Below are 57,671 nucleotides of genomic sequence, written 5' to 3'. Positions count from 1 at the left end.
TTGGTCTGCGCGATGGCGGTCAGGTTGCCGATGGCCAGCGACAGCACCGCCAGGATCATCAGCATCGGCTGCCAGTCGGCCGCCAGGCCGTGCAGGCCGTCAACCAGCAGGCGCAGCGTGATGGCGAAGGCCGCCAGCTTGGGCGCGCCGCCCAGGATCAGCGTGACCGCGGTCGGCGAACCCTGGTAGACGTCCGGCACCCACATGTGGAACGGCACGGCGCCGAGCTTGAACGCCAGGCCCGAAACCAGGAACACAATGCCGAACACCAGGGCCAGCTTCTCGGCCTTGCCGGCGGCGATGACCTTGGAGACTTCGGCCAGGTCCAGGTGACCGGTGGCGCCGTAGACCATCGACATGCCGTACAGCAGGAAGCCCGAGGCCAGCGCGCCCAGCACGAAGTACTTCATGGCGGCTTCGGTGGCGACGACGTTGTCGCGACGCAGCGCGATCAGCGCGTACAGCGCCAGCGACATCAGTTCCAGGCCCAGGTAGATCGAGATCAGGTTGCCCGACGAGATCATCACCATCTGGCCCAGCAGGGCGAACAGCGTCAGCACGTACAGTTCGCCGCCGCGCATCATGTCGCGCAGCTGGGCGTAGACGCGGCCGTAGACCAGCGTGACCGCCACCGCGATGTACGAGGCAATCTTGAGTAGGTGCGACAGCTCGTCGGTGACGTACAGGCCGTTGAAGGTCGAACCCGTGACGCCGTTCTTCCACTGCAGCGCCGACACCACGGTCAGCACGCCCAGCGCCAGCATGGTCAGCAGGAACGTCGGCTTGCGCTCGGGGTGATTGCTGACCGCGTCGACGAGCAGGATAGCCAGGCCGAAAACCAGCAGGAGGATTTCCGGTGTCGCCAGGGCGAAATCGATTTGGGATTGCATCATTGTCTTGTCTTACAGTTTCGAGACGGCAACGTGTTGCAGCAGGGCCTCGACCGACACGTGCATCACGTCGGTGAAGGGCTTGGGATAGATCCCCATGTACAGCACGGCGATCGCCATCACGCCAAGAATCACGAATTCGCGGCGGTTGATATCGGTCAGCTCGCGCACATGATCATTGGCGATATCGCCCAGGACCACGCGCTTGACCATCCACAGCGAATACGAAGCGCCCAGGATCAGCGCGGTGGCCGCCAGCAGGCCGATCCAGAAGTTGTGCTCGACCGCGCCCATGATCACCATGAACTCGCCGACGAAACCGCTGGTGGCCGGCAGGCCGCTGTTGGCCATCGAGAACAGGATGAAGAACGTGGCGAAGCGCGGCATCACGTTGACCACGCCGCCGTAGTCGGCGATGCGGCGCGAGTGCATGCGGTCGTAGAGCACGCCGATACACATGAACATGGCGCCCGAGACGAAGCCGTGGGAGATCATCTGCACGATGGCGCCTTCGACGCCGGCCGTGTTGAAGATGAAGAAACCCAGGGTGACGAAGCCCATGTGGGCGACCGACGAATAGGCCACCAGCTTCTTCATGTCGTCCTGCACGATCGCCACCAGGCCGATGTAGATCACGGCGATCAGCGACAGCGTGATCATCAGGCCGGCCAGGCTGTGCGAGGCGTCGGGCGCGATCGGCAGCGAGAAGCGCAGGAAACCGTAGGCGCCCAGCTTCAGCATGATCGCGGCCAGCACGATGGAGCCGCCCGTGGGCGCCTCGACGTGGGCGTCCGGCAGCCAGGTGTGCACCGGCCACATCGGCACCTTGACGGCGAAGGCCGCCAGCAGCGCCACGAAGATCAGGATCTGCGGGGTGTAGCCCAGCTTGGTCTGCTGCCAGGTCAGGATGTCGAACGAACCGCCCGAGGCGTTCCACAGGTAGACGAAGGCCACCAGCGTCAGCAGCGAGCCCATCAGGGTGTAGAGGAAGAACTTGAAGGCCGCGTACACCCGGTTCGGTCCGCCCCAGACGCCGATGATGATGTACATCGGGATCAGCGTGGCTTCGAAGAACACGTAGAACAGCATGCCGTCCAGCGCGCAGAACACGCCCACCATCAGACCCGACAGGATCAGGAAGGCGGCCATGTACTGCGACACGCGGCTGGTGATGACTTCCCAGCCGGCCAGCACCACGATGATGGTGATGAACGCGGTCAGGAGCACGAACCACAGCGAAATGCCGTCCACGCCCAGGTGGTAGTTGACGTTGAAGGCTTCGATCCAGGAGGTCTTCTCGACGAACTGCATGGCAGCCGTCTTGGAGTCGAACCCGGTGTACAGCGGGATCGTGACGAGGAAGCCGGCGATCGAGCCGACCAGCGACAGGCCGCGCGTCAGACCGGGACGGTCGTCACGGCCCACCGCCAGCACCAGCAGGCCGAATACGATCGGGACAAAGATCGCAAGCGTGAGCCAGGGGAAAGTGTTGGATGCCATCTCGCTTGCCATCATTGGGGAATCAGCACAAAGAAAGTCACCAGCGCCATGATGCCGATGATCATCGCGAACGCGTAGTGATAGATGAAGCCGGACTGCAGGTGGCGGCTGATCGCCGACACCCAGCCCACCACGCGCGCGCTGCCGTTGATCAGCAGGCCGTCGATGATGCCGCGGTCGCCGGTCTGCCACAGGCCACGGCCCAGGCAGCGCAGGCCGCGGGCGATGATCTGCTCGTTGACCCAGTCGACGTAGTACTTGTTCTCAAGCACCTTGTTCACGCCCGACAGGCTCGACTTGATCGCGGCCGGGACCTTCGGGTTGATCAGGTAGCAGTACCAGGCGATGACCGCGCCGGCCACGACCAGCCAGAACGGCAGGGTCTGGAAGGCGTGCAGGCCGAAGGCGACCCAGCCGTGCCATTCTTCGTGCAGTTCGTGCATGGCCGGATGCTGCGGCAGCACCGTGATCACGCCGTTGAAGAACTTGCCGAACAGCATCGGATCCACCGCCCAGGCGCCGATCAGCACCGACGGGATCGCCAGCAGGATCAGCGGCAGGGTCACGACCCAGGGCGACTCGTGCGGCTTGCCGCCGTGGTGGCCGTGGCCATGGTCGTCGTGACCGTGGTCGTCATGGCCGTGCGCGTCGTGGCCGTGGCCATGGCCGTGGTCGCTGGTGTCGAAGCGTTCCTTGCCATGGAAGACCAGGAAGTACACGCGGAACGAGTACAGCGAGGTCACGAACACGCCGATCAGCGTGGCGTAGTAGGCGAAGCTGGCGCCCCAGACGTGGGCGGCGCCGGCGGCCTCGATGATGTGTTCCTTCGAGTAGAAACCCGAGAAGAACGGCGTGCCGACCAGGGCCAGCGTGCCCAGGAGGAAGGTGATCCAGGTGATGGGCATGTACTTGCGCAGGCCGCCCATGTTGCGGATGTCCTGGTCGTGATGCATGCCGATGATGACCGAGCCCGCGCCCAGGAACAGCAGCGCCTTGAAGAACGCGTGCGTCATCAGGTGGAAGATCGCCACCGAGTAGGCCGAGGCGCCCAGCGCGACGGTCATGTAGCCCAGCTGCGACAGCGTCGAATACGCCACCACGCGCTTGATGTCGTTCTGGATGATGCCCAGGATGCCCAGGAACAGCGCGCCGATGGCGCCGATCACGATGATGAACGACAGCGCGGTGTCCGACAGCTCGAACAGCGGCGAGAAGCGCGCGACCATGAAGATGCCGGCCGTCACCATGGTGGCGGCGTGGATCAGCGCGGAGATCGGCGTCGGGCCTTCCATCGAGTCGGGCAGCCAGGCGTGCAGGGGAACCTGCGCCGACTTGCCCATGGCGCCGATGAACAGGCAGATGCAGGCCACGGTCAGCAGCATCCAGTCCGAACCGGGCAGCGTCAGCTTGGACAGCTTGTCGGCCTGGGCGAACACTTCACCGTAGTGCATGGTGCCGGCATAGGCGAACAGCAGGCCGATGCCGAGGACGAAACCGAAGTCGCCGACGCGGTTGATCAGGAACGCCTTCATGTTGGCGAAGATCGCGGTCGGGCGGGTGTACCAGAAACCGATCAGCAGGTACGAGACCAGGCCCACCGCTTCCCAGCCGAAGAACAGCTGCACCATGTTGTTCGACATCACCAGCATCAGCATGGAGAACGTGAACAGCGAGATGTACGAGAAGAAGCGCTGGTAGCCGGGATCGTCGGCCATGTAGCCGATGGTGTAGATGTGCACCATCAGCGACACCGAGGTCACCACGACCATCATCATGGCCGACAGCGGGTCGATCAGGAAGCCGATTTCCAGCTTGGTCTGGCCGATCAGGCTCCAGGTATAGACGGCGCCATCAAAGCGCAGGCCGTTGAGCACGTCGCCCAGCACCACCACCGAACCGATGGCGGAGATGAGCACGCCCAGGATGGTGATGACGTGCGAGGCGCGGCGGCCGATCGGACGGCCCAGGAACCCGGTGCCGAAAAGGCCCGCGAGGATTGCTCCGGCCAGCGGCGCCAGCGCGATGAGCAGGTAGAGATTGGGTGAGCTAGACATTTTCTTCCAATACCCCGTCAGCCCTTCAGGCGATCGAGTTCGTCAACGTTGATCGTGTTCAGGTTGCGGAACAGCAGCACCAGGATGGCCAGGCCGATCGCCGCTTCAGCGGCGGCCACGGTCAGGATGAAGAACACGAACACCTGGCCGGCGGTGTCGCCGAACCAGCTGGAGAACGCCACGAAGTTCATGTTGACGGCCAGGAGCACCAGCTCGATGGACATCAGCAGGATGATCAGGTTGCGGCGGTTCAGGAAGATGCCGAAGATCCCGATGGCGAACAGGATCGCCCCCAGGATCAGATAATGGGCCAGCGTCAGCGTCATTGTTTTTCTCCTTGGGGCGCGGCGGTGCCGTTCTGGGCCTGGGCGCGCTCGCTCTGGGCGGGCATGCTCACCATGCGGAAGCGGTCCTTGGCGCGCACGCGAACCGCGGCGACCGGGTCGTTGTACTTCACGTCGCGGCGGCGGCGCAGGGTCAGCGCGATGGCGGCGACCATGCCGACCAGCAGCAGCGCGGCGCCGACTTCGATGGCGTAGATGTAGTGCGTGTACATCGCTTCACCGAGCGCGCGAGCATTGTTGTAGTCGCCGGCGACCGGGGCTTGCGGGCCCGAGCCGTACCAGGTCGACCCCAGCACGAAGGCCATTTCCAGCACCATCACCAGGCCGATCACCAGGCCCAGCGGCAGGTAGGTCTTCATGCCCTGGCGCAGGGCATCCATGCGGATGTCCAGCATCATGACGACGAACAGGAACAGCACCATCACGGCGCCCACGTACACCAGCACCAGCAGCAGCGCGAGGAACTCGGCGCCCAGCAGCATCCACAGCATGGCCGCGTTGGCGAACGCCAGGATCAGGTGCAGGACGGCGGTGACCGGGCTGCGCGCGGTGATCACGCGGAACGCCGCGATCACCAGCACGGCGGCCAGTATGTAAAACAGGACAGTGGTAAAAGTCATGGATCAGGACCCTGGGCTCAACGGTAGGGAGCGTCTTCGGCCCGGCGGCGGGCGATTTCGGCTTCGTAGCGGTCGCCCACGGCGAGCAGCATGTCTTTGGTGAAATACAGGTCGCCGCGCTTTTCGCCGTGGTATTCGTGGATGTGCGTTTCCACGATCGAGTCCACGGGGCAGCTTTCCTCACAGAAGCCGCAGAAAATGCACTTGGTCAGGTCGATGTCGTAGCGCGTGGTGCGGCGGGTGCCGTCGTCACGCTGGTCCGACTCGATGGTGATGGCCAGCGCGGGGCACACGGCTTCACACAGTTTGCACGCGATGCAGCGCTCTTCCCCATTGGGGTAGCGCCGCAGCGCGTGCAGGCCGCGGAAACGCGCCGAGGTCGGCGTCTTTTCCTGCGGGTAGCGCAAGGTGACCTTGCGCTTGAAGAAATACTTGCCCGTCAGGCGCATGCCCTTGAGCAGTTCGGCCAGCATCAAGCTGCCGAAGAAATCTTTGATCGCTTCCATATCCTGCCTCTGCCTGGCGGCTTAGCGCCAAATGTTCCAGGGCGTCTGCATCCAGATCGCCACAACGACCAGCCAAACGCCGGTCAGCGGGATGAAGATCTTCCAGCCCAAACGCATGATCTGGTCGTAGCGGTAACGCGGGAACGACGCACGGAACCACACGAACAACGAAACCACGACGAACGTCTTGAGACCGAGCCAGATCCAACCCGGGATCCAGGTCAGCGGCGCGATGTCGATCGGCGAAGCCCAGCCGCCCAGGAACATGATCGACGCCATGCACGACAGCAGGATCATGTTGGCGTATTCGCCCAGGAAGAACAGCGCGAAGGCCATGCCCGAGTATTCGACCATGTGGCCGGCCACGATTTCCGATTCGCCTTCCACCACGTCGAACGGGTGGCGGTTGGTTTCGGCGACGGCCGAGATCACGTAGATCACGAACAGCGGCAAGAGCGGCAGCCAGTTCCAGGACAGGAACGTCAGGCCCTTGTCGGCGAACCAGCCGCGGTTCTGCACATGCACGATCTCGGACATGTTCAGGCTGCCGGACACCAACAGCACCGTCACCAGCACGAAGCCGATGGCCAGTTCATACGACAGCATCTGGGCCGAGGCGCGCAGCGCGCCCAGGAACGCGTACTTCGAGTTCGAGGCCCAGCCGGCGACGATCACGCCGTACACGCCGATCGACGTGATGGCCATGATGTACAGCAGGCCGGCGTTGACGTTGGCCAGGACCACGTCGGGACCGAACGGCACCACCGCCCAGGCGGCCAGCGCCGGCATCAGCGTGACCACGGGGGCCACGATGAACAGCACCTTGTTGGCCTGGCTGGGGACCACGACTTCCTTGGTCAGCAGCTTGAACACGTCGGCGAACGGCTGCAGCAGCCCCTTGAAACCGACGCGGTTCGGACCCATGCGCACGTGCATGGCGCCGATCATCTTGCGCTCCCAGTACGTCAGGTAGGCGACGCACAGGATGATGGGCACGGCGATGACCACGATCTTGATGATCGTCCAGAGAACCATCCAGACCGTCGGACCGAGCAATGCCGTTCCGTGGCTTTCAAGAACATTGAGCCATTCCATCAGGCACGCTCCACGCTGAGTTGACCAAATGCGCCACCCAGGGCTGCGGTATTTTCAAAGGCTGCGGCGATGCGCACGGCGCGATCGGCCACGGCGTCGTCCTGCACGGTTTCGAGCTCGACAGCGCCCTGCCCGCCCGTCACGCGCACCTTGACGCCGGCGGTCAGGCCGAGGCTGGTCAGCGTGTTGCCGTTCATGCGCGCGGCGGGCAGCTTCGAGGCCGGCGCGGCCTGCAGCGGCTCCGAGCGGCGCACCATGGCGTCGGTACGGTAGATCGGCACGTCGGCGACGCGCTCCAGCCCGGTCAGGGGCTGGCCCAGGCCCAACGGGGCCTTGATGTCGTTGGACAGGCGGCCTTCGACGCCGCCGGCCAGCGCGGCATCGCGCACGGACTCGGAGGTTTCGTCATCGAAGCCGGCCAGGTGCAAGACGTTGCCCAGCACGCGCAGGACCTTCCAGGCCGGACGGGTCTGGCCGAACGGCGCGACCGTGCCCTTGAAGCTCTGGGCCAGGCCCTGGGCGTTGACGAACGTGCCCGAGGTTTCGGTGAACGGCGCCACCGGCAGCATGACGTCGGCCCATTCGGCGGCGGCCGAACGGTAAGGCGTCAGGGCCACGGCGAATTGCGCGCCGCGCAGCGCGGCGATGGCTTGCTGGCCATTGTCGGCATCCAGCAGCGGCTCGGCGTGCAGCACCACGTAGGCCTTGAGCGGCTCGGCCAGCATGGCGGCGGCGTTCTTGCCGCCCTTGCCCGGGATGGCGCCGGCCAGGTAACCGCCGACGGTGTTGCCGCCGGAGGTCAGGAAACCGAACTTGCCTCCCGCCAGGTCGGCCACGGCGCGGCCGTTGGCGGCCAGGGTCGAGGCCTGGGCGCTGGCCACGGCCAGGTTGCCCATCAGCACGGCGGTGTTGGCGCCCGACGCCAGGCTGGCGGCGATGATCTTGGCGTTCTCGCCCGGGGTGACCGAGGCGAACTCGGCCGGCACCGCGGCTTGCTTGGCTTGCGCCAGGGCCACGGCCACTTCGGCCAGGGCGCGCGGCAGCTCGGACGGGGCCACGGTGAGGCGGCCGGCGACCGGCATCAGGGGATCGTCGGCGGCGCTATCGACCATCAGGATCTGCGTGCCGCGCTTGGCGGCCTGGCGCAGGCGCTGGGCCATCAGCGGGTGGTCCTTGCGCAGGAACGAGCCGACCACCAGGACGCGGTCCAGGTTGTCGAGTTCGGCGATCGGCATGCCCAGCCACGGCGCGCCGGTCAGCGCGGCGTCGAAGGCCGGGTCGGTCTGGCGCAGGCGGAAATCGATGTTCTCGGAACCCAGCGCGCGGACCAGGCGGCCCAGCAGCGCGTATTCCTCGGTGGTGGCGTATTCGGACGCCAGGGCGCCGATCTGGCCGGCGCCGAAGCTGTCACGCACGCGCGACAGGCCTTGGGCCACGGCGGCCAGGGCGTCGGCCCAGGAGGCTTCCTGCCACTTGCCGTCGGCGCCCTTGATCATCGGGGCGGACAGGCGGTCTTCGCTGTTCAGGCCTTCGCACGAGAAGCGGTCGCGGTCGCTGATCCAGCATTCGTTGATGGCTTCGTCTTCGAACGGCACCACGCGCATGACGCGGTCGCCCTTGACCTGGACCACCAGGTTGGCGCCCAGGCTGTCGTGCGGGCTGACCGAACGGCGACGGGCCAGTTCCCAGGTGCGGGCGCTGTAGCGGAAGGGCTTGGAGGTCAGCGCGCCCACCGGACAGATGTCGATCATGTTGCCCGAGAGCTCGGACTCGATCGAGCGGCCCACGAACGAGGTGATCTCGGAGTGCTCGCCACGGCCCAGCATGCCCAGTTCCATGACGCCGGCGATTTCCTGGCCGAAGCGCACGCAGCGGGTGCAGTGGATGCAGCGGCTCATTTCCTCGGCGGAAACCAGCGGGCCCAGGTCCTTGTGGAACACCACGCGCTTTTCTTCCTGGTAACGCGAGGAAGAGCCGCCGTAGCCCACGGCCAGGTCCTGCAGCTGGCATTCGCCGCCCTGATCGCAGATCGGGCAGTCGAGCGGGTGATTGATGAGCAAGAATTCCATCACCGACTTCTGAGCGGCGCGAGCCTTCTCGGAGCAGGTGTGCACGACCATGCCGTTCGTCACGGGGGTGGCGCAAGCGGGCAGCGCCTTGGGCGCCTTTTCCACTTCGACCAGGCACATGCGGCAGTTGGCCGCGATGGACAGTTTCTTGTGGTAGCAGAAATGCGGCACGTAAAGCCCGACTTTCTGGGCCGCATGCATCACCATGCTGCCCTCGGGCACTTCTACCGTATTGCCGTCGACGGTTAGTTCAACCATTGCTGTTCCTGAGACCTACAGATATTGCGGAACCACACACGACTTGTGCTCGATGTGGTGCGCGAATTCGTCGCGAAAATGCTTGAGGAAGCCACGCACGGGCATGGCGGCGGCGTCACCCAGGGCGCAGATGGTGCGGCCCATGATGTTGCCGGCCACGTTGTCCAGCATGTCCAGATCTTCCGGACGGCCGTGGCCGTTTTCGATGCGATGCACCATGCGGTACAGCCAGCCGGTGCCTTCGCGGCACGGCGTGCACTGGCCGCAGCTTTCCTCGAAATAGAAATACGACAGGCGCAGCAGCGACTTGACCATGCAGCGCGTCTCGTCCATGACGATCACCGCGCCCGAACCCAGCATGGAACCCGCCTTGGCGATGGCGTCGTAGTCCATCGTGGTTTCCATCATGATGTCGGCCGGCAGCACCGGGGCGCTCGAACCGCCGGGGATCACGGCCTTGAGCTTCTTGCCGCCGCGCATGCCGCCCGCCAGTTCCAGCAGGGTCGAGAACGGGGTGCCCAGCGGGATCTCGTAGTTGCCGGGACGCTCGACGTCGCCGGTGATCGAGAACAGCTTGGTGCCGCCGTTGTTGGGCTTGCCGACTTCGAGGTAGGCCTGGCCGCTGTTGCGGATGATCCAGGGCACCGCCGCAAAGGTTTCGGTGTTGTTGATGGTGGTGGGCTTGCCATACAGGCCGAAGCTGGCCGGGAACGGCGGCTTGAAGCGCGGCTGGCCCTTCTTGCCTTCCAGCGATTCCAGCAGCGCGGTTTCCTCGCCACAGATGTAGGCGCCGTAGCCGTGGAACGCGTGCAGCTGGAAGTTGAATTCCGAACCCAGGATCTTGTCGCCCAGGAAGCCGGCGGCGCGCGCCTCTTCCAGGGCCTCTTCGAAGCGCTCGTAGACTTCGAAGATTTCACCGTGGATGTAGTTGTAGCCGACGCTGATGCCCATCGCGTAGGCGGCGATCGCCATGCCTTCGATCACGATGTGCGGATTGAAGCGCAGGATGTCGCGATCCTTGAACGTGCCGGGTTCGCCTTCGTCCGAGTTGCAGACGAGGTACTTCTGGCCCGGGAAGGCGCGCGGCATGAAGCTCCACTTCAGGCCGGTCGGGAAGCCCGCGCCGCCGCGGCCGCGCAGACCCGACGCCTTGACTTCGGCGATGACGTCTTCCGGCTTCATGCCGGTGGTGAGGATCTTGCGCAGGGCTTCGTAGCCGCCGCGCTTGACGTAGTCGGCCAGGCGCCAGTTGGCGCCGTCGACGTCGGCCATGATCTGCGGCTTGATGTGGCGGCCGTGCAGGCACATCGAGTTGGACAGGTCGTTCAGCGGATTGGGCTCCAGGCCCTGCGCGAACTGCTTGTAGATGTCGGGCGCGTTCATGCCGACTCTCCTTGCGCCTTGAGGGCCGCGACCAGCGCGTCCAGCTTCTCTTCGGTCATGCGCACGCACATATGCTTGTTGTTCACGATCAGCACGGGGGAATCGCCGCAGGCGCCCATGCACTCGCCCTCGACCAGGGTGAACTGGCCGTCAGCGGTGGTTTCGCGGTAGTCCACGCCCAGCTTGCGCTTGAGGTAGTCGCCGGCGCGTTCGCCGTCGCGCAAGGCACAGGGCAGGTTGGTGCAGACCGCGATCTTGGTCTTGCCGACGGGCTTGACGTCGAACATGTTGTAGAAGGTGGCGACTTCCTGGACCGCGATGGGCGGGACGCCGATGTAGTTGGCCACATCTTCAATGATGTCGGTAGCCAACCAGCCCTTCTCTTCCTGCGCGATGGCAAGAGAGGCCATGATGGCGGACTGCCGCTGGTCGGCCGGGAACTTGGCGAGTTCTCGGTCGATTTTCTGGTAGGCCTGTTCGGAAAGCAGCATAGTTTGAATCCGGGTTATGCGGGCGTGCTCGTGACGGTTCTGGGCGGATCAGCGATCGATCTCGCCGAAAACGATGTCCTGCGTACCAATGATGGTGACGGCGTCGGCGATCATGTGACCGCGCGACATTTCGTCCAGCGATTGCAGGTGGGCGAAGCCGGGGGCCCGAATCTTCAGGCGGTACGGCTTGTTGGCTCCGTCCGACACCAGGTAGATGCCGAACTCGCCCTTGGGGTGCTCCACCGAGGCGAACGCTTCACCCGGGGGCACGTGGAAACCTTCGGTGAAGAGCTTGAAGTGATGGATCAGCTCTTCCATGTTGGTCTTCATGGCGGTGCGCTTGGGCGGGGCGATCTTGTGGTTCTCGATCATGACCGGGCCCGGGTTGTTGCGCAGCCATTCCACGCACTGGCGGATGATGCGGTTGCTCTCGCGCATTTCGGCGATGCGGACCAGGTAGCGGTCGTAGCAGTCGCCGTTGACGCCGACGGGGATGTCGAAATCGAGCAGGTCGTAGACTTCGTAGGGCTGCATCTTGCGCAGGTCCCAGGCCACGCCCGAGCCACGCAGCATCGGGCCGGTGAAACCCAGCGCCTTGGCGCGGTCGGGATCGACCACGCCGATGCCGACCAGGCGCTGCTTCCAGATGCGGTTGTCGGTGAGCAGGGTTTCGTACTCGTCGACGCAGGCGGGGAAGCGGTTGGTGAAGTCTTCGATGAAGTCCAGCAGCGAGCCCGAACGCGCGTCGTTCATGGCGCGCACTTCCTTCTCGCCGCGATACTTGCTGGTGTCGCCGTACTGCGGCATGGTGTCCGGCAGGTCGCGGTAGACGCCGCCCGGACGATAGTAGGCCGCGTGCATGCGGGCGCCCGAGACCGCTTCATAGCAGTCCATCAGGTCTTCGCGTTCACGGAAGGCGTACAGGAACACGGCCATGGCGCCCACGTCGAGCGCGTGCGAACCCAGCGACATCAGGTGGTTCAGGAGGCGCGTGATCTCGTCGAACATGACGCGGATGTATTGCGCGCGCAGCGGGGCTTCGACGCCCAGCAGCTTCTCGATGGCCATGACGTAGGCGTGCTCGTTGCACATCATGGACACGTAGTCCAGGCGGTCCATGTAGGGCAGCGCCTGGATGTAGGTCTTGTGCTCGGCCAGCTTTTCAGTGGCGCGGTGCAGCAGGCCGATGTGCGGGTCGGCGCGCTGGATGACTTCGCCGTCCAGCTCGAGCACCAGGCGCAGCACGCCGTGGGCGGCCGGGTGCTGCGGGCCGAAGTTGAGCGTGTAGTTCTTGATTTCTGCCATGATTCAACGTCCCAAGCCGTAGGTGTCTTCGCGCACCACGCGCGGCGTGATCTCGCGCGGGTCGATCGTGACGGGCTGGTAAATGACGCGCTTCTGTTCCGGGTCGTAGCGCATTTCGACGGTGCCGGAGAGCGGGAAGTCCTTGCGGAACGGGTGGCCGATAAAGCCGTAGTCGGTCAGGATGCGGCGCAGGTCCGGGTGACCTTCGAAGACGATGCCGTACAGGTCGAACGCCTCGCGCTCGAACCAGCCCACGGCCGGCCAGCATTCCATCAGCGAGGCGACCATCGGGAACTCGTCGTCCGGCGCCCAGGTGCGCACGCGCAGGCGCCAGTTGTTCTCGACCGACAGCAGGTGCGCGACCACGGCGAAACGCGCGCGGTGCACCTTGGCGTTGGTTTCCTCGGGCAGCTGGCGCGTGCCGTTGCCCCAGGTGAGGTAGTCGACGCCACAGAGGTCGATACAGATTTCGAAGCGCAGGCCGGCTTCGGTGCGCAGCTTGTTGCAGACGGAGAACCACTGCTCCGCGGGCACTTCGAGCGTCAGCTCGCCCAGCGCCTCGGTCAGCGCGATGTCCGCGCCGAGGGTGGTCTGCAAATTGTTTTTCAGGGTTTCGAGCCTGGTCATCATCTTGTACGCTTAGGTGAACCGATACGCTGTTTCGCGGGGTCCTGCGGCGGCGTTTGCGGCGGCCGCGGACCGGAGCGCAAACTCAGCGCGCAATCGTGTTGGTCAGACGGATCTTGTTCTGCATCTGCAGCAAGCCGTAGACCAGCGCCTCGGCCGTGGGCGGGCAGCCCGGCACGTAGACGTCTACCGGTACGATGCGATCGCAGCCGCGCACCACGGAATACGAGTAGTGGTAGTAACCGCCACCGTTGGCACAGGAGCCCATCGACACCACCCAACGCGGTTCGGGCATCTGGTCGTAGACCTTGCGCAGCGCCGGCGCCATCTTGTTGCACAGCGTGCCGGCGACGATCATCAGGTCGGACTGACGCGGGCTGGGGCGGAAGATGATGCCGAACTGGTCCAGGTCGTAGCGGGCCGCGCCCGCGTGCATCATCTCGACCGCGCAACAGGCCAGGCCGAAGGTCATGGGCCACATGGAGCCGGTTTTCGCCCAGTTAAGGAACTTATCGGCGCTGGTTGTGATGAACCCTTGCTTGAGAATGCCGTCTATAGCCATATTCGTCTCTGATAGCGTGCGGTGATGAAATAACCCGGCGGGTCATTCCCAGTCCAGCGCGCCCTTTTTCCATTCGTAGATGAAGCCGACGGTCAACACGGCGAGGAAAACCATGACCGTCCAGAAACCGACGAGCCCGACCGTGCCTTGGGCGATGGCCCACGGGAACAGGAACGCGATTTCCAGGTCGAAAAGAATGAACAGAATCGCCACCAGGTAGTAGCGCACGTCAAACTTCATGCGCGCGTCTTCGAACGCTTCGAAGCCGCACTCATAAGGGGATAGCTTCTCGGCGTAGGGACGCCGCGGGCCAAGGAGGGAGCCGGCCGTCAGAAGCGCGAACCCGATAAGGGTGGCCACTACGATAAACAGCAGGACGGGGAAATACTGTTGCAGGTTCATTCAGGCGTCCGTCAAATGCGCAAACGTTAGGATTGTAGCATTCGCGCGGTTACTTCCGGCTGAACTCTGTAGCGTGAACAGCGGGTGAAAGACTGCATTTCTCTGGTGGAACAATCGCAGTCTTTGACGGGGAATGGGCAGCTTACCGCAACCACGCATCAAGCATGCAAGCCAGGCGCAAAAACGCCCACACAGCGGCCATGCCCGCCCCGATTGCCACCGCAAGACCATGCAATAAACCGCGCGGAGAACCCGCCACGGACATCGCCGGACAAGCACGCCTGACATGGCGACCAATTTCCCAGCATCAAGAAAACAGACACATCCCAAATAAAAAAAGCCACCCCTGAGGGTGGCTTATATGAGCGGGCCGAGGCCCGCCCATGCACTGCGTAAATCTAGGCAGGACTTGCGCCCTGCTTTCGATTAGAAGCGGTGACGGATGCCCAGGCCGACGGCGGTCGACTTCAGACCGTCGATGAAGGCGTAGTTCTTGGCGTACGAACCGTAGGCGTACAGGTTGGTACGCTTGGACAGGTCGTAGGTGTAGCCCAGGTTGAACACGTTCATCGTGGCGTCGTCGCCGGTCAGCTTGTCGTTCGACGCGCTGACACGCTGCCACGAACCGAACAGGCTCGAAGCGCCGCCGATCGGGGCCGACAGGCCGACCAGGTACGAGTTGGCCTTGAAGCCATCAGCGAAGGCGTTGGTGCCGAAGCCGACGGTGCCGGCCGAGGTCTTGACGTCTTGGCTACCGAACCAGCCGTCGGTCGTGCGAGCGTAGGCCAGAGCCAGCTTCACGACTTCGAAGTCGTACGAACCGCCGATGGTGTATTGACGCGGGGTGGCGTCAACTTGACCTTGGGTCAGCTTGTTCGAGGCGTTCAGTTGGTCGAACGACAGAGCGACGTTCAGCGGGCCGTTGACGTAACGCAGGCCGGTCGTGATGGCGCGGGTGTTGTCAGCGGTGCGGAAGCCGGTTTGAGCGGTGTTGGTATCGTTGGCGTTGAACGAGTAGCCGACGCCGAACTGGAAGCCGCTGAACGACGGGGTTTGGTACAGGACCATGTTGTCGTAGCGGACGGTGTTCGTGGCGCTCAGGCCCATACCGATGTTAGCCTGGCCGAAACCAGCGCCGAACGGATCGATCGAACCGAAGTACTTCGAGGCGATGTTGGTTTGACGACCGAAGTCCAGTTGACCCCAGCTGTCGCTGGCCAGACCGACGGTGGCTTGACGGCCGAACAGACGACCACCTTGGGCCGACGTGCCGTTACCCGAGTCAAAGCCCGATTCCAGTTGGAAAACAGCGCGCAGGCCGTCACCCAGATCTTCCGAACCACGCAGACCCCAGCGCGAACCGTTCTGGACGCCGTTGATCATGCCGAACTTGCTACCGTTCTGAGCGTCGGTACCACCGCTGATCTTGTTGTAGCCGAGGCCCGTGTCGATGATGCCGTACAGGGTGACAGACGTTTCTGCCTGGGCGACACCGGCGAAACCGGCGAGCAGGGCGGCAGCGAGCAGAGTCTTTTTCATTTAAGAAATCTCCGTTGATTTGAGTGACAAGAGCAGCAATCCAGCAAACCAGCCTGCCGCCCCCCTAACTCCGCGAAGGGAAGTTGACGCTATTGCATCAAAAATCAGGGGGGCTGGCTATGGTCGACACCAGAAAAGTGCAGGTTTGCGACAGCCATGTTGGGATATTGCAACATCAGACCAACTCCCCATAGGGCTAACCCTGCGTTTTGCGAATGACCACGTATCCATGCGACTTTCAGCCCTGGCCCTAATAATTGAAGGGATGGCGCCGGGTTTCTTTCATATGCCTTTCCAGACTGAATAACCTCCTCGACGGGGCTGCTCCCGAGCCTGTCCGGACGCCCTTCCCCACGTTGACCCGGTCAGCATGGATAACGTTGTTATTTAAATAAAGCAGCGATATTATTTCGCAACATAGTCACTCATTTGCTTCCCTGGCCATGGTCACCGTCACTCCTCGCAGCGACCGCAACGAACGCCTGAGCGCGCTGCGCCGGCAGATGATCCTGGACGCCGCCCAGCGGGTATTCGAGCGCGACGGGCTGGAAAAAACCACGCTGCGCGCCATCGCCAAGGAGGCCGGCTGCACCACCGGCGCGATCTACCCCTGGTTCGCGGGCAAGGAGGCGCTGTACGGCGCCTTGCTGGACGAATCGCTGCAGCGCCTGCACACCCACCTGCTGGGCGCGACCTCTGGCGGCGCCCCCGAGTCGGCCGCGCGCCAGGCCATCCTGGCCTTTTTCGGCTACTACGCCGAGCGCCGCACCGATTTCTCGCTGGGGCTGTACCTGTTCCAGGGGCTGGGGCCGCGCGGGCTGGGGCGCGACATGGACGAGCGGCTCAACGGCCGGCTGCGGCAGTGCGTCGACGTGCTCGGCCAGGCCCTGGTCCGCGCCAAGTGCTGGACGGCCGAGACCGCGCGGGTCGAGCAAATGAATGTCTTCACCTATCTGATCGGACTGCTGTTGCTGTTGCACACCCGCCGCCTGAAATCCCTGGGCCAGCAGGCCGACGTCCTGTTGGATCACTACTGCCACGCGCTGGAACAACGATGACCGCCACGACCCTGCCCTGCGCCGACACCGACGCGCCGCTGATCAGCCTGGCCGATTTCCGGCAGTTGCTGGCCGAGCAGCATCCGTTTTCGCTACTGCTGGGAATCGAAGTGGAGCGCATCGGCCGCGGCACCGCGCTGGCCGTGCTGCCCGCCCGCGACAGCCACCAGCGGCTCGGCGGCATCGTCGCCGGCCCGATGCTGATGGGGCTGGCCGACCTGGCCATGTACGCGGCCGTGGTCGGCGCCACCGGCCAGGCCCACGCGGTGACCGCCAGCCTGACCATCAACTTCCTGCGCAAGAGCCCGGCCGGCGCGATCCACGCCGAGGCGCGGCTGCTCAAGGTGGGCCGCCTGTCCGCGGGCGAGGTCACCCTGACCGCCGCGGGTTCGGATGAGCCGCTGGCCCATATCGTCAGCACCTGGTCGGTGCCGAAGCCATGAGCCTGCGCATCAGCATCGTCGGCATGGGCCGCACCGGCACCCAGGCGGCGCGGCGGCTGCTCGCGGCCGAGCCGGACATCGCCCTGACGGTCTACGACATCGACCCGGACCGTTGCGAGGACTTCCGCGGCAGCGCCACCCTGGCAACCTCGGCGCGCGAAGCGCTGGCGGAGTCCGACACCATCGTGCTGGCCCTGCCGCGCGAACGCGAAATCGACCGGACCCTTGAGCGCTTCAGCGACGGCGAGGTCACCGCGCCGGTGGCGGGCAAGCTGATCGTCGACCTGGAGCCGCCGCCGCCCGAGCGGGCGCGCCGGCTGGACCAGGCGATCGCCACCGCCGGCGGACGCTACGCCTGCGCGCCGCTGCGGCCAACGGCCGGCGCCGGGCCGGATGCGCGGCTATTGAATGCCCTGATCGCGCCGCGCTGAGCCGCCCAGGCGTTCGGCCGCGACCACGCACAGCGCCAGCCAGACGAAACTGATGGCGAAGCCCGCCACCACGTCACTGGCGAAATGCACCTGCAGCAGGACGCGGCTCAGGCCGATCGCCATCACCAGCGCCGCCGCCAGGGCCACGCCGGGCAAGCGCCACGAGGCCGGCGCCAGGCGCCAGGCCAGGTAGCAGGCGGCGCCGTAGACCGCCATCGCGGCCGACGCGTGGCCGCTGGGAAAGCTCCAGCCCAGCGCGGTGACGAAACCATGGTCGTGCTCGGGCCGCACGCGCTCGAAGGCGTACTTGAGCAGACGGTTGAGCAGGCCGCCGCCCGCGGTGGCGGCCGCGCAGAAGGCCGCCAGCCCCCATTGGCGCCGGGCCAGCAGCGTGGCGGTCATCAGCACCGCGATCACGGCCAGGAAGTCGCGGTCGCCCAATGTGGTGAACCAGGACAGCAGCCACAACAGGGAATCGCCCATCGACATGCTGAGGGCGCTGGCCAGGGCGCTGTCGAACTCGACCACCCTCCCCGGGCGCGTCACGGCGGCGGCCAGCGCCAGGAACAGCGCGCCAGCCAGGATCATGCTCCCGGCCACGCCGGCCAGGCGCCAGGCCGGCTTGGCGCGCGCGCAGGCGCGCGCCAGGGCCACCGCCAGCGCCGCCGCGCACAGCGGCAACAACAGGAACAGCGGCAGCGCATGGGAAGCAACCCAGGCCGCGCAGGCGTCGGTCATCGCGCGGGCTCCCTTACTGTCCGCATCGCCCTACCCAGCGACCAGGGTCTTGTCGACCGGCGCGAAGGCGTGGGCGGCGGCGGCGTAGTCCCAGCGCTCGACATGACAGACCCGGGTGTCGCCTTCGCCCTCGCGCGTGATCACATTGACCGAATTGGGAATATTGCCGCGCACCCGCCGCGAGCAGGTGGTGCCCGCCTGCACTGCCCAGCCGGCCGCCACGGCCGGATCGGCGCTGGCCGGCAACACGTAGGGCAGATGGATGTGGCCGCCGAGGATCAGGTCGACCCCGGCCTGGGCCCAGGCCGCCAGCGCCCGTTCGCGCCCGATCAGCAGATTGAAGCGGTCGGATTCGACCTTGGCCCGCACCGGATGGTGCGCCACCACTACCCGCAACTGGCCGGGCCGGGCCTGGCGCAACCGCTGCGCCACCCGCGCGATCTGGGCGTCGGAGATCTCGCCATCCTTGCGGCGGCGGGGCCGCGTGGTGTTGACGCCGATGGCCAGCAGGCCGGCGGTTTCATAGACCGGTTCGAGCACCGCGCCGAGCGCGCGCTTGTAGTTGCCGTAGGGGTTGAGCGCGCGCGCGAACACATTGAACAGCGGAATGTCATGGTTGCCAGGGACCGCCAGCACCGGCAGCGACAGGCGCTCGATGAACTTGCGGGCGGCGGCGAACTGGCCGCGGCGGGCGCGCTGGGTGATGTCGCCGCTGATCACCACCAGGTCCGGCGCGAGCGCGCGCGCCAGGTCCAGCGCGGCCTCGACCACCTGCTTGCGCTCGGTGCCGAAGTGGGTGTCCGAGAATTGCAGGATGCGCGTCATGGACGCTCCTCTTGGGCATCGACCGGCACCACCAGCGGCAGGGGCGTGTCGGACACCCTGAATTCCAGCGGGGTGTCCATCCAGGAGATCTCGCCGTCCATGGCGACCTTGACGCGGCGGCGGCCGCGAATCGAGACCATCAGGCGATCAAAGGCGAAGCTGACGACGTGCTCGGCATCGCCGAGGCGGCTGAACAGGCCGCGCAGCAGCAGGCCATACAACGCCAGCGTGCCAACCGGCCTGGTGGCCATGGCCACCAGGCGGTTGCGATCGAGCTCGGTGGGGTCGATGCCGATGTGCTCCAGCTGCAGGCGGTTGTTGCCCACCACCAGGGTCGGGGTACGCAGGTCGCGCGGACGGCCTTCGTAGTCCAGGCGCAGGCTGAGCTGGCGCGGCGCGCGCAGCAGCGTCACCAGTCCGGACCACAGCGCCACCAGGCGGCTGCGGCCGAAGCGTTGCTTGTAGGCCTCCCGGTCTTCCAGCAACTGCGGGTAGAGGCCGAGGCTGGCGTTGACCAGGAACAGGCGGCCATTGAGCAGGCCGACCTGCACCTGCCGCAGCTCGCCGCCCAGCAGGCCGCGCAGCGCGGCCTCGGTGTCCTGCGAGATACCGTAGCGGCGGCCGAAGTAATTGAAGGTGCCTTGCGGCAGGATGCCGAATGGCACGCCCTGCCCCAGCACCTGGCCGGCGACGGCATTGAGCGTGCCGTCGCCGCCGGCCGCGACCACGATGCCGCCGGCCTCGCGCGCCAGGGCCACGGCCTCGCGGGCGGTGGCCACCAGGCGCGACGGATCGTCGACCGGCATCAGCTGGAAGCGGCGGCCGGCCTCGTCGAGCACGCGGCGGATGATGTCCTGCAGCACTTGCGCGTCGCCGCGCCCGGAGCCGGTGTTCAGGACGATGAAGAGAGGTTCGTGTCCCGCGAGGGGACGAGCCCCGGTCGCCGGGCTCTGCTGGATAGGCGTCATGGGCAAAAGATAGCCCATGGCGGCAAATCGCCGCAACCGTGCCGGCGCGCGCCGGGAGGGCGCGCCGGCTCGCGGCTCAGCGGCCGACCGCGTAGGCCTGCATCAGGCGCGGCGTGGCGGCCGCGTGCAGCAGGCCGTCGGCGTCGCGCGAAGCGGCGGTCAGGCGGCCTACCGACCATTGCGGCACTTCCTCGATGTGGTGGTCGCGGGCGCGCAGCGCGGCAATGGTCTCGGCGCCGAAGCCGCTTTCCACCGCCAGGTGTCCCGGCTTGCGGTCGCGCGGGTAGAACGAGGTGGGGAAATGCATGGTGTGCGACATCGGCAGGTCGATGGCTTCCTGCAGGTTCAGGCCATGGTGCGCGTGGCGCAGGAAGAACAGCAGTTGCCATTGCTCCTGCTGGTCGCCGCCCGGCGTGCCGAATGCGAGATAGGGCCGGCCCTCGCGCAGCGCCAGCGACGGCGTCAGCGTGGTGCGTGGACGCTTGCCCGGCGCCAGCGTGCCCGGCAGGCCCTCTTCCAGCCAGAACATCTGGGCGCGGGTGTTCAGGCCGAAACCCAGTTCCGGGATCACCGGCGAGGACTGGAACCAGCCGCCCGACGGCGTGGCCGAGATCATGTTGCCCCAGCGGTCGATGACGTCGACGTGGGTGGTGTCGCCGCGCTTGACCGAGGCGCGCATGTCGGCCAGCGTCGGTTCGTTGGTCGCGCTGCCGGGGGCCGACACCTTGGACAGGCGCTGCAGCGTGTCCATGACCCGCGCCACCTGCGCCTCGAAGCCGGGAATCACGCCGGGCCGCAGGTCCTGCGAGGCCTGCTCGCCGATGAGCGCGCGGCGCGCGTCGTTGTAGTCGTCCGACAGCAATTGGGCCAGCGGCACGTCGACGAAGGCGGGATCGCCGTAGTAGGCCTCGCGGTCGGCGAAGGCCAGCTTCATGGCCTCGGTGACGCGGTGCACGAACTCGGCGCTGGTCGGGCCGACGCCGGCCAGGTCCATGTCCTTGAGCAGCGCCAGGGTCTGCAGGAACACCGGCCCCTGGCTCCAGGCGCCTGCCTTGGCCACGGTGTAGCCGTGGTAGTCATAGGTGGCGGGCTGGTCGTAGCTGGCGGACCAGCCGGCCAGGTCGTCGGCGGTGATCACGCCCCGATGGCGCTGGCCGCTCTCGTCCATGACCTCGGTGCCACGCGCGAACTTGTCGATGGCCTCGGCGACGAAGCCGCGGTAGAAGGCGTCGCGGGCGGCCTCGATCTGGCGCTCGCGGTCGGCGCCGGCCTGTTCCGCTTCCCGCAGCACGCGGGTCCAGGTGGCGGCCAGCGCCGGGTTGCGGAACAGCTTGCGGGCCTCGGGCACGTTGCCGCCGGGCAGGTAGACCTGCGCGGTGGTGGGCCAGTGGGCCTGGAAGAAGTCCTTCAGGCCGGCGATGGTGTTGGAGATGCGCGGCATCAGCGCGTGGCCGTGCTCCGCGTAGTAGATGGCCGGTTCCAGCACGTCGCGCACGCGCATCGTGCCGTGGTCGCGCAGCAACTGCATCCAGGCGTCGAACGCGCCGGGGATCACGGTGGCCAGCAGGCCGTTGCCGGGGATCAGACCGAGGCCTTCGGCGCGGTAGCGCTCGAGCGTGGCGGCGGCGGGCGTGGTGCCCTGGCCGCACAGCACTTCGAGGCGGCCGGTGCGGGCGGAATAGAACACCGCCGGCACTTCGCCGGCCGGGCCGACCAGGTGGGGCTCGACCACCTGCAGCACGAAGGCCGAGGCGACACAGGCGTCGAAGGCGTTGCCGCCGCGCTCCAGCAGCGACATGCCGGCCGAGCTGGCCAGCCAATGGGTGGAGGTCACGACACCAAAGGTGCCGAGGATTTCCGGGCGAGTCGTAAACATCATGATGCGATCCTGTTGCGGACGGCGCGAGGCCGGCGGCCGCGAGAGACAAGTAAAAACGGGACCCGCAACCGGGTCCCGTATCTGGCTCGATGCTACTTCCCGGCCAGGGTGACGCCCTTCAGGCGGATCAGGCCATCGGGATACGGCACGAAGCCTTCCAGCTTCTTCTGCGTGCCGAAGGTCCACGGCAGGTAGAACAGGTAGATGATGGGACGCTGCTCCTGCATCACCGACAGCACCTGGTCGTACAGGGCGCGGCGCTTGGCGGTATCCGGCTCGGCGCGGGCCTCGCCGAGCAACTTGTCGGCCTGCGCGTCGCAGAACTTGCCGTCATTCAGGTTGCCCTTGCAGCTCAGGTACTGGTGGATGTTGCCGCTGGGATCGACCCGGCCCGACCAGCCGCTCTGCCCGACTTCGAAATCGCCGCGGGCCAGCGACGATTGCAGCGAGGCGAATTCGACCGGACGCAGGGTGATGTCGAAACCGGCTTCGGCGCCCATGGCCTGCACCAGTTCGAACACCTGCTGCATGGTGGTGTTGTTGCCGAAAGTGATCTCGAACTTGACGCGGTCGAAGCCCGCTTCCTTGAGCAGGGCCTGGGCCTTCTTGGGATCGCGGCCGGCGTGCTCGAACGACTTGTTGTAGGCGAAGCTGGCCGGCGGGAACGGCTGGTAGGCCGGCTGGTACTGGCCTTCGCCGATGACCTGGTTGAGCACGTCGCGGTCGATGGCCAGGTCGAGCGCCTGGCGCACGCGCTTGTCCTTGGCCAGCGGGTTGTTGGCGCGCGCGCCATTGCCCAGGTTGACCGAGATCGACTGGAAGCCCAGGCCCGTGACGGGGGCCAGGCGCAGGTTGGCGTCGTCCTTGACCGCCTTGGCGTCGCTGGGCGCCACGCGCTCGATGATGTCGAGGTCGCCGGCGCGCAGGTTGTTCAGGCGCACGGTGTTGTCGGGGATCGGCGTGAAGACGACACGGTCGAAGTGATAGTTGGCGGCGTCCCAATACTTGGGAAATTTCTCCAGCACGATGCGGTCGTTCTGCACCCTTTCCTTGAACTGGTACGGGCCCGAGCACACCGGCTTGCCGCCGGGATCCTTGTCGAACGAGGCGGGCGAGATCATCATGCCGGCGCGGTCGGACAGCTGCGACAGCAGCGAGGCGTCGGGCTCGGACAGGTGCAGCACCACGGTGCTGGCGTCCGGCGCGTCGACGCTGGCCACGGTGGCCAGCTCGCTCTTGCGGTTGCTGTCGGGCAGCGTGCGGGCGCGATCCAGATTGGCCTTGACCGCGGCGGCGTCGATCGGCGTGCCGTCATGGAACACGGCGTCGGTGCGCAGCTTGAAGGTCAGCGTCTTGTTGTCGGGGCTGGTGCTCCAGGACTGCGCCAACTGAGGCACGAACTTCAGGTCCGGCGTGATGTCGACCAGCTTGTCGCACAGCGAGGCGAACACGATGCGGCCGACAAAGGTGCGGGCGCGGGTCGGATCGAGCACGTCCGGGTCGTCCTGCAGGCCGACCCGCAGGGTCGACTGGGCTTGGGCCAGCCCGCTGGCCAGCATTCCCGCCATGGCCATGGCGAGGCAGAGTTTACGCATGAATGATCTCCGTCGATTCAGGCGGCCTGCTTCCCCCCGCGCCGGACGGCGCGCCGCCTGGCGGTGAGGGAACAGACCCCGAGCCGTGCTGCATCGCCGGGCCCATCCCCCCGTTGCGCACGTTCTTGTTGGATTCTGCGCCAGGCGCGCGGCGATTGTATAGAGCGGCGGCAGTCAGGCGCTCGAACCACGCGCCAGACGACCGCCTTGCGGACGCGGGAACGCGTTCCCGGCCGTCAATGCCTCAGGGCAGCCGGCACGGCGCCGAGAAATCCACCGCCGCCCGCACCGACTCGCGCAGCCTGGCGACCAGCGGCCGGGCATCGTCGCGGCGGTACTGGAAGGAATACGGCAGCGCCGCCGGTTCGGGATCGCAGTGCAGCACGCGCAGGCTGCCCTCGGCCTGCAGCGCCTGGGCCCAATGGCGCGGCAGCAGCCCGACCCCGGTGCCTTCGATCAGCAGACCGGCGATGGCGCCCCAGTTGTTGCAGCACAGGCGTTCGCCCGCCGCGTCGCGTCCGGCCAGCCAGTCGTCGATGATGCGGGTGGTGCCGGCGCCCGCGGGCAAGGTCACCAGCGGCAGCCGCGCCAGCAATGCCGGCGTCAGGCGGGTGTCGCCCGCGAGCACGGCCGGCGCCGCGACCCAGGCGAACGCGGCTTCTCCGATCGGCGCGGAGGCGATGCCGGGACGCGATGAACGTCCGGCGATGACCGCGAAGTCCAGCTCGCCGTCGGCGACGCGCTGCTCCAGCACCTGGCCGATATCGACGTAGGGTTCCAGCACCAGGTCGGGATAGGCGGCGCGCACCACGCCGATCAGGCGCGGCAGCCAGGTCAGCGCGGTCAGTTCGCCCACGCCGAAACGGCAGCGGCCGCGCAGGCCGGGCGTTTCAGCCAGGGAGGCGCGGATCTGATCGGCCGCGGCCAGCAGTTCGCGCGCCTGCGGCAGCAGCCGCTGGCCGGCGTCGGTCAGCGCCGCTTTGTGGCCGCTGCGGTCGAACAGCCGTTGACCCAGCGCCTCCTCGAGTTCGGCGATGCGCTTGGACAGCGACGACACCGACAGGTGCAGGCGCTCGGCCGCCACGGCGAAACTGGCGCAGGTGGCGGCCCAGTAGAAGGCTTCGAGTTGCTTGAGGGTCATGCCCGGATTGTAGGGGCGCGCGGCGCCCCCGGCGCGGCATGGCCACGCGGACGGCCGTGACGGCGGCGTCCGCGTCGACGGGGTCAGGCGGCCTGCGGCAAGCGCAGTTGCGGCGACAGGCGCAGCGTGTCGATGGCGGCACGGAGCATGCGCTCGACGCGCGGCCAGATATCGCCCTTGAGACGATCGGACCAACAGATGGTGCCGAACCCCCCTTCGATCAGGGAGTGCAGGTAGACATTGGACAGGCGCACGTCGAGCGCGGGCGGCAGGTCCTCGCGGCTGACGGCGGCGCGCAGCAGTTTTTCAGACGTGCGCAGGGCGTGGCGTTCCCACAGGTCGCGGCGGCGCAGGAGGGGCGCGTTCTCGTCGCTGCGCTCGCATTTCAGGTAGAGAATTTCCAGCACGCGCTGCACCGAGCCTTCCTCCGCGTAGATCTGTACGTACTGACGCATCGAGGCGTACAGCGCTTCCAGCGCCGCGCCATCGGTCGAGACCCGCGTCAGCGACACCGCCTCGCCCAGGGCACGGTCGCACATGGCGATGCAGACATCGATCTTGTTCTTGTAATGGCCGTAGACGGCGCCCCGGGACACGCCCGCGAAATCGGCGATATCGCTCATGGTGGTGCTGGCCACGCCCTTGGACAGGAACACGTGTTCGGCGGCGTCCAGGATGCGGTCGCGGGTGCGTTGGGATTCTTCTTTCGTCTTGCGGGCCATACAGGGATCTCCTTGTGGAAAATGGGTTGAAGGGATGGACATGAAAACGGCGGCCCGCCTTGCGGGGGCCGCCGTCTGCGCACTGTGAAGAAGTGTGCAGCCGCCAGCATACTTTCGAACAAAACAATTAATCAAGCATGACGGATTAAATGATAGACTGCGGACCCCACAGGGAAAACCCGCGACTTTCCCTCTCTCGCCCGCAACGGGCGCCCAACAATAATTTTTAGAAAATGACGCACCAAGTTCCCTTCAGAACGCTCGCATTCGCATCCGTATTGGTTCTCGTTTCCGCATGCTCGAAGCAGGAGCCCCCTGCAGCTGCCAACGTCCCCGCCGAAATCGGCGTCATCGTGGCCCGGGCCACGCCCACTTCCGTGGCCAGCGAACTGCCTGGCCGGCTGGAGCCCTACCGCGAGGCCGAGGTCCGCGCCCGCGTGGCCGGCATCGTCACCCGCCGCCTGTATGAAGAAGGCCAGGAAGTGGCGCGCGGTACGCCGCTGTTCCAGATCGACCCGGCGCCGCTGCAGGCCGCCTACGATTCCGAGGCCGCCTCGCTGGCGCGCGCCCAGGCCAACCTGTCCGCCGCCGCCGACAAGCTGCGCCGCTACGCCGACCTGGTGTCCGACCGCGCCATCAGCGAACGCGACCACGCCGAAAGCGTGGCCGAGGAACGCCAGGCCCGCGCCGAGGTGGCGCTGGCCAAGGCCAACCTGCAAAGCGCCAGGCTGCGGCTGGAATACGCCCGGGTCACCTCGCCGATCGACGGCCGCGCGCGCCGCGCGCTGGTCACCGAGGGCGCGCTGGTGGGCGAAGGCCAGGCCACCCCGCTGACGGTAGTGCAGCAGCTCGACCCGATCTACGTCAATTTCGCCCAACCCGCGGCTGAAGTCATGCAGTTGCAGAAGCAGATCCGCGCCGGGGCCGTGGAAGGCGTCGCGCCCGACAAGATGCGGGTGCGCCTGCTGCTGCCAGACGGCTCCGAGTACGGCCAGGACGGCACGCTGTCGTTCGCCGACCTGGCGGTCGATCCCGGCACCGACAACGTGACCATGCGCGCGCTGTTCGACAACCCGGACCGCGCGCTGCTGCCGGGCATGTATGTGCGAGTGCGTCTGGAGCAGGCCGTCAACCGCGACACCTACCTAGTGCCGCGCGACGCCCTGCTGCGCAATGCCGACGGCGCCCACCTGCTGGTGGCTGGCGACGACGGCGAACTGCGCAGTGCGCCAGTGGCCGCGCATCGTCTGCTGGGCCCGAATTGGGTCGTCACAGAGGGCCTGAAAGGCGGTGAGCGCGTGGTGGTGGAAAACGCCGCGCAGCTGGCCCCCGGCCAGAAAATCAAACCGGTCGAGCGGACCGCGCCGAGCGCGCCCGCGGCGACCGCGGGAAATAACGAAAAAAGGTAAACCGCCATGGCGCGTTTCTTTATCGATCGCCCCGTTTTCGCGTGGGTGATCTCGCTGCTGATCGCGCTGATCGGCCTGTTGTCGATCCGCGCACTGCCGGTGGCGCAGTATCCGGACATCGCTCCGCCCGTCGTCAACATCGGCGCCAGCTATCCCGGCGCCTCGGCCAAGGTGGTCGAGGAAGCCGTCACCGCCATCATCGAACGCGAGATGAACGGCGCCCCGGGGCTGATGTACACCTCGTCCAGCAGCGATTCGACCGGCTGGGCCAGCATCAACCTGACCTTCAAGCAAGGCACCAACCCCGACATCGCGGCGGTGGAAGTGCAGAACCGCCTGAAGGCGGTCGAGCCGCGCCTGCCGGAATCCGTGCGGCGCGACGGCGTGCGCGTAGAGAAGGCGGCGGACAACATCCAGCTGGTGGTGTCGTTGAAGTCCGACGGCAGCCTCGATGACATACAGCTGGGCGAACTGGCGGCCTCCAATGTGCTGCAGGCACTGCGGCGGGTCGAGGGCGTAGGCAAGGTGCAGTTGTTCGGCGCGGAAGCGGCGATGCGCATCTGGCCGGACCCGGCCAGGCTCACCGCCCTGTCGCTGACGCCGGGCGACATCGTCTCGGCCCTGCGCAGCCACAACGCGCGCGTCACCATCGGCGAACTGGGCAACCAGGCCGTGCCGAAGGACGCGCCGCTGAACGCCAGCATCGTGGCGGGGGAATCGCTGCACACGCCGGAACAGTTCGCCAACATCCCGTTGCGGGCGCTGCCGGGCGGCGCCACGCTGCGCCTGAAGGACGTGGCGCGGGTGGAGCTGGGCGGCACCGACTACATGTACCTGTCGCGCGTCAACGGCATGACGGGCACCGGCCTGGGCATCAAGCTGGCGCCCGGCTCCAACGCGGTCGAGACCACCCGCCGCATCCGCGAGACCATGCGCGAACTGGCGCAGTACTTCCCGCCGGGCGTGAGCTGGGACATCCCGTACGAAACCTCCACCTTCGTCGAGATCTCGATCCAGAAGGTGCTGATGACGCTGCTGGAGGCGGTGGCGCTGGTGTTCTGCGTGATGTACCTGTTCATGCAGAACCTGCGCGCCACGCTGATCCCGACGCTGGTGGTGCCGGTGGCGCTGCTGGGCACGCTGGGGGTGATGCTGGGGCTGGGCTATTCGATCAACGTGCTGACGATGTTCGGCATGGTGCTGGCCATCGGCATCCTGGTGGACGACGCCATCGTGGTGGTCGAGAACGTCGAGCGCATCATGGCCGAGGAAGGCCTGTCGCCGCATGACGCCACGGTCAAGGCCATGGGCCAGATCAGCGGCGCCATCGTCGGCATCACCGTGGTGCTGGTGTCGGTGTTCGTGCCGATGGCGTTCTTCGACGGCGCCGTGGGCAACATCTACCGCCAGTTCGCCGTGACGCTGGCGGTGTCGATCGCCTTCTCGGCCTTCCTGGCGCTGTCGCTGACGCCGGCGCTGTGCGCCAGCCTGTTGAAACCAATCCCGGCCGGCCACCACGAGAAGCGCGGCTTCTTCGGCTGGTTCAACCGCGCCTTCGCGCGCCTGACCACGCGCTATACGGCGCGCGTGGCCGGCGTGCTGGCGCGGCCGGTGCGCTTCGGGCTGGCCTACGCGCTGGTGATCGGCGTGGCGGCGCTGCTGTTCGCGCGCCTGCCGTCGTCGTTCCTGCCGGACGAGGACCAGGGCAGCTTCATGGCCATGGTGATCCTGCCGCAAGGCTCGCCGCAGGCCGAGACCATGGCCGTGGTCAAGGACGTCGAGCGCTACATGATGGAACACGAGCCGGTGCAGTACGTGTATTCGGTCAACGGCTTCAGCCAGTACGGCAGCGGCCCGAACTCGGCCATGTTCTTCGTCACGCTCAAGGACTGGAAGGCGCGGCGCGATGCCTCGCTGCACGTCGACGCGGTGGTCAAGCGCATCAACGAGGCCTTTGCCGACCGCAAGAACCTGATGGTGTTCGCGCTGAACTCGCCGCCGCTGCCGGACCTGGGCTCGACCTCGGGCTTCGACTTCCGGCTGCAGGACCGCGGCGGCCTGGGCTATGAGGCCTTGACGCAGGCGCGGCGGAAACTGCTGGCGGCGGCGGCAGAGCATCCGGCGCTGACGGACGTGGTGTTCGCCGGCCAGGAAGAGGCGCCGCAGCTGCAGTTGCGCATCGACCGTGACAAGGCGCAGGCCATGGGCGTGCCGATCGACGAGATCAACACCGCGCTGGCGGTGATGTATGGCTCGGACTACATCGGCGACTTCATGCTCAACGGCCAGGTGCGGCGCGTGACGGTGCAGGCCGACGGCAAGCGCCGCGTGGACGTGGATGACATCTCGCGCCTGCACGTGCGCAACCTGCAAGGCCAGATGGTGCCGCTGTCGGCGTTCGCCACGCTGAAGTGGTCGATGGGGCCGCCGCAGCTGAACCGCTACAACGGCTTCCCGTCGTTCACCATCAACGGCTCGGCGGCGCCGGGCCACAGCAGCGGCGAGGCCATGCGCGCCATGGAGGCGCTGGCGGCCGAGCTGCCGCGCGGCATCGGCTTCGACTGGTCGGGCCAGTCATACGAAGAGCGGCTGTCCGGCAACCAGGCGCCGGTGCTGTTCGCGCTGTCGGTGCTGATCGTGTTCCTGGCGCTGGCGGCCCTGTATGAGAGCTGGTCGATTCCGCTGGCGGTGATCCTGGTGGTGCCGCTGGGCGTGATCGGCGCGCTGCTGGGCGTGACCGTGCGCGGCATGCCCAATGACATCTACTTCAAGGTCGGCCTGATCGCCACCATCGGCCTGTCGGCCAAGAACGCGATCCTGATCGTGGAAGTGGCCAAGGACCTGGTGCGCGACGGTCAGGGCATCCTGTCCGCCACGCTGGAAGCCGCGCGGCTGCGGCTGCGGCCGATCGTGATGACCTCGCTGGCCTTCGGCGTGGGCGTGCTGCCGCTGGCGCTGGCCAGCGGCGCCGCCTCCGGCGCGCAGGCCGCCATCGGCACCGGCGTGCTGGGTGGGATCATTACCGCGACCGTGCTGGCGGTGTTCCTGGTGCCGCTGTTCTTTCTTATCGTGGGGCGCATGGTTGGCATGCGCGCCCGCCCCGCGCGCCCCGAGGGCCGCGAATCGCTGGAGACGACGCCATGAAACCCGTGGCAATGACCCTGCTGGCGCTGGCGCTGTCCGGCTGCTCGCTGGCGCCCACCCATGAGCGCCCCGCGGCGCCGGTGCCGGCGCAATACGACACGCCGGCGCAGCCCGGACAGGCGGCCGCGCCACAGGACTGGCGCGCCTATTTCAACGACCCGGCGCTACAGGCCTGGATCACGGCCGCGCTGGCCAACAACCGCGACCTGCGGGTGGCGGCATTGCGCATCGAGGAGGCGCGCGCGCTGTACGGCGTGCAGCAATCGGAACGCCTGCCATCGATCGACGCCAGCGGCGAATTCAGCCGCGGCCGCGCCACCGAACCGGGCCAGTCCGGCACGGCGGTGTCCAGCCGTTATCGCGCCGCCGTCGGCATTACCGCCTTCGAACTGGATTTCTTCGGCCGGGTGCGGAGCCTGTCGGATGCCGCGCTGGCGCGCTACCTGGCCAGCGAGGAGGCGCACCGCGCCGCCACGCTGGCGCTGGTGGCAGAGACGGCGACGGCCTACTTCAACCAGCGTTCGCTGGCCGAGCAACTGCGCCTGACCGACGACACGCTGGCGCTGCGCGAGACCTCGCTCAAGCTGACCCAGCGCCGCTACGACGCCGGACTGGAGACCGCCATCGGCCTGCGCACCGCGCAGATGCTGGTGGAAAGCTCGCGCGCCACGCGCGCCGAGCTGACCCGCGAGGCCAGCCTCGCGCGGCATGCGCTGGGCCTGCTGGCGGGCGATTTCGCGCTGCCGCTCGGCGTCGATCCGGCGCCGCTGGAGAGCCAGAGCCTGACGCCGCTGGCGGCCGGCCTGCCGTCCGAGCTGCTGACGCGCCGCCCCGATCTGCGCCAGGCGGAACAGGCGCTGCGCGCGGCCAACGCCGACATCGGCGCGGCGCGCGCGGCATTCTTTCCGTCGGTGCAGCTGACCACCGACATCGGCACCACCGCCGACCGCTTCTCGGACCTGTTCAGCGGCGGCACCGGCGGCTGGAGCTTCGCGCCGCGCCTGACGCTGCCGATCTTCAACGCCGGCCGCAACCGCGCCAACCTGTCGCTGGCCGAGACCCGCAAGCACATCGCGGTGGCGCAGTACGAGGGCAGCATCCAGGCGGCGTTCCGCGACGTGGCCGACGCCCTGTCGGCGCGCGACGCGCTGCGCGACCAGATCGAGGCCCAGCGCAAGGTGCGCGACGCCGACCGCGAGCGCCAGCGGCTGGCCGAGCGGCGCTATGCGCGCGGGGTGGCGAACTACCTGGAGACGCTGGAGGCCCAGCGCAGCCTGTTCGAGTCCGAGCAGGAATACATCCGGCTGCAGCAGCGCCGGCTGGTCAATGCGGTGGATCTGTACAAGGCGCTGGGGGGATGGGACGACGGCGCATCGCCGGCGTCCTGACGCGGCCCGGCCTTGACGCCGCGGGGTGCGTCGGCGGGAAAGATCAGGCGCGCGCGCTGACGCGGTAGGCGCAGCGGCGCGCGCCCAGCAGGATGTGTTCTTCGCGCTCGACCCGCACGCCTTCGCCCAGCACCTGCCGGAACAGTTCCAGCTCGCTGCGGCAAAAGCCCATGCAGGCCTGGGCCGCCGCACAGATGGGACAGTGGTTCTCGATGAACAGGAAGTCGTCGCCGTCGCGGCGCATCTCGGCCATGTAGCCCTCGGCCGAGCGCACCCGCGCCAGGCATTCGAGCCGCCGCGGCAGATCGCGGGCGCCTTCCAGCGCCTGCTGGTAGGTCGCCAGCATGGCGGCCTCGCGCACGGCAATCAGCTTGTCAACGCCGTCCTCGCCGAACACCTGGCGCACGGCGTTGATCATCTGCACCGTCATGTCGGCGTGCGTGTCGGGGAAGCGGCGCTGGCCGGCATCGGTCAGGAACCAGATCTGCGTGGGCCGGCCGCGCCCCGCGCTGCGGCTTTCCGAATCCACCAGGCCGTCCGCGTGCAGCCGCGCCATCTGCTGGCGCACCGCCTCGGCCGTGACGTCAAGCGCCTTGGCGATGACCGCCACCGACTGCGGCCCGCGCGTCTTGAGCGTCATGAGCACGCGGTCCGCCGGCTGGTGCGGTTGCCAGGAAATGGGATGGGACAGGGTGTCGTCGGACATGGAAGGTCGGAAAGGCGCCAAGCCCTTATGGTGCCACGAACCGGGCCCGTCAGTCAGCCGGCCGGCGCGGGCGCGGGCGACTGCGCTCGCGGGGTCTCCGTTTCCGACGGCGCCTCCCAGCCGCCGCCCAGCGCCTTGTAGAGCGCGACCAGGCTGGTGTAGGAGGCCGTTTCGGCCTGCGCCACCGCGTCCTGCGCCCGCAGCTGCGTGCGCTGCGCGTCCAGCACCGTCAGGTACGGCGTGCCGCCTTCGCGGTAGCGCAGGCGCGCCAGTTCCGCCGCCCGGGCGCTGTGGGCGGCCGCCTGCGCCAGGTTGCCGAGCCGCTGCTGGGTCTGGCCGTACTGCGTCAGCGCGCCCTCCAGTTCCTCCACCGCCCGCAGCACGGTCTGCTCGTAGCGCGCCACCTCGCCCTGCGAACGCGCCTGGGCGGCGCGCTTGCGCGCCAGCGCGGTGGGCAGGTGGAAGGCCGGCCAGTTGACGCCGGGCGCCACGCTGAAGGCGCGGCTGGAAGCGCTGCCGAAATCGGCGCCGCGCAGGGCCACGAAGCCGAGGAAGCCGCCCAGGTCGATGCGCGGGTACAGCTCGGCGGTGGCCACGCCCACGTCGGCATTGGCCGCCGCCATGTTGCGCTCGGCCGCCCGGATGTCGGGACGGCGCGACAGCAAGGCGCCGACGTCGCCGATCGGCAGGCGCGCCGCCAGCGGCGGCCGCGGCGTGGCCGCGTCCAGCTCGCCCAGCTCCACCGGCCGCAGGCCGGCCAGCACCGCCAGGCGGTACAGCGCCAGGCGCCGCGCGGTTTCCTGCAGCGGTACGCTGGCCTGCACGGTTTCCAGGTCGGCGCGGGCGCTGGCAAGATCGCCCTCGTCGCCCCGGCCCGCCGACACCATGGCCTGGATCACGCGCAGGCTGTCGCGCTGGCTGTCCAGGTTGGCGCGCGCCACCGCCAGGCGTTGTTCGGCGCCGCGCAGCTCGAAGTAGTTGCGCGCCACCTCGGCCACCACCACGATGCGGGCCTGCGCCAGGTCGGCGGCCTGGGCCTCGCTGCGCGCCGCCGCGCCCTCGGCCGCGCGCCGCAGGCGGCCGAACAGGTCGATCTCCCAGGCGGCGTCAAAGCCGGCGCGGTAGCTCTTGGCGAGGTTGCGCTCGCCTGCGATGCCGGGGTTGGCCTGGGACAGGCTGCGCTCGAAGCGCCCGCCCAGCGTCACGGTGGGGAACTGGTCGAGTTCCTTCTCGTCCAGCACCGCGCGCGACTCGGCCAGGCGGGCCTGGGCGATGCGGATGTCGTGGTTACGTTGCAGCGCCAGCGTGATCAGCCGGTCCAGCTGCGGGTCCTGCAGCTGCTTCCACCAGTCCTGCTGCAGCCGGTCGGTGGAGAACAGCGCCTGCTCGGGACTGGCCAGCGCCACCGGCGCGGCCTGGGGTTTCTGATAGTCGGGGCCCACCGCGCAGCCGGCGGTGGCCAGCGCGGCCAGCAGCGCCGTGGCGCCGCGGCGCAGGCGTTTGGAGAGGTCAGGATGTTTCATGATGGTTCCTCAATGCGTGGCGGCGGGCCGCGAGGTCGCGACCGGCAACGTGTCCTCGGCCTGGGCCTGCGCCAGTTCGCGAGCGCGCGGCGTGTCGTTGGCGGCGCGGTGGTCGCGCGCCAGCACGGTGTAAACGGTGGGCAGCACGAACAGCGTGAACAGCGTGCCGACCAGCATGCCGACCACGATCACCAACCCCAGGCTGTAGCGGCTGTGGGCGCCGGCGCCGCTGGCGAATAGCAGCGGAATCAGGCCCACCACCATGGCCGCGGTGGTCATCAGGATCGGGCGCAGGCGGATGCGGGCGGCGTGCTCCATGGCGCTGCGCCGGTCCAGGCCGTGGCTGACCTGCATCTCGTTGGCGAATTCCACCATCAGGATGCCGTGCTTGCTGATTAGCCCGATCAGCGTCACCAGCCCGATCTGCGTGTAGATGTTGATGGTCGCCATGCCCAGCGCGAGCGGGATCAGCGCGCCGCAGATCGACAGCGGCACGCTCACCAGGATGATGAACGGGTCGCGCAGGCTTTCATACTGCGCCGCCAGCACCAGGTAGATGACGATGATGGCGAAGATGAAGGTGATCATCAGCGCCGAGCCCTCCTGGCTGAACTGGCGCGCGTCCGATTGCCAGTCGTAGCTGAAGCCGGCCGGCAGCTGCTGCGCCTGGCGCGTCAGGAACTGCACCGCGTCGCCCATGGTCACGCCCGGCATCGGGATGGCCTGGAAGGTGGCGGCGTTGAGCTGGTTGAACTGGGTCAGCTTGTTGGGCTCGACGCCCATCGACACCGACACGAAGTTCGACAGCGGCACCTGCGCGCCGCTGGCGCTCTTGACGTAGTACCGCGCCAGCGATTCGGGCGAGATGCGCTGCTGGCGCAGGCTCTGCGGGATCACGTCGTACGAGCGGCCGTCCATGCCGAAGCGGTTGACGTAGTTCTCGCCCACCAGCACCGCCAGCGTGTCGCCCACCGCCTTCATGGTGACGCCCAGGCTGTTGGCCTTGGCGCGGTCCACCTTCAGTTGCACCACCGGGTTGTTGTAGTCCAGGTCGCTGTCGACCACCATGAAGAGGCCGCTGGCGCGCGCCGCCTGCTTCAGGTTTTCCATGGCCTCATACACCACCGGATAGTCGGCCGCGCTCATGATGACCATCTGCACCGGCAGGCCGCCGGTCGAGCCCGGCAGCGGCGGCAACTGGAAGGCGAAGATGTTGCTGCCCTCGATCTGGTTGACCATCGACTGCATGTCGGCCTGGATCTGGTCGGCCGAGCGCTTGCGCTCGTGCCAGTCGACGAAATTGACGCCGCCGATGCTGTTGGAGACGCCGTCCGAACCGTTGATCAGCCAGCGGCCTTTCTGTTCGGGCAGCGTCGCCATCACGTCGTCCCACTTCTTGCCGAACTTCTCGACGTAGTCGATGTTGGCCTGCTGCGGCGACTTGATCGCGGTGAGCACGGTGGACTGGTCCTCGACCGGCGCCAGTTCGCGCTGGGCGGCGTTGTACAGGAACGGCAGGCTGGCCATCACCGCCACCGCCAGCAGGCCGGTGACCCAGCGGTGATGCAGCGACACATCCAGCAGCCGGCCGTAGGCCTGGCCCAGGCGATTGAAGAAGTGTTCGGCGCGGCGCGCCATCCAGCCCTCGGAGACGTGGCTGTTGAGCAGGAACGAACTCATCACCGGCGACAGCGTCAGCGCGATCACGCCCGACACCACCACCGCCCCCGCCAGCGTGAAGGCGAATTCCTTGAACAGCGACCCGGTCAGGCCGCCCATCAGGCCGATCGGCGCGTACACCGCCGCCAGCGTGATGGTCATGGCGATGACCGGGCCGGCCACTTCGCGCGCGCCGATCAGCGCCGCGCGCACCGGCGACTTGCCTTCCTCGATGTGGCGGTGCACGTTCTCGACCACCACGATGGCGTCGTCCACCACCAAGCCGATGGCCAGCACCATGGCCAGCAGCGTCAGCAGGTTCACGCTGAAGCCGAACAGCGCCATGATGGCGGCGCCCCCGAGCATCGACAGCGGGATGGTGACCACCGGGATCAGCACCGCGCGCAGCGAGCCCAGGCACAGGAAGATCACCGCCACCACGATGACGATGGCTTCCATCAGCGTGTGCACCACGCCGTCGATCGAGGCCCTGATGAAGCGCGCCAGCTCGAACGGCACCTGCACGCTGGTGCCGGGCGGCAGGTTCTGCTTGATGTTGGGCAGCAGTTCGTTCAGGCGCTTGACGATCACCAGCGGGTTGCCGACCGGCGTGGCGTTCAGGCCGAAGTACACAGCCGGCTCGCCGTCCATCAGGCCGCTGGAGTCGGTCGAGGCCGCACCCAACTCCACGGTCGCCACGTCGCCCAGGCGCACGATGGCGTCGCCCTCGCGCTTGATGACCATGTCGCGGAACTCGGCCACGTTGACCAGGTCGGTGTTGACCTTGATGTTGGACACCACATACAGGCCCTTGGCCTGGCCGGGCGCGGCCTGCACGTTGTTCTGGCGCAGGGCCTCGGCCAGCTCGCCGGCCGAGATGCCGCGCGCCGCCAGCCGGTCGGGGTCGAGCCAGACGCGCATCGCCAGCTTCTGGCCGCCGTACAGTTCCACGCTGGCCACGCCGTCGATCGACGACAGCTGCGGCTGCACCACGCGCGACAGGTAGTCGGTCAGCGCCGGCAGCGACATGGTCGAGCTGGAGAACCCCACGTAGGCCACGGCCGTCGCCTCGCCGGCGGACTTGACCAGCACGGGGTCGTAGGCGTCCTGCGGCAGGCGGTATTTGACTTCGTTGACCTTGGCCATGACCTCGGTCATGGCCTTGTTGGAATCGGCGTTGAGCTTCATGCGCACCGTGATCACGCTGCGGCCCTGGGTGGAGGACGACGACAGGTAGTCGATGCCCTCGACGGTGGCGACGGATTGCGCGATGGGCTGGGTGACGAAGCCCTGCATCAGGTCGGGCGAGGCGCCCGGGTACTGCGTGGTGATGGTGATGGTGGTGCTTTCGGTCAGCGGGTACTGGCGGATCGGCAGGCCGCTCAGGGCACGCAGCCCCATCAACAGCAGCAGTGTGCTGACCACCAGCGCCAGCACCGGCCGGCGCACGAACAGATCGGTGAACTTCATGATCGGCTCCGTGGGTTCAGCGGGCTTGCGCCACGGAGTGCGGCGCGGCGTCCAGCGCCACGGTGTCCTGGGCGCTGATCTCGACCGGCGCGCCGTTGTGCAGGCGCAGTTGGCCCGAGGTCACCACGCGGTCGCCGGGCTTGAGGCCCTTGGTCACCACCACCCGGCCGCTGGCGCGCTCGGCGGTCTGCACGTAGGCCTGGGTCACGGTCGGCGGCGCCGATGCGTCGCCGGCCTTGGGCGGCGTCACCACATAGACCGAGTCGCCGTAGGCGCTGTAGCTGACAGCGGTTTCCGGCACGGTCAGCACGCCGGGCCGCGGCGGCAGCACCACCTGGCCGTGGGCGAACATGCCCGCCGCCAGCGCGCCGTCGGCATTGGCCAGCGTGGCCTGCACGCGCACGGTGCGCGAGCCCGGGTCGACCTGCGGCTCGATGGTGGTGACGGCGCCTTCGAAGACCCGTCCGGCGTGGGCGTCGACCGTCACGGTCACCGGCTGGCCGGCGCGCAGCGCGCCCAGCGCCTGTTCGGGCAGGGTGATGTTGGCGTAAACGCTGGCCGCGTCGGTCAGCGACACCAGCGGATCGCCGGCGCGGGCGAACTGGCCCAGATTGACGCGGCGCACGCCGAGCACGCCGTCGAACGGCGCCTTGACGCGCTTCTGTTCGATCAGCGCCTGGATGCGCTTGATTTCGCCGGCGGCCTGGTCGTAGTCGGCCTGGGCCTGGTCCAGTTGTTCGCGGGTCGCGGCCTGCAGCGGCACCAGGCGGCGGGTGCGCTCCAGCAACGCCCGGGCGTTCCTGGCCTGGGCCTGCAGGCGCGCCAGTTCGCCCTGCTCGGGCGCGTCGTTCAGTTGCACCAGCAGTTGCCCCGCGCGTACCCGCTCGCCGGGCGTGAACAGGATCTGCGCCACCCTGCCATCGACTTCGGCCGGCACCAGCACCTGCCTCGTCGCCTCGATCGAGCCGATGCCCGACAGCGCCGCCGGGAAGTCGGCCTGCAACACGGGCGCCACGGCCACCTTGGCCGGCGCCATGGCCCAGCCGCCCTTGTGCTGCGCGCCGCCGAATTTCCAGTACAGCCCGCCCCCCGCCACCACCGCCAGGGCCAGCACCCCGGCGACCCATGCACCCGATTTCGCCTTCATGATTCTCTCGCTATTTATCAAAGGAATGGCTTGGATAATCCTAGAAAAATCAGACGAAGTCAAAAAACCTAAAGTAATGTTGAGGATTGAGGAAATCTATCGACGCAAACGGGCAAGAAAAAACCGCCGGCGAAAGCCGGCGGTTTGCGGAAAACGGGTTGACGCCTGGGGCGCGGGGTATCGCGCACTGCCAGCGCCAGGGATCGGCGCCACGTGACAGGCGGGCGCTATGTCTACGTGCGCACCATGTGCAGGTAGTGGCGGTGACGCTCGTACTGGTCGAGGATGTCGCCGATGACGGCGTCGCGGCTCCAGCCCATGATGTCGTAGTCCTGTCCGCCCTCGCGCAGGTGGACCTCGGCGCGGAAGTACTTGCGTTCCTCTTCGTCGGCGGCCTCCTCGGGCGTCAGGCTGGGCCGCACGAAGGCCTGCGGCTGCACCGAATAGAAGAAGTCCAGGTGTTCGCCATGGTTCACCTCCAGCACCACGCCGCCCTCGCCGTCGCCTTCCTTGACCGCCACCGCGTAGCCCTGCTTGCGCAGTTCATCGGCCACGTCTTCCAGGGCCGGGGTCACCACGTCCGTGATAAAGCGCAACACATGGGCGCGGCGCGGCATCATGACCATGTTGCGCAGCCGCCGTTCCCACGACTGGCCGCCGCGCGCCGGGCGCGACAGCGTCAGCGACTGGTAGCGGATGCCGCGCTTGGTGGCGTCGAGCTTGAGGGCCTTGAACAACCCCCACAGCGACAGCAGCAGGATGACCGAGAACGGCAGCGCGCTGGCGATGGTGGCCGTCTGCAGCGCCGTCAGGCCGTCGGCCAGCAGCAGCGCGATGGCCACCGCGCCCATCGACAGCGACCAGAAGATGCGCTGCCACACCGGCGTGCGGTCGGCGCCGCCCGAGGCCAGCAGGTCCACCACCAGCGCGCCCGAATCCGCCGAGGTAACGAAGAACACCGCCACCATGGCAATGGCGAAGATCGATATCACACCGCTCCAGGGCAACAGCTCGAAGAACGCGAACAGGGCCAGGGAGTTGTCGTCCTTGACGGTGTCGGCGAAGCCCTTGATGCCGTCGACCAGGATGAAGTGGATGGCGGTGTCGCCGAATACGGTCATCCAGAACAGCGTGAACCCGGCCGGCACCAGCAGCACGCCGCTGACGAATTCGCGGATGGTGCGGCCACGCGAGATGCGGGCGATGAACAGGCCCACGAACGGCGACCAGGCGATCCACCAGCCCCAGTAGAACAGGGTCCAGCCGCCGATCCAGTCGGTCGGCTCATACGCATACAGGTTGAAGGTCTTGTTGACGATATCCGACAAGTAGGCGCCGGTGTTCTGCACGAAGGTCTGCAGCAGGAACACGGTGGGGCCGGCCACCAGCACGAACAGCAGCAGGATCACCGCCAGCACCATGTTGGCTTCGGACAGGATGCGGATACCCTTGTCCAGGCCGCTGGCCACCGACAGCGTGGCCAGCCCGCAGGTGATGACGATCAGGATGATCTGCGGCATCACGCCCACGGGAATGCCGAACAGATGGTTCAGGCCGCTATTCATCTGCGCCACGCCCAGCCCCAGCGAGGTGGCCACGCCCAGCACCGTGCCGATGATGGCGAACACGTCGACCGCGTGGCCGATGGGGCCGTGGATGCGGTTGCCGATCAGCGGGTACAGGGCCGAACGCAGGGTCAGCGGCAGGCCGTGGCGGAAGCTGAAGAAAGCCAGCGTCAGCGCCACCACCGCGTAGATGGCCCAGGCGTGCAGGCCCCAGTGGAAGAAAGTGATCTTCATGGACTCGCGCGCCGCCGCCGCGGTGGCGCCCTCGCCCACCGGCGGCGACATGAAGTGCATGACCGGCTCGGCCACGCCGAAGAACATCAGGCCGATGCCCATGCCCGCCGAGAACAGCATCGCGAACCAGGTGAAGTTGCGGTAGTCGGGCTCGCTGTGGTCGGGCCCCAGCTTGATGTCGCCATAGCGGCTGATGGCCAGGAACGCCACCGACAGCAGGATGATGGCGACCACCAGGATGTAGAACCAGCTGGCGTTGCCCAGGATCCAGGCCTGGATCGATTCGAACAGGTTCTGCGCGGTCCTGGGCGTCGCGATGGCGAAGCCCACCAGCAGCAGCGTGAACAGCGCCGCCGTGTAGAAGACCGGGCGATTGATGGTGGATGGTCGGGTTTCTGAAGACATGCTGCCGCTCCTTTCGCCCGAGGGATGCCGAAGGCAACGGCGCTGGCCCCCTCAGTCCAGCCGGCGCGCCGCCGTTATTACTATCATGCCGCCGCTGGCGGTGACAATGCCCGCATGGCCCTGAGCGCGCGGCGCCCGGCATTCGGTCCCGGACCGGCCGCGCGGGTCGTCGTCGGGCCGGGCGGCCCTAGCCGGGGTCGCGTTCGCCGAACACCACCCGGCGGAAAAAGCCCGCCAGCACCGATTCGGTGGTCTCGGCGCTGACGTTCTGCGGGTCGAAGGCGAAGCTGAACTGCATGCCGTCGGACAGCGCCAAGAGGCCGATGGCCAGTTCACGCGCCGGCAGCGGCAGTGGCGTGCCGACGCGCTCGGAAAACTGGCGGATGTATTCGGTGGTGGCGTCGCGCAGCTCGCCCATGCAGGCAATGAACCCGACCCGGAACTCGGGGTCGCGGGCGGCCTGCAGCTTGGCTTCCATCCACAGCAGGAAGCATTCGTTGTCGCGGAAATGGTTGCTGTAGTAGTGCAGCACGCTGTCTTCCATCTGCTGGCGGGTTTCGCCGGCCTCGAAGATGGCGCGCATGTCGCCCATGACGTTTTCGTGGTCGCGCTTGAGCAGCTGCAGGAACAGTTCGGACTTGCTGGCGAAATTGGAATAGAAAGCGCCGCGGGTATAGCCTGCCAGCTCGGCGATGTCCTCGACGCTGGCCGCCACGAAACCCTTGGTCAGGAAGATCGATTGCGCGGCATCGAGCAGACGCTGGCGCGTCTGGTCACGGCTTTGCTCTCGGGTAAGGCGGACTTTTGACATGCGCCGATTCTATCATCTGGAACGATTTCAGATTCATACTTGTATTTGAATACATAGCCGCATTAGAATCCATCCCGTATCGGATTGCCAGGGTGACCGCCGGCCTGGAACGGCCTGCCGCCTCGCGTCCCGCCCCCTCCTCCTGCCCGCGTCGCGAGGTGTTTCGTGAATTCTTCAGGTTCTTGCGCGCCCGTCGCCGCGCGCAATCCCGCCGCCGCCGCGGCGTCTTCCCGCCTTTCCCCGCGCCGCCGCTGGCCGGCGCTCGCCCTGGCGCTGACGCTGGCGCTGGCCGGCTGCGGCAGCAAGGAAGCCGAGGCGCCGCCGCCGCGCCCGGTGGTGGCCATGCCTGCCAAGGCCGACGCCGCGCTGCCGGCCTGGACCCTGCCGGGTGAGGTGCAGGCGCGCTACAGCACGCCGCTGTCGTTCCGCGTGGGCGGAAAGATCATCGAACGCAAGGTGCGCCTGGGCGACACGGTCAAGCCCGGCCAGGTGGTCGCCCGGCTCGATCCCGCCGACGCCACCAAGAACGCCGCCGCCGCCCGCGCCCAGCTGTCGGCCGCCCAGCACCAGTTGGACTACGCCAAGCAGCAACTGGACCGCGACCGCGCCCAGGCCCGCGAAAACCTGATCGCCGCCAACCAGCTCGAACAGACGCGCAACGCCTACGCCTCGGCGCTGGCGCAACGCGACCAGGCGGCGCAACAAGCCGCGCTGTCGGCCGACCAGCTCAACTACACCACCCTCGTGGCCGACCATGCCGGCGTCATCACCGCCGAACAGGCCGACACCGGCCAGAACGTGGCGGCCGGCCAGGCGGTCTACAACCTGGCCTGGTCGGGCGACGTCGACGCGCTCTGCGACGTGCCTGAAAGCGTGCTGGCGGGACTGGCCATCGGCCAGCGCGCCACCGTCACCCTGGCGCCGCTGACCGGCAAGACCTTCAGCGCCGTGCTGCGCGAGATCGCGCCGGCCGCCGATCCGCAGAGCCGCACCTACCGCGCCAAGCTGACGCTGGAATCGCCCTCGCCCGAGGTGCGGCTGGGCATGACCGCCAACATCAGCTTCGACAACCGCCAGGCCAACGGCGCCACCACCTACACGGTGCCGGCGACGGCGCTGTTCCATGACGGCACCGAGCCCGCCGTCTGGATCGTCAAGCCGCAGGAAGACACGCTGGAGCTGCGCCGCGTGCAGGTGCTGCGCTATGACGCGCGCAGCGTCACCCTGTCGCAGGGCGTGCAGGCCGGCGAGCGCGTGGTGTGGCAAGGCGTGCACGCCGTGTCGGCCGGCGAAAAGGTCCGCGCGGTGCCGCCGCTGCACCCCGAGGACTTCGCATCATGAGCGCGCCGGTTCCCGAGAATCAGAACGCCGCGCACCGTCACGAGGAAGGCAAGTTCAACCTGTCGGCCTGGGCCCTGCGGCACCAGCCGCTGGTGATCTTCCTGATCACACTGGTGACGCTGTTCGGCGTGTTGTCGTATTCGCGCCTGGCGCAGTCGGAAGACCCGCCCTTCACCTTCCGCGTGATGGTCATCAAGACCCTGTGGCCCGGCGCCACCTCGCAGCAGGTGCAGGAACAGGTCACCGACCGCATCGCCAAGAAGCTGCAGGAAACGCCATCCACGGACTTCCTGCGCAGCTACTCGCGCCCGGGCGAATCGCTGATCTTCTTCACCATGAAGGACTCGGCCCCGGCCAGCGAGGTGGCCAACGAGTGGTACCAGGTGCGCAAGAAGGTCGGCGACATCGGCGCCACCCTGCCGCAAGGCGTGCAGGGGCCGTTCTTCAACGACGAGTTCGGCGACGTCTACACCAACATCTATACCCTGGCCGGCGACGGCTTCTCGCCGGCGCAGCTGCGCGACTACGCCGACAATCTGCGCACGGTGCTGCTGCGCGTGCCGGGCGTGGCCAAGGTCGACTACTTCGGCGAGCAGCCCGAGCACGTCTACATCGAGATCAGCAACACGCAGCTGACGCGCCTGGGCGTGTCGCCGCAGCAGATCGCCGAGGCCATCAACAGCCAGAACGCGGTGGCCAGCGCCGGCACCCTGACCACCGCCGACGACCGTATCTTCGTGCGTCCGAGCGGCCAGTTCCAGGACACCCGGGCGCTGGCCGAGACACTGATCCGCGTCAACGGCAAGTCGATCCGGCTGGGCGACATCGCCACCATCCATCGCGGCTACGACGATCCCCCGGCCGAGCAGATGCGCACGCGCGGCCAGCCGCTGCTGGGCATCGGCATCACCATGCAGCCGGGCCAGGACGTGGTGCACCTGGGCAAGGCCCTGGAGGCCAAGTTCGGCGAGCTCAAGGCGCGCCTGCCCGCCGGCCTGACGCTGACCGAGGTGTCGAGCATGCCCAAGGCGGTGTCGTTCTCGGTGGACGAATTCCTGCGCTCGGTGGCCGAGGCCGTGGCCATCGTGCTGATCGTGAGCCTGGTGTCGCTGGGGCTGCGCACCGGCATGGTGGTGGTGATCTCGATTCCGGTGGTGCTGGCGGTGACCGCGCTGTTCATGGACATGTTCGGCATCGGCCTGCACAAGGTCTCGCTGGGCACGCTGGTGCTGGCGCTGGGCCTGCTGGTGGACGATGCCATCATCGCGGTCGAGATGATGGCGGTGAAGCTGGAACAGGGCTGGAGCCGCGCGCGCGCCGCCGCCTTCGCCTACACCAGCACCGCCTTCCCGATGCTGACCGGCACGCTGGTGACGGTGGCCGGCTTCCTGCCGATCGCGCTGGCCAAGTCCAGCACCGGCGAATACACCCGCTCGATCTTCCAGGTGTCGGCGATCGCGCTGATCACCTCGTGGTTCGCCGCGGTGGTGCTGATCCCGCTGCTGGGTTATCGCATGCTGCCCGAGCGCAAGCGCGAGGCGCATCTGCCGGATGACCACGAGCACGACATCTACAACACCCGCTTCTACCAGCGCCTGCGCGGCTGGGTGGCATGGTGCGTGGACCGCCGCTGGCGCGTGCTGCTGGCAACGGTGCTGGTGTTCATCCTGTCGATGGCCGGCTTCGGCCTGGTGCCGCAGCAATTCTTCCCCAGCTCGGACCGCACCGAGCTGCTGGTGGACGTGCGGCTGCAGGAAGGCGCCTCGTTCGCGGCTACGCTGCGCCAGGTCGAGCGGCTTGAAAAAGTGCTGGACGGCCGGCCCGAGATCGCCCATTCGGTGAGCTTCGTCGGCACCGGCGCGCCGCGCTTCTACCTGCCGCTGGACCAGCAGCTGGCCACGCCCAACTTCGCGCAGATCGTCATCACCGCCAACTCGGTGGAAGACCGCGAGAAGCTGGCGCACTGGCTGGAGCCGGTGCTGCGCGAGCAGTTCCCGGCGATCCGCAGCCGCCTTTCGCGGCTGGAAAATGGCCCACCGGTGGGCTTCCAGGTGCAGTTCCGCGTCAGCGGCGACAAGATCCCCGAGGTGCGCCAGGTGGCCGAGAAGGTGGCCGCCGAAGTGCGCGCCGACAGCCGCTCGGTCAACGTGCAGTTCGACTGGGACGAGCCGTCCGAACGCTCGGTGCGCTTTGACATCGACCAGCAGAAGGCCCGCGAGGTCGGCGTAAGCTCCAACGACATCTCCAGCTTCCTGGCGATGACGCTGTCCGGCTACACCGTGACGCAGTACCGCGAGCGCGACAAGCTGATCAACGTCAGCCTGCGCGCCCCCGACAGCGAGCGCGTCGATCCGGGCCGCCTGGCCACGCTGGCCATGCCCACGCCCAACGGCCCGGTGCCGCTGGGCAGCCTGGGCCAGGTGCGCTACGGCCTGGAATACGGCGTGATCTGGGAACGCGACCGCCAGCCCACCATCACCGTGCAGGCCGACGTCAAGGCCGGCGCGCAGGGCATTGACGTGACCCACGCCATCGACAAGAAGCTGGACGCGCTGCGCGCCGAACTGCCGGTGGGCTACCGCATCGAGGTCGGCGGCCCGGTCGAGGAAAGCGCCAAGGGCCAGTCGTCCATCAACGCGCAGATGCCCATCATGATCGTGGCGGTGCTGACGCTGCTGATGGTGCAGCTGCAGAGCTTCGCCCGCGTGCTGATGGTGGTGCTGACCGCGCCGCTCGGCCTGATCGGCGTGGTGGCCGCGCTGCTGCTGTTCGGCAAGCCGTTCGGCTTTGTCGCCATGCTGGGCGTGATCGCGATGTTCGGCATCATCATGCGCAACTCGGTAATCCTGGTCGACCAGATCGAGCAGGACATCAGCGCCGGGCACAAGCGCGTGGACGCCATCGTCGGCGCCACGGTGCGGCGCTTCCGCCCCATCACGTTGACGGCCGCGGCCGCGGTGCTGGCGCTGATCCCGCTGCTGCGCAGCAACTTCTTCGGCCCCATGGCCACGGCCTTGATGGGCGGCATCACCAGCGCCACGGTGCTGACGCTGTTCTTTTTGCCCGCGCTGTACGCGGCCTGGTTCCGCGTGCGCCACGACGAGCGCGAAGAGCCCGAAGGCGTGCCGCCCGGCGCCCACGCCGGCGACAACGTAGAACGAGGAGCCTGACGATGTCCCTCCGTCTCCCGACCCCGGCCTGGCGCCTGGCCACCCTGCCGCTGTTGCTGGCGCTGGGCGCCTGCGCCTTCGCCCCCGATAGCAAGCCGCCGGCGATGGCGCATCCGGCGCAATACGGCGTCGAAGCGCTGCCCGCCGCCGGCGCGCCGGCGCAGGGCGTGGCGCAGCGTTATGCGCGCGACGGCCGTCCGGTGCCCGAATGGTGGAAGCGCTTTGGCTCGGACGCGCTCAACGCCATGGTGGAAGAAGGCCTGGCCAACAGCCCGGACCTGGCCGCGGCCGAGCGCAATCTGGCCGGCGCGCGCGAACAGTTGCGCGGACAGGTCAATTCGTCGCTGCTGCCATCGGTGGATGCCGGCGCCGACGTTTCGCGCAAGCGCGCGCTGACCATGCCGAACCTGCCGCAACCCACGGCGCTCTACAACGTCTTCACCGGCCAGGTCCAGGCCAAGTACGACCTCGACCTGTTCGGCGCGGCGCGCTTCGAGAACGTGTCGCGCGCGGCCCAGGTGGAACAGCAGGCCTATCAGCTCGAATCGGCGCGCCGTTCCCTGGCCGGCAACATCGTCACCGGCGCCATCACCTCGGCGTCGCTGGCCGAGCGGGTGGCGTTGACCGAAAAGCAGGTGGTGCTGGCGCGCCAGGTGGCGCGCGACACCCAGCGCCGCTACGAACTGGGCTCGGCCTCGCAGAACGACGCGCTGCAGGCCGACCAGGACGCCGCCACGCTGGAAGCCTCGCTGCCGGGCCTGCGCGCGCAATGGCAGGCCACGCGCCACGCGCTGGCGGTGCTGATGGGCCGCAGCCCGGATCAGGCCCCGCCGGACCTGGCCTTCGCCATGATCGCGGTGCCCGAGGAGGTGCCGGTGCTGGTGCCGTCCGAACTGCTGGCGGCGCGGCCCGACATCCACGTCGCCGAGGCCGTGCTGCGCGCGGCGGCGGCCGACGTCGGCGTGGCCACGGCGCAGTTGTTCCCGAGTCTGTCGCTGTCGGCGTCGATGGGCAAAGGCGGCTTCAGTTGGCCAACGGCGCTGTCGGGCGCGGGCTCGATCTGGGCGGTGGGCGCGTCGCTGACGCAGCCGATCTTCCACGGCGGCGCGCTGCTGGCGGAACGCAGCGCCGCCAAGGAGCGCTATGAGGCGGCGGTGCTGCAATACAAGCAGACCGTGCTGACCGCCTTCCGCGACGTGGCCGACACCCTGGCGCAACTGGAGGCGGACGGGCAGGCGCTGGCCTCGGCCGAGGCCTCGCGCCGGGCTGCGGAGCAGTCGCACCGCAACACCGCCAACCGCGTGCGCCTGGGCGCGCTGGCGCCCTACACCGCGTACGCCAGCGAACAGCATTACGTCGCGGCGCGGGTGCGGGAAGTGGAATACGCCAATGCCCGCCTGACCGAGACGGCGGCGCTGTTCCAGGCGATGGGTTCGCCGGTGCGCGCGTCGCAGGCGCCGGGGCAACGGGCCAACGAAGGTGCGGCGGCCAGGCCGCAAGCGGCTCAACCTCAGCAGCAGCAGCAGCAGCAGCAGCAGCAGCAGCAGCAGCAGCAGCAGCAGCAGCAGCAGCAGTGACCGCTACGCCGCGCTGCCCGCACGGCGTCCACAGGCCCCCGACGCCTACGGCGCGGGGGCCTGTTCCTTGATGCGGGAAGCGAGCACCACGGGCTCGATGCGCCGCTCTCCCCCGCAACAGCGCCGTGCCCGTCCTTACCCGGTCTTGTTGAGCCCGATCGCCGGGAAGGTCACCGGCAGCGCGCCCAAGGTGCCCCCGAAGCCCCCTAGTGTCCCACCAGACGCGGACGGTGTCCGTGCCGGGCAGCCGCCGCGAGCCAGGTCCGCGTCTGCGGCCCATCTCCGGGCAAACCCTCGGTAATATTGGCGCCAAAATAAGCTAATATTTTTGCAACATTCCCTCCTCTCCCCCGACCTCACGGCGCCGCGCGCCGCTATCCGTCCATGACCCAGATCACCCAATTCCCGTTCGTATCGGTCTCCGGTACTCCCGAGGCCCGTGGCCGCGCCTATGGCCAGCAGGCCGCCGACCGCGTGCGCAAGAGCGCCGCCATGTACGGCCAGACGCTGGTCGATCTGGGTTACGACGCCATGGCGCGCACCCGCCTGATCGAAAGCTTCGCCCGTGAGATCGAGAACTTCGCACCGCACTATCTCGAGGAAATGCGCGGCATCGCCGCCGGCGCCAACGTGCCCTTCGAAGACATCGTGATGGTCAACGCCCGCACCGAAGTCATCGCCAAGGCCCGCGCCGAAAAGAAGAAGGCCGCCGAACTCGAACCGGGCGACGGTTGCACCGGCGCCCTGATCCTGCCGACCCGCTCGGCCAACGGCCGCCTGATCCACGGCCAGAACTGGGACTGGCGCGCCGAATGCGCCGAGACCGCCATCGTGCTGCGCGTGCGCAACGACAACGGCCCGGACATCCTGACCTTCGTCGAGGCCGGCGGACTGGCCCGCAGCGGCCTGAACAGCGCCGGCGTGTCGATCACCGCCAACTACCTGGAATCGGACCGCGACTTCCGCCAGTTGGGCGTGCCGCTGTCGCTGATCCGCCGCAAGGTGCTGGAGCAGGAACACTTCGCGCTGGCCATCAAGGCCGTCAGCACCACCCAGAAGTCGTGCTCGAACAACATCATGATCGGCATGGCCGCGGGCTTCGGCGTCGATTACGAATGCACCACCGATGAAGCCTTCCCGATCTACCCGGGCGCCGACGACCTGATCGTGCACGCCAACCACTGGGTCAGCGAAGTCGCCCTGGGCAAGCTGCGCGACACCGGCCGCGCCAGCACCCCGGAAAGCGCCTACCGCGACTGGCGCGTGCGCCGCCTGCTGAACGAGAAGGACAAGCTGACGCGCGAAGACCTCAAGCGCGCGCTGTTCGACGACTTCGGCACGCCCTACTCGGTCTGCCGCCCGCCGCGCCCGGGCAGCCACGACAACCTGTCGGCCACCGTCGCCATGGTCGTCATGGAGCCGGCCGCCGGCCTGATGGAAGTGGCGCCGCTGCCGGCGCTGAACCGCACGTTTACCCGCTACAGCCTGGACGCCGAGCCCGAACTGCTGGCCGCGGCCTGATCCCTGCGGGTCCCCTGAACCGTTGGCGGCGGCCGGATGCCCGGCCGCCCGCGCCCTCCCTGGAAACGCATCGATGACAATCAAACTCCTGAACACCGCGATTGCCCTGGCGCTGGGCGCGCTGAGCGGATCAGCCTGGGCCCAGGCGCCCGCGCCGCTGCGCATCTCGTTCACCGCCGACATCCGCTCGACCGAACCCGGCGTGAACCGCGACAGCAACAGCGACGCGGTGGTCCTGCACGTCGTCGAGGGCCTGGTGGCCTACGGCGAGGATGCCGAGGTCCGCCCGCTGCTGGCCGAGTCCATCGACATCAGCCCCGACGGCAAGACCTACACCTTCAAGCTGCGCCAGGGCGTCAAGTTCCACAACGGCGCGCCGCTGACCTCGGCCGACGTGCTCTGGACCTGGCAGCACTACACCGCCGCCAACGCCGGCTGGCGCTGCGCCAGCGAATTCGATGGCCGCGGCACCGTCAAGGTCACCGGCGTCGAGGCGCCCGACGCCCAGACCGTGGTCTACCACCTGGAAAAACCCAGCAGCCTGTTCCTGGCCTCGCTGGCGCGCGCCGACTGTGGCGGCACGGGCATCCTGCAGAAGGCCTCGGTCAAGGCCGACGGCAGCTGGGACAAACCCATCGGCACCGGCCCCTTCGCCTTCGCCGAATGGAAGCGCGGCGAATACGTGCGCCTGACCAGGTTCGCCGACTACGCCAACCGCGACGGCAAGCGCGACGGCTACACCGGCTCCAAGCGCCCCCTGGTCGATGAAGTGCGCTTCGTCATCGTGCCCGACGACTCCACCGCCAAGGCCGCCCTGCAACGCGGCAACATCGACATCATCGAGGACGTCTCCAACAACGACGTGCCGGTGTTGCAAGGCACCCCCAACGTCAAGGTCGCCTACGCGCCCGTCATGAGCATGACCGCGCTGCTGCTGCAGACCAGGGACCCGCTGCTGTCCAATCCCAAGATCCGCCAGGCCCTGGCCCACGCCATCGACTACGACCAGTTGGCCGCCGCCGTCACCGAAGGCCTGGCCAAGCCCAACAACTCCATCGTCCCGCTGGTCTCGCCGTACCACGACGCCACCCAGAAGGAAGGCTGGAAATACGACCCGGCGCTGGCCCAGAAGCTGCTCAAGGAAGCCGGCTACAAGGGCCAGGAACTGGAGCTGATCACGACCAAGCGCTATCCGCAGTCGTACAACTCCGCCGTCATCATCCAGGCCATGCTGCAGGCCGTCGGCATCAACGCCAAGCTGTCCGTGTCCGAATGGGCCACCCAGCTCGACCGCTACAACGCCGGCACCTACCAGATGATGACCTTCCCGTACTCCGCCCGCCTGGACGCGGCGCTGAACTACGAAATGGTGACCGGCGACAAGGCCAAGCAGCCGCGCAAGGTCTGGGACAACCCCGACGCCCAGAAACTCCTGGACGCCGCCTCGGTCGACACCGACCACGCCAAGCGCCAGGCCTCCTTCGACCAGCTGCACAAGCTGTTCCTGGCCGACGTCCCCAGCATCCCGCTCTACAACGGCCTGGACATCGGCGCCTTCCGCAGCGATATCAAGGGCTACACCCCCTGGGCCGTGAAGAAGCCGCGCGCCTGGGAAGTGGAACGCGTCGCGAAGTAACCCGCGCAACGCCAAGCAAAGAGGCCGGGAAAGCGGCCTCTTTGCATTGCAAATAAACAGCGGCAGCCGCAGCCCACGCGCAGCGCCAACCCCAACCGCAAGACACCACGTAAGCTCAAAAAGGCCGCCCGCGCGGCCGCCTTTGAGCGGCCCCGCAAGCCCCTCCCCCGTCCCTCCGTTGCAGCCAGGCACCCAAGCAAAAAAACCGCCCCGGCAACCGTCAAGCTTCAACGGTCGAGTCCGGGGCGGCGTTGGCCTGGCGTGCGCGGGGCGTGTAGATGCGCCCGAGGGAATCTGTAGGAACAGCCGCAGGCTGTGACGAAGATGACAACGGGGAAGTCCGGAGCGAACGCTCCGGACCGCAATCGTAGCCCCGCGCACGCCAGGCCAACGCCGCCCCGGACGGCCCAAAAAGAGACCGCCCGAAAAAAGCGACTTACTTGCCAACGATCTTAGTCTCCCAAGCCCGCGGCTTCCCCTCCCAAACCGAAAACCCCTGCACCCGCTTGTTGGTCGCCCAAGCATCCGCCCCGTTATAAAGCACCAACAAAGGCGTCTGCTCCAGCATCAACGCATGCAGCTGGTCAAACAGCTTCTGCCGCTTCGCCGGATCCGACTCCAGGAAGCTCTCGTCGATCAGCTTCTGCGCCTCGGGATCATCCCAGACCTTGCGCGGCTGCTTGCTCTTGTCGCCCGCGAACTGCTCGAAACTCAGCGCCGGATCGATCCGCGACGAGAACGTGAACGAACTGATCTGGTACTTGCCCGTGTTGTAGCGGTCCAGCTGCGTGGCCCACTCCAGCACCTCGATCTTGGCATTGATGCCCACCGCCTGCATCATCGCCTGCGCGATCACCGCCACCTGATAGCTCGGCACATGCGCGCGCTTGTTGGCGTAGATCACGATCGGCTCGCCCTTGTAGCCCGCTTCCTTGAGCAACTGCTGCGCGCGCGCCGGATCGTACTTGTAGGTGCGCTTCTCGGCCTCCTGGTAGTAGGCCGACCCCGCGTACACCGCGGAGTTGTTCAACTGCCCCAGGCCCTCGGAAGCCGCCGCCACCACCTGCGGAATATCCAGCGCCGCCGCGATCGCCTGGCGCAGCTTGACGTTCTTGAGCACCGGATCCTGCGTCTGGAACAGCAGCGTGTGCTTGGTGGCGTCGTGCGGGCTCATCACCGACACCGCCGCATTGTTCTTCAGCTCGGCCACGTCGGTGATGGTGATCTGACTCGCGTCGATCGCGCCCGACACCAGGCCGGCCTTGGCGGTCGACGGGTCCGGCACCACCAGGAAGCGGACCTCGTCGGCCAGCGGACGCTTGGCGCCGACGTAGCCGTCCGGCTTGTCGCCCGCGCCGGGCGACACGTAGTCCTTGAACGCCGTCAACAACACGTACTCGCCGCGCTTCCACTCCTTGAACTGGTACGGGCCGGTGCCGACCGGCTGCTTCCAGGAGCCATCGGCGTTGACCGAATCCTTGCTCAGGATCGCCGTCATGCCGCAGTCGGTGCGCGCCAGCGAATCGAGAAACACCGCCGACTTGCGGTCGATCTTGATGACGACCGTCTGCGCGTCCGGCGCGGTCACGTCCGTGACCTTCAGGCCGTTGCGGCCGTCGAAGTCGCTGCGGCAGCGCCAGTCCGTCTTCGGATCCATGTAGCGCTGCCAGCTCCAGAGCACGTCGGCCGATGTCAGCGTGGCGCCGTTGTGGAACTTGACGCCGTCGCGCAGCTTGAAGGTATAAGTCAGGCCGTCTTCGGACAGGTCGACCGACTTGGCCAGCAGCGGCGCCACCGTGCCGTTCTCCCGGTAACCAACCAGGCCCTCGACCATGTTCAGCACCACGCCGTCGGTGGTGTTGTCGCGGTTGACGCCGGGATTGGTCGAGCGAATGTCGGCCGGCTGGGCGATGGTCAGGGTGGCGGCCTGGGCCGCGCCCGCGGCGGCCAGGGCCAGGCTGAGCGCGAGCGCTCGGGAAACAGGAAGGTGGTGCATTGTGGAAATCCCCCGGGGGCATGCGGCGCCGGATTCATAACTATATTGGCGCCAAAAATAGCTGCCCATTATGAAGACTTGCGGCTGGGGCGGTATCCGGGGTATCCCTGAAAGCGGCCCCGAAATGAACGCGGCGGCCTCCTTTTCAGGAAGGCCGCCGCGTTGGGGGGCGACGATCAGGCGGGGCGAGTCAGGAAATGTCCTGACCGACGTGCTGGGCGATGATCTTCTGCAGGCGCTTGACGTCGCGCGCTTCCAGCGCCTCGACCATGTCGAAGTGCTCGCGCGCCGAGATCTCGATGCGCGAACGCGTCACCCATTCCTTGGCGGGGGCCGCCGGGCCGCGCGCCCGGGTTTCCTGGATCAGCGCCGCCAATTCGCGGTTGGAGCACATGTCGTACATCCCGGCGTGGAACGCCAGGTTGACCTCGTACTGCTCCAGCAGGGTGCCGTCCTGCAGCAGCTTGGAAAACCGCTCGGCCAGCGCGCGCAGGGCGCGCACCTTGGCCGCCGTGACGTTGGGCATCAGGTCGGCGGCCGCGCCGGTTTCCAGCAGCACGCGGATGTCGCGGATCTGCAGGTGCTGATCGGGGTCCATCGTATAAACGTGATAGCCCCGGTTCGGGATGTGCGCGATCAGCCGCTTGGCGGTCAATTGATCGAGCGCCCGCCGCACGTCCAGGCGCTTGGCGCCGTAGCGTTCCTGCAGATCGATCTGTTTCAGCCACGCGCCGGGGCCGTATACCCCCGACTGAATATCCAGGGCAATACGGTCAACCAGGCCCGGCTGTGTCGCCGCCGCTTTCGGCATGGACCACTCCCGTGAATCAAATCCAAACCGCGTATTTTATGCATAAGTCCGCGCCGCAACGGAACTCCCGCCCGGCGTGGACCCGTCCCCTCAAGCGGTGGCCCGCGACGGCTCCGGCTGGTCCAGCCGCCAGCGCAGGCGCACGCCGCCGGTTTCGGTCGATTCCAGCGCGGGAATCGCCGACAGCAGGCTGCGGGTGTATTCCTCGCGTGGCTGGTCGAACACCGTGTCGCGCGTCCCCTGCTCCACGATGCCGCCGTCGCGCATCACCACCACCCGGTCGGCCACCTGCTCCACCACGCCCAGGTCGTGGCTGATGAAGAGGCACGAGAAGCCGTGGCGTTCCTGCAGGTCGGCGAACAGGTCCAGCACCTGCGCCCGCACCGTCACGTCCAGCGCCGACACCGGCTCGTCGGCAATGACGAAGGACGGCCGCCGCACCACCGCGCGGGCGATGGCCACGCGCTGGCGCTGGCCGCCGGACAGTTCGTGCGGAAAGCGCTTGGCGTATTCCGAGCCCAGGCCGACTTCGGCCAGCACTTCGTCGACGCGACGGCGCTTGTCGGCGGCCGGCATGTCGACCAGCATGCGCAGGCCCTCGCCCACCAGCTCGCCGATGGTCATGCGCGGGTCGAGCGACGAATACGGGTCCTGGAACACCATCTGGCAGTTCAGGCGGTAGTCGCGCCAGGCCGGCGAACGGCGGCTGACCGGCTGGTCGCGGAACAGGATCTGCCCGGAGGTCGGCGCCAGCAGGCCGGCGATGGCGCGGCCCAGCGTGGTCTTGCCCGACCCCGAGCCGCCCACCACCGCCACCACTTCGCGCGGCTTGACGTGCAGGTCGATGCCATTGAGCGCGCGCTTGGCGCCGGTGCGCGAGAACAGACGCTGGTGGCCGGCGTAGTCCACCACCAGGTTCCTGACCTCGACGATCGGCGCTTCCTGGATCGGCGGACGCGCCGGCAGGCGGCGCGGCATGGCGTCCAGCAGCTTGCGGGTGTAGGGATGCCGCGGGCGCTCGAGAATGCCGGCGGTGGTGCCGGTTTCCAGCACCTTGCCATGCTGCATCACCACCATGCGTTCGGTGTAGCGCGCCACCATCGGCAGGTCGTGGCTGATCATCAGCACGGCGGTGTTGTGCTCGCGCGTCAGGTCGACCATCAGTTCCAGCACGTCGCGCTGCACCACCGCGTCGAGCGCGGTGGTGGGCTCGTCGGCGATCAGCAGCGCCGGTTCCAGTAGCATCACCGAGGCCAGCATCATGCGCTGGCGCATGCCGCCCGAGAACTCGTGCGGCCAGGCTTCGACGGCGGCCTTCGGGTCGCGGATGCCGACGCGGCGCAGCATCTCCAGGATGCGTTCGCGGCGCTGCGCCGTCGACAGGTCGCGGCGGTGCAGCTTGAGCCCTTCGTCCAGTTGGCGTCCGATGGGCATGGACGGGTTGAGCGAAGTCATGGGTTCCTGGAACACCATGCCGATGCGCGCGCCGCGCAGCTTGCGCAGCGCGGCCGGGCTGGCCGGGGTGACTTCCACGCCCTCGAAGCGGATCGAGCCGCCGGCCACCACCAGCGGCGGCGGCGTCAGGCCCATGATGGCGCGCGCCGCCTGGGTCTTGCCGCTGCCGGACTCGCCGACGATGCCGACCATTTCGCCCGGCGCCACCTCGAAGGACACGCCGCTGACGATCTCGCGACCGCCGCGGCCCACAGTCAGGGACAGATTCGATACGGTAACCAGTGCGCTCATTGCACGCCCCTCATGCGGGGATCGAGACGGTCACGCACCGCGTCGCCCAGCAGGTTGATCCCGAGCAGCGCCAGCGCGATGGCCAGGCCCGGAAGAATGGAAAGATAGGAGGCCTGCGCCATGAACGGCCGGGCGGCGGCCAGCATGTTGCCCCAGGTGGGCGCCGGCGGCGGCACGCCCAGGCCCAGGAACGACAGCGCGCTTTCCGCCAGGATCACCCAGCCGAACATCGAGGTCGCCAGCACCGTCAACGGCGCGACGCAGTTGGGCAGCACGTGGCGCACCATGGTGTAGAGCTCGGAGTTGCCCAGCACGCGCGAGGATTCGATGAACTCCTTCTCGCGCAGCGACAGCACCGTGCCGCGCACGATGCGCGTCACCGACGGCGTATAGGCCAGGCCCAGCGCCAGGATGATGCCGTACTTGTTGGCGCCGACCACCGCCAGCAGGCCCAGCGCCAGCAGCAGGCCGGGGAAGGCCAGCAGGGCGTTGTTGAAGGCCATGATGATGCGGTCGGTCCAGCCGCGCACGAAGCCGGTCAGGGTGCCGACAATGGTGCCGGCGATGATGGCGAAGCCCACCGTCAGCAGGCTGATCCAGACGCTGCTGGACGCGCCGGCCAGCAGGCGCGACAGTTCATCGCGGCCGAACTCGTCGGTGCCCAGCAGGAAGTCGCCGCCGGGCGGCTTGAGCCGCGCCACGAAGTTGATCTTGAGCGGGTCGTGCGGCGTCCAGAAGGCGCCCATGATGGCCGCGACGAGCATCGCCGCCACGATCACGCCGCCTATCAGCGCGTTAGCTGCAATTCGCTTTTTCATTCGGCGGTCACTCTCGGGTCGAAGATGGGATAGCAGAGGTCGATCAGCAGGTTGACGATCACGTAGATCACGCCGACGAACAGCAGGCAGCCCTGGATCACGGGGTAGTCGCGGGCGAAGATCGAATCCACCAGCAGCCGGCCCAGGCCGGGAATGGTGAACACGGTTTCGACCACGGCGATGCCGCCGAGCAGGTTACCCAGCACCAGGCCGATCAGGGTCCAGGTGGGGCCGAAGGCGTTGCGGAAGGCGTGGCGCATCAACACCGCGGATTCCGACAGGCCCTTGGCGCGGGCGTGGGTGATGTAGTCCAGCCGCAGCACTTCCAGGGTGCTGGCGCGCGCCATGCGCATCAACACGCCGATCTCGTGCAGGAACAGCGTCAGGATCGGCATGGCCAGGTACAGCAGGCCGGCCTTCCAGTCTTCGCCGATGGACACGTAGCCCACCACCGGCAGCCATTGCAGCTTCAGGCCGAAGAAGATCAGCAGCAGCAGGCCGAGCCAGAAGGTGGGAATGGACACCAGCAGCGTGGCGGTGCCGACCAGGATCAGGTCGGGCGCCTTATTCTGCTTCCAGGCGGCGATCATGCCGGCGGGCACGGCCACCAGGGCGGCGAACAGCACGGCCACCAGCACCACGCGGCCGCTGATCAGGAAACGGTCCCACACCAGCGGCAGCACGGGCTGGCCGGTGTTGATGGACGAACCCAGGTCGCCATGCAGCATGTTGCCGAACCAGATGCCGAACTGGGTGGGCCAGGTCTGGTCCAGGCCCAGCCGCGCGCGCAGGTCGGCCAGCGCCGCCGGCGTGGCCAGGTCGCCCAGCAGCAATTGCGCGGGGTCGCCCGGGATCAGGCGGATCATGACGAACACCGCCACCGCCACGATCAGCAGTGTGGGAATGGCCATGACGATACGGGATAGCGCGAAACGCAGCATGGCCCTCTCCTATCGCGGCAGGCAGGCGCTCGCGCGCCCGCCCATCGGGTTGTGGACGTTATTCATTGCGCAGCTTGCGCAGTTCGGCAGCCAGGAAGTCCTGCACCTGGCCGACGCACTTCAGGCCGTCGTGCGGCACGTTGTCGACCACGTCCAGCACGGCCTTGACGCCAGCCGCCTCGAACGAGCGGCGCAGCGATTCCAGGCGCTCGGGGCGCGTGGCGCCGGCGGAGTTGGCCCCGGGCATGAAGAACTTGCCGCCTTCGCGGTGGGTGATTTCCCAGGTTTCCAGGTCGGCCTTGCCGACGATCATGTGCACCGCGACCTGGCGCAGGGCCTCGAGGTCCACGGCTTTGCCGAAGCGGGCTTCGGCGTCGCGCACGCCGACCCACCAGTCCTGGCTGGGGTCGAGCAGCGTGACCGAGCCGGGCGCGCCGATCGAGACGGCCCACAGGGTTTCGGGATGCAGCAGGGCGTAGCGGTTGACGAACTGGCCGCCGCCGGAATAGCCGAACAGGGCGAAGCGGCTGAAGTCACGGCCGAATTTCTCGCCGACTTCGGCGACCATGCCTTGCAGGATGTGGTCGTAGCGGATGTCGCCTTCGCGCAGTTGCTTGAAGCCGTCGCGGTTGCCGTCGCCGAGCGGGCTGACGGGGAACAGCGGGCACAGCACGATGCAGTCGTTCCAGCGGGCGAATTCGGCGAAGGCGTCGCGGTATTCGACGAAGGCGCGGCCGGTGCCGTGCATGATGACGACCAGCTCCATCGGGTGCTTGGCCTGGTCGATGTGCGGGGGGACGTACATGCAGTACGAGAAGCGCGGGTCGATGCGCGAGGCGAAGACGGTGCTGTGGCCGAGGTCGTAGATGGCGCGGGCGCGGGCGGCGTCGGGGGCCAGGGCGGGTGCTGCGGTGGACTGCATGGTTTCCTCGATTCCCGGGCGGGGTGTGCCGGGGGGGTGTTGCGGGCGGGTATGGTTGACTAAATTGGCGCCAATTTTAGGAACCAGGTGTGGGTGGGGCAAGCGGGGGGAATCCCTAACGGGTGGTTCGTGACCTTGACCCGGGGGGATGGGTCGGGTGGCTAGGGCTGTGGTTCTTTTGACGCATGGTGGCCGGGCCGGGCGGAGGGCGGGGCTACGATTGCGGTCCGGAGCCTTCGCTCCGGACTGCCCCTTCGTCATCTTCGTCGCAGCCTTCGGCTGCTCC

General features: G+C 67.6%; 45 protein-coding genes (1 of these 45 running past the window's edge). 11 read left to right on the top strand and 34 right to left on the bottom strand.

Going from position 1 to position 57,671, the window contains the following annotated elements:
- From nuoN to AruCF_RS03735, 15 genes are all read right to left on the bottom strand, one after another.
- A protein-coding gene (gene nuoN, locus AruCF_RS03805) for an NADH-quinone oxidoreductase subunit NuoN (RefSeq protein WP_049072054.1) crosses the window boundary here: on the bottom strand, positions 1-893 show its 5' portion. The gene continues 592 nt to the left of window position 1, outside the view; the window shows 893 of its 1,485 coding nt (coding positions 1-893); its start codon is at positions 891-893; its stop codon lies beyond the left edge, outside the window.
- A gap of 9 nt (positions 894-902) precedes the next feature.
- Positions 903-2,405 carry an NADH-quinone oxidoreductase subunit M gene (locus tag AruCF_RS03800; RefSeq protein ID WP_049072051.1) on the bottom strand — a complete coding sequence of 501 codons (1,503 nt, stop codon included), beginning with the start codon at positions 2,403-2,405 and terminating at the stop codon, positions 903-905.
- On the bottom strand, positions 2,402-4,444 hold the full coding sequence (nuoL, locus tag AruCF_RS03795) for an NADH-quinone oxidoreductase subunit L (protein ID WP_049072048.1): 2,043 nt from the start codon (positions 4,442-4,444) through the stop codon (positions 2,402-2,404). Before nuoL ends, AruCF_RS03800 begins: the two co-directional genes overlap by 4 nt.
- 17 nt (positions 4,445-4,461) lie before the next feature.
- A complete protein-coding gene (nuoK, locus tag AruCF_RS03790; protein WP_006217969.1) occupies positions 4,462-4,770 on the bottom strand; it encodes an NADH-quinone oxidoreductase subunit NuoK in 309 nt (102 codons plus the stop codon).
- Entirely contained in the window at positions 4,767-5,408 is a 642-nt protein-coding gene (locus AruCF_RS03785) for an NADH-quinone oxidoreductase subunit J (RefSeq protein WP_049072046.1), read from the bottom strand. Before AruCF_RS03785 ends, nuoK begins: the two co-directional genes overlap by 4 nt.
- A gap of 17 nt (positions 5,409-5,425) precedes the next feature.
- Positions 5,426-5,914, bottom strand: a complete 489-nt coding sequence (gene nuoI, locus AruCF_RS03780; protein WP_006389216.1) for an NADH-quinone oxidoreductase subunit NuoI — start codon at positions 5,912-5,914, stop codon at positions 5,426-5,428.
- Positions 5,915-5,935: 21 nt separating this feature from the next.
- Entirely contained in the window at positions 5,936-7,009 is a 1,074-nt protein-coding gene (nuoH, locus tag AruCF_RS03775) for an NADH-quinone oxidoreductase subunit NuoH (protein WP_049072044.1), read from the bottom strand.
- Positions 7,009-9,336, bottom strand: a complete 2,328-nt coding sequence (gene nuoG, locus AruCF_RS03770) for an NADH-quinone oxidoreductase subunit NuoG (RefSeq protein ID WP_049072042.1) — start codon at positions 9,334-9,336, stop codon at positions 7,009-7,011. The genes nuoH and nuoG overlap by 1 nt, the downstream gene beginning before the upstream one ends.
- Positions 9,337-9,351: 15 nt before the next feature.
- Positions 9,352-10,719: an NADH-quinone oxidoreductase subunit NuoF gene (gene nuoF / locus AruCF_RS03765; RefSeq protein WP_006393405.1), complete on the bottom strand. Its 1,368-nt coding sequence runs from the start codon at positions 10,717-10,719 to the stop codon at positions 9,352-9,354.
- Positions 10,716-11,210: an NADH-quinone oxidoreductase subunit NuoE gene (gene nuoE, locus AruCF_RS03760; protein ID WP_006389212.1), complete on the bottom strand. Its 495-nt coding sequence runs from the start codon at positions 11,208-11,210 to the stop codon at positions 10,716-10,718. Before nuoE ends, nuoF begins: the two co-directional genes overlap by 4 nt.
- Before the next feature lie 48 nt (positions 11,211-11,258).
- On the bottom strand, positions 11,259-12,515 hold the full coding sequence (locus tag AruCF_RS03755) for an NADH-quinone oxidoreductase subunit D (protein ID WP_049072040.1): 1,257 nt from the start codon (positions 12,513-12,515) through the stop codon (positions 11,259-11,261).
- 3 nt (positions 12,516-12,518) lie between these two features.
- Positions 12,519-13,145, bottom strand: coding sequence for an NADH-quinone oxidoreductase subunit C (locus AruCF_RS03750; protein ID WP_049072038.1), 627 nt, complete (start codon positions 13,143-13,145; stop codon positions 12,519-12,521).
- Positions 13,146-13,227: 82 nt separating this feature from the next.
- Positions 13,228-13,704, bottom strand: a complete 477-nt coding sequence (locus AruCF_RS03745; protein ID WP_006217960.1) for a NuoB/complex I 20 kDa subunit family protein — start codon at positions 13,702-13,704, stop codon at positions 13,228-13,230.
- Between the two features lie 42 nt (positions 13,705-13,746).
- Positions 13,747-14,106 carry an NADH-quinone oxidoreductase subunit A gene (locus AruCF_RS03740; RefSeq protein WP_006217959.1) on the bottom strand — a complete coding sequence of 120 codons (360 nt, stop codon included), beginning with the start codon at positions 14,104-14,106 and terminating at the stop codon, positions 13,747-13,749.
- A gap of 426 nt (positions 14,107-14,532) precedes the next feature.
- Positions 14,533-15,645: a porin gene (locus AruCF_RS03735; protein ID WP_049072036.1), complete on the bottom strand. Its 1,113-nt coding sequence runs from the start codon at positions 15,643-15,645 to the stop codon at positions 14,533-14,535.
- Positions 15,646-16,088: 443 nt separating this feature from the next.
- Between AruCF_RS03735 and AruCF_RS03730 the strand changes: the two genes are divergently transcribed.
- Genes AruCF_RS03730 through AruCF_RS03720 form a run of 3 tightly spaced genes read left to right on the top strand, consistent with a single transcriptional unit; the run spans position 16,089 to position 17,577 of the window.
- Positions 16,089-16,703: a TetR/AcrR family transcriptional regulator gene (locus tag AruCF_RS03730; protein WP_049072034.1), complete on the top strand. Its 615-nt coding sequence runs from the start codon at positions 16,089-16,091 to the stop codon at positions 16,701-16,703.
- Positions 16,700-17,146 carry a PaaI family thioesterase gene (locus AruCF_RS03725; protein ID WP_049072032.1) on the top strand — a complete coding sequence of 149 codons (447 nt, stop codon included), beginning with the start codon at positions 16,700-16,702 and terminating at the stop codon, positions 17,144-17,146. Before AruCF_RS03730 ends, AruCF_RS03725 begins: the two co-directional genes overlap by 4 nt.
- The gene (locus tag AruCF_RS03720; RefSeq protein WP_049072030.1) at positions 17,143-17,577 is read left to right on the top strand and encodes an NAD(P)-binding domain-containing protein; all 435 of its coding nucleotides are present in this window, start codon (positions 17,143-17,145) and stop codon (positions 17,575-17,577) included. Before AruCF_RS03725 ends, AruCF_RS03720 begins: the two co-directional genes overlap by 4 nt.
- On the opposite strand, the gene AruCF_RS03715 is transcribed toward AruCF_RS03720, so the two are convergent.
- The 7 genes from AruCF_RS03715 to axyZ form a co-directional block, all read right to left on the bottom strand.
- Positions 17,548-18,315 (bottom strand): phosphatase PAP2 family protein, encoded by a 768-nt coding sequence (locus AruCF_RS03715; RefSeq protein ID WP_049072028.1) that lies wholly within the window; start codon positions 18,313-18,315, stop codon positions 17,548-17,550. The two genes, AruCF_RS03720 and AruCF_RS03715, sit on opposite strands and share 30 nt — an antisense overlap.
- A gap of 30 nt (positions 18,316-18,345) precedes the next feature.
- On the bottom strand, positions 18,346-19,140 hold the full coding sequence (locus AruCF_RS03710) for a metallophosphoesterase family protein (RefSeq protein ID WP_049072025.1): 795 nt from the start codon (positions 19,138-19,140) through the stop codon (positions 18,346-18,348).
- Positions 19,137-20,108 (bottom strand): diacylglycerol/lipid kinase family protein, encoded by a 972-nt coding sequence (locus AruCF_RS03705; protein ID WP_049077525.1) that lies wholly within the window; start codon positions 20,106-20,108, stop codon positions 19,137-19,139. Before AruCF_RS03705 ends, AruCF_RS03710 begins: the two co-directional genes overlap by 4 nt.
- Positions 20,109-20,184: 76 nt before the next feature.
- Positions 20,185-21,984, bottom strand: a complete 1,800-nt coding sequence (locus tag AruCF_RS03700; protein ID WP_049077523.1) for a gamma-glutamyltransferase family protein — start codon at positions 21,982-21,984, stop codon at positions 20,185-20,187.
- Between the two features lie 95 nt (positions 21,985-22,079).
- A complete protein-coding gene (locus AruCF_RS03695; protein ID WP_049072023.1) occupies positions 22,080-23,582 on the bottom strand; it encodes an ABC transporter substrate-binding protein in 1,503 nt (500 codons plus the stop codon).
- Positions 23,583-23,826: 244 nt separating this feature from the next.
- Positions 23,827-24,723, bottom strand: coding sequence for a LysR family transcriptional regulator (locus AruCF_RS03690; RefSeq protein ID WP_049072021.1), 897 nt, complete (start codon positions 24,721-24,723; stop codon positions 23,827-23,829).
- A gap of 83 nt (positions 24,724-24,806) precedes the next feature.
- Entirely contained in the window at positions 24,807-25,445 is a 639-nt protein-coding gene (gene axyZ / locus AruCF_RS03685) for a multidrug efflux transcriptional repressor AxyZ (protein WP_083036552.1), read from the bottom strand.
- 233 nt (positions 25,446-25,678) lie between these two features.
- Between axyZ and AruCF_RS03680 the strand changes: the two genes are divergently transcribed.
- Genes AruCF_RS03680 through oprZ form a run of 3 tightly spaced genes read left to right on the top strand, consistent with a single transcriptional unit; the run spans position 25,679 to position 31,386 of the window.
- A complete protein-coding gene (locus AruCF_RS03680) occupies positions 25,679-26,854 on the top strand; it encodes a MexX/AxyX family multidrug efflux RND transporter periplasmic adaptor subunit (protein WP_049072017.1) in 1,176 nt (391 codons plus the stop codon).
- A 6-nt stretch (positions 26,855-26,860) separates the two neighbouring features.
- Positions 26,861-29,998: a multidrug efflux RND transporter permease subunit AxyY gene (gene axyY / locus AruCF_RS03675; protein WP_049072016.1), complete on the top strand. Its 3,138-nt coding sequence runs from the start codon at positions 26,861-26,863 to the stop codon at positions 29,996-29,998.
- Positions 29,995-31,386, top strand: a complete 1,392-nt coding sequence (oprZ, locus tag AruCF_RS03670; protein ID WP_049072014.1) for a multidrug efflux RND transporter outer membrane subunit OprZ — start codon at positions 29,995-29,997, stop codon at positions 31,384-31,386. The genes axyY and oprZ overlap by 4 nt, the downstream gene beginning before the upstream one ends.
- A 43-nt stretch (positions 31,387-31,429) precedes the next feature.
- Here the strand turns inward: oprZ and AruCF_RS03665 are convergent, their stop codons facing one another.
- The 6 genes from AruCF_RS03665 to AruCF_RS03640 form a co-directional block, all read right to left on the bottom strand.
- Entirely contained in the window at positions 31,430-32,092 is a 663-nt protein-coding gene (locus AruCF_RS03665; protein WP_049072012.1) for a helix-turn-helix transcriptional regulator, read from the bottom strand.
- Between the two features lie 53 nt (positions 32,093-32,145).
- Positions 32,146-33,615, bottom strand: coding sequence for an efflux transporter outer membrane subunit (locus AruCF_RS03660; RefSeq protein ID WP_049072010.1), 1,470 nt, complete (start codon positions 33,613-33,615; stop codon positions 32,146-32,148).
- A gap of 9 nt (positions 33,616-33,624) precedes the next feature.
- Complete coding sequence (locus AruCF_RS03655; protein WP_049072007.1) at positions 33,625-36,744, bottom strand: MexW/MexI family multidrug efflux RND transporter permease subunit; 3,120 nt, start codon at positions 36,742-36,744, stop codon at positions 33,625-33,627.
- A gap of 16 nt (positions 36,745-36,760) precedes the next feature.
- Entirely contained in the window at positions 36,761-37,891 is a 1,131-nt protein-coding gene (locus AruCF_RS03650) for an efflux RND transporter periplasmic adaptor subunit (protein WP_049072004.1), read from the bottom strand.
- A gap of 233 nt (positions 37,892-38,124) precedes the next feature.
- Positions 38,125-40,095: a BCCT family transporter gene (locus AruCF_RS03645; RefSeq protein WP_049072003.1), complete on the bottom strand. Its 1,971-nt coding sequence runs from the start codon at positions 40,093-40,095 to the stop codon at positions 38,125-38,127.
- 187 nt (positions 40,096-40,282) lie between these two features.
- A complete protein-coding gene (locus AruCF_RS03640; protein WP_049072001.1) occupies positions 40,283-40,906 on the bottom strand; it encodes a TetR/AcrR family transcriptional regulator in 624 nt (207 codons plus the stop codon).
- A gap of 165 nt (positions 40,907-41,071) precedes the next feature.
- On the opposite strand from AruCF_RS03640, the gene AruCF_RS03635 reads away from it, so the two are divergent.
- From AruCF_RS03635 to AruCF_RS03615, 5 genes are all read left to right on the top strand, one after another.
- Entirely contained in the window at positions 41,072-42,247 is a 1,176-nt protein-coding gene (locus AruCF_RS03635; RefSeq protein WP_080977336.1) for an efflux RND transporter periplasmic adaptor subunit, read from the top strand.
- Positions 42,244-45,417: an efflux RND transporter permease subunit gene (locus AruCF_RS03630; RefSeq protein ID WP_049072000.1), complete on the top strand. Its 3,174-nt coding sequence runs from the start codon at positions 42,244-42,246 to the stop codon at positions 45,415-45,417. The genes AruCF_RS03635 and AruCF_RS03630 overlap by 4 nt, the downstream gene beginning before the upstream one ends.
- 2 nt (positions 45,418-45,419) lie before the next feature.
- Positions 45,420-46,994 (top strand): efflux transporter outer membrane subunit, encoded by a 1,575-nt coding sequence (locus tag AruCF_RS03625; RefSeq protein WP_083036551.1) that lies wholly within the window; start codon positions 45,420-45,422, stop codon positions 46,992-46,994.
- Positions 46,995-47,378: 384 nt separating this feature from the next.
- Positions 47,379-48,515: a C45 family autoproteolytic acyltransferase/hydrolase gene (locus AruCF_RS03620; RefSeq protein WP_006393373.1), complete on the top strand. Its 1,137-nt coding sequence runs from the start codon at positions 47,379-47,381 to the stop codon at positions 48,513-48,515.
- A gap of 73 nt (positions 48,516-48,588) precedes the next feature.
- Positions 48,589-50,151, top strand: a complete 1,563-nt coding sequence (locus tag AruCF_RS03615) for an ABC transporter substrate-binding protein (RefSeq protein ID WP_049071996.1) — start codon at positions 48,589-48,591, stop codon at positions 50,149-50,151.
- Between the two features lie 436 nt (positions 50,152-50,587).
- On the opposite strand, the gene AruCF_RS03610 is transcribed toward AruCF_RS03615, so the two are convergent.
- From AruCF_RS03610 to AruCF_RS03585, 6 genes are all read right to left on the bottom strand, one after another.
- Positions 50,588-52,147 carry an ABC transporter substrate-binding protein gene (locus AruCF_RS03610; protein WP_049071993.1) on the bottom strand — a complete coding sequence of 520 codons (1,560 nt, stop codon included), beginning with the start codon at positions 52,145-52,147 and terminating at the stop codon, positions 50,588-50,590.
- 190 nt (positions 52,148-52,337) lie between these two features.
- Positions 52,338-52,958 carry a GntR family transcriptional regulator gene (locus tag AruCF_RS03605; protein ID WP_049071990.1) on the bottom strand — a complete coding sequence of 207 codons (621 nt, stop codon included), beginning with the start codon at positions 52,956-52,958 and terminating at the stop codon, positions 52,338-52,340.
- Positions 52,959-53,048: 90 nt separating this feature from the next.
- Positions 53,049-54,704 carry an ABC transporter ATP-binding protein gene (locus tag AruCF_RS03600; RefSeq protein ID WP_049071987.1) on the bottom strand — a complete coding sequence of 552 codons (1,656 nt, stop codon included), beginning with the start codon at positions 54,702-54,704 and terminating at the stop codon, positions 53,049-53,051.
- Positions 54,701-55,522, bottom strand: a complete 822-nt coding sequence (locus AruCF_RS03595; RefSeq protein ID WP_049071983.1) for an ABC transporter permease — start codon at positions 55,520-55,522, stop codon at positions 54,701-54,703. Before AruCF_RS03595 ends, AruCF_RS03600 begins: the two co-directional genes overlap by 4 nt.
- The gene (locus tag AruCF_RS03590) at positions 55,519-56,463 is read right to left on the bottom strand and encodes an ABC transporter permease (protein ID WP_006393367.1); all 945 of its coding nucleotides are present in this window, start codon (positions 56,461-56,463) and stop codon (positions 55,519-55,521) included. The genes AruCF_RS03595 and AruCF_RS03590 overlap by 4 nt, the downstream gene beginning before the upstream one ends.
- 58 nt (positions 56,464-56,521) lie before the next feature.
- Positions 56,522-57,385, bottom strand: a complete 864-nt coding sequence (locus AruCF_RS03585) for an alpha/beta hydrolase family protein (RefSeq protein ID WP_049071979.1) — start codon at positions 57,383-57,385, stop codon at positions 56,522-56,524.
- Positions 57,386-57,671: the final 286 nt, after the last annotated feature.

The sequence above is a fragment of the Achromobacter ruhlandii genome (assembly GCF_002082135.1).
Lineage (GTDB): Bacteria > Pseudomonadota > Gammaproteobacteria > Burkholderiales > Burkholderiaceae_B > Achromobacter > Achromobacter ruhlandii.
Note: the sequence above shows the minus strand (reverse complement) of the source record. Positions and strands in the feature narration are given on the sequence as shown.

What these genes read in the sequence shown, in the direction of transcription:
- AruCF_RS03800 (WP_049072051.1), bottom strand. Translation starts at nt 2,405, where the DNA reads ATGATGGCAAGCGAGATGGCATCCAACACTTTCCCCTGGCTCACGCTT.
- nuoL (WP_049072048.1), bottom strand. Translation starts at nt 4,444, where the DNA reads ATGTCTAGCTCACCCAATCTCTACCTGCTCATCGCGCTGGCGCCGCTG.
- nuoK (WP_006217969.1), bottom strand. Translation starts at nt 4,770, where the DNA reads ATGACGCTGACGCTGGCCCATTATCTGATCCTGGGGGCGATCCTGTTC.
- AruCF_RS03785 (WP_049072046.1), bottom strand. Translation starts at nt 5,408, where the DNA reads ATGACTTTTACCACTGTCCTGTTTTACATACTGGCCGCCGTGCTGGTG.
- nuoI (WP_006389216.1), bottom strand. Translation starts at nt 5,914, where the DNA reads ATGGAAGCGATCAAAGATTTCTTCGGCAGCTTGATGCTGGCCGAACTG.
- nuoH (WP_049072044.1), bottom strand. Translation starts at nt 7,009, where the DNA reads ATGGAATGGCTCAATGTTCTTGAAAGCCACGGAACGGCATTGCTCGGT.
- nuoG (WP_049072042.1), bottom strand. Translation starts at nt 9,336, where the DNA reads ATGGTTGAACTAACCGTCGACGGCAATACGGTAGAAGTGCCCGAGGGC.
- nuoF (WP_006393405.1), bottom strand. Translation starts at nt 10,719, where the DNA reads ATGAACGCGCCCGACATCTACAAGCAGTTCGCGCAGGGCCTGGAGCCC.
- nuoE (WP_006389212.1), bottom strand. Translation starts at nt 11,210, where the DNA reads ATGCTGCTTTCCGAACAGGCCTACCAGAAAATCGACCGAGAACTCGCC.
- AruCF_RS03755 (WP_049072040.1), bottom strand. Translation starts at nt 12,515, where the DNA reads ATGGCAGAAATCAAGAACTACACGCTCAACTTCGGCCCGCAGCACCCG.
- AruCF_RS03750 (WP_049072038.1), bottom strand. Translation starts at nt 13,145, where the DNA reads ATGATGACCAGGCTCGAAACCCTGAAAAACAATTTGCAGACCACCCTC.
- AruCF_RS03745 (WP_006217960.1), bottom strand. Translation starts at nt 13,704, where the DNA reads ATGGCTATAGACGGCATTCTCAAGCAAGGGTTCATCACAACCAGCGCC.
- AruCF_RS03740 (WP_006217959.1), bottom strand. Translation starts at nt 14,106, where the DNA reads ATGAACCTGCAACAGTATTTCCCCGTCCTGCTGTTTATCGTAGTGGCC.
- AruCF_RS03735 (WP_049072036.1), bottom strand. Translation starts at nt 15,645, where the DNA reads ATGAAAAAGACTCTGCTCGCTGCCGCCCTGCTCGCCGGTTTCGCCGGT.
- AruCF_RS03730 (WP_049072034.1), top strand. Translation starts at nt 16,089, where the DNA reads ATGGTCACCGTCACTCCTCGCAGCGACCGCAACGAACGCCTGAGCGCG.
- AruCF_RS03725 (WP_049072032.1), top strand. Translation starts at nt 16,700, where the DNA reads ATGACCGCCACGACCCTGCCCTGCGCCGACACCGACGCGCCGCTGATC.
- AruCF_RS03720 (WP_049072030.1), top strand. Translation starts at nt 17,143, where the DNA reads ATGAGCCTGCGCATCAGCATCGTCGGCATGGGCCGCACCGGCACCCAG.
- AruCF_RS03715 (WP_049072028.1), bottom strand. Translation starts at nt 18,315, where the DNA reads ATGACCGACGCCTGCGCGGCCTGGGTTGCTTCCCATGCGCTGCCGCTG.
- AruCF_RS03710 (WP_049072025.1), bottom strand. Translation starts at nt 19,140, where the DNA reads ATGACGCGCATCCTGCAATTCTCGGACACCCACTTCGGCACCGAGCGC.
- AruCF_RS03705 (WP_049077525.1), bottom strand. Translation starts at nt 20,108, where the DNA reads ATGACGCCTATCCAGCAGAGCCCGGCGACCGGGGCTCGTCCCCTCGCG.
- AruCF_RS03700 (WP_049077523.1), bottom strand. Translation starts at nt 21,984, where the DNA reads ATGTTTACGACTCGCCCGGAAATCCTCGGCACCTTTGGTGTCGTGACC.
- AruCF_RS03695 (WP_049072023.1), bottom strand. Translation starts at nt 23,582, where the DNA reads ATGCGTAAACTCTGCCTCGCCATGGCCATGGCGGGAATGCTGGCCAGC.
- AruCF_RS03690 (WP_049072021.1), bottom strand. Translation starts at nt 24,723, where the DNA reads ATGACCCTCAAGCAACTCGAAGCCTTCTACTGGGCCGCCACCTGCGCC.
- axyZ (WP_083036552.1), bottom strand. Translation starts at nt 25,445, where the DNA reads ATGGCCCGCAAGACGAAAGAAGAATCCCAACGCACCCGCGACCGCATC.
- AruCF_RS03680 (WP_049072017.1), top strand. Translation starts at nt 25,679, where the DNA reads ATGACGCACCAAGTTCCCTTCAGAACGCTCGCATTCGCATCCGTATTG.
- axyY (WP_049072016.1), top strand. Translation starts at nt 26,861, where the DNA reads ATGGCGCGTTTCTTTATCGATCGCCCCGTTTTCGCGTGGGTGATCTCG.
- oprZ (WP_049072014.1), top strand. Translation starts at nt 29,995, where the DNA reads ATGAAACCCGTGGCAATGACCCTGCTGGCGCTGGCGCTGTCCGGCTGC.
- AruCF_RS03665 (WP_049072012.1), bottom strand. Translation starts at nt 32,092, where the DNA reads ATGTCCGACGACACCCTGTCCCATCCCATTTCCTGGCAACCGCACCAG.
- AruCF_RS03660 (WP_049072010.1), bottom strand. Translation starts at nt 33,615, where the DNA reads ATGAAACATCCTGACCTCTCCAAACGCCTGCGCCGCGGCGCCACGGCG.
- AruCF_RS03655 (WP_049072007.1), bottom strand. Translation starts at nt 36,744, where the DNA reads ATGAAGTTCACCGATCTGTTCGTGCGCCGGCCGGTGCTGGCGCTGGTG.
- AruCF_RS03650 (WP_049072004.1), bottom strand. Translation starts at nt 37,891, where the DNA reads ATGAAGGCGAAATCGGGTGCATGGGTCGCCGGGGTGCTGGCCCTGGCG.
- AruCF_RS03645 (WP_049072003.1), bottom strand. Translation starts at nt 40,095, where the DNA reads ATGTCTTCAGAAACCCGACCATCCACCATCAATCGCCCGGTCTTCTAC.
- AruCF_RS03640 (WP_049072001.1), bottom strand. Translation starts at nt 40,906, where the DNA reads ATGTCAAAAGTCCGCCTTACCCGAGAGCAAAGCCGTGACCAGACGCGC.
- AruCF_RS03630 (WP_049072000.1), top strand. Translation starts at nt 42,244, where the DNA reads ATGAGCGCGCCGGTTCCCGAGAATCAGAACGCCGCGCACCGTCACGAG.
- AruCF_RS03625 (WP_083036551.1), top strand. Translation starts at nt 45,420, where the DNA reads ATGTCCCTCCGTCTCCCGACCCCGGCCTGGCGCCTGGCCACCCTGCCG.
- AruCF_RS03620 (WP_006393373.1), top strand. Translation starts at nt 47,379, where the DNA reads ATGACCCAGATCACCCAATTCCCGTTCGTATCGGTCTCCGGTACTCCC.
- AruCF_RS03615 (WP_049071996.1), top strand. Translation starts at nt 48,589, where the DNA reads ATGACAATCAAACTCCTGAACACCGCGATTGCCCTGGCGCTGGGCGCG.
- AruCF_RS03610 (WP_049071993.1), bottom strand. Translation starts at nt 52,147, where the DNA reads ATGCACCACCTTCCTGTTTCCCGAGCGCTCGCGCTCAGCCTGGCCCTG.
- AruCF_RS03605 (WP_049071990.1), bottom strand. Translation starts at nt 52,958, where the DNA reads ATGCCGAAAGCGGCGGCGACACAGCCGGGCCTGGTTGACCGTATTGCC.
- AruCF_RS03600 (WP_049071987.1), bottom strand. Translation starts at nt 54,704, where the DNA reads ATGAGCGCACTGGTTACCGTATCGAATCTGTCCCTGACTGTGGGCCGC.
- AruCF_RS03595 (WP_049071983.1), bottom strand. Translation starts at nt 55,522, where the DNA reads ATGAAAAAGCGAATTGCAGCTAACGCGCTGATAGGCGGCGTGATCGTG.
- AruCF_RS03590 (WP_006393367.1), bottom strand. Translation starts at nt 56,463, where the DNA reads ATGCTGCGTTTCGCGCTATCCCGTATCGTCATGGCCATTCCCACACTG.
- AruCF_RS03585 (WP_049071979.1), bottom strand. Translation starts at nt 57,385, where the DNA reads ATGCAGTCCACCGCAGCACCCGCCCTGGCCCCCGACGCCGCCCGCGCC.